Here is a 46,906-nt window from a genome sequence, read left to right on the forward strand (position 1 = left end):
GTCCTTGTCCTGGTATGCATCCTGGAAGACCGGATCCTGCTCAAGGGTCAGCCACGTCTGCATCGACCAGCCGTTTTCGTCGTCTTCCTCGTCGTATTCGAAAGGGTCATCGTGATCCTTCAACAAATACGTCGCGAGCCCCGCGATGCCCAAATCCGCGCTGCCTGCGAGGTGGCACACCAGCTTCAAGACGAAGCCGTCGAGGGCGGCCACCACCTCCGTTGCTTCGACGACCGTCGCACGGTAATGATGCTCGCTCGCGGGGATTCGGAATTGTTCCCACGCGCTTAGAACCGCGAGGCAGCGGGCCCGCGACAGTTCATCATGGCGCGCCCGCCTGAGCTCGGCGTGCAATGCCCAGGGATGGTCGTGGTTGGTAAGCCCTGCGACGATAGTGGTCGCGAGGGCCTGGCCTGCAGCGACGTCAGCGCATCTGGTCACCGCAACAAACAGCTCAACCAACATCTGGCAGTAGTCGAGCACGTGGTCGAACTCCACGCGATCGAAGGATGGTACGAAAGTGCCGGCGGAATGACGGGCAACTCGTGCGGCAGTGTCAGCGTCTCCGCCGCTGTGTAGGGCGAGCACCACTTCCGTGACAGACCCGGGATCGTGAAGGGTGAGGTCGTGTATCCGGTCCACCACTCTTTGCGCCAGAGTCGTGTGGCCGTCACCGTCTCGACCAGCGTGCTGAAGCCACGCGAGCAGTACAGCGACCTTCCTAGTATCGGAAGTGTCGACAGTTTGCACCGCATCGATGATGTCTCTTGCGCCGTAGCTCCCGTACTCCCTCATCACCGTCTGATACATCGGATCAGCGGTCCTGACGACCCGACCCACTGTCAGTCCCTGCAATCCGGTCTCGATGTCACAGTCACGTACCCGCTGCATAAATCGTGTCAGTGCATGGTCCTCATGTGCTTCGGCCAGTAGGCCACACACCTGTCGCACGGTCTGCAGGTCCGAGACCGCCGTGTGTTCGGCGATCCAGAGCGCTCCACGGTAATCCCGATCGTGCGGTGGGTGCCCGCTCACCAACAACATGCCCCATGCTGCAGTGGGATGCCCACGCTCGATTGCCTTGCGCCACAGGCGCGCGGCATGTTGAAAATGCTTGTGGCTGTAAGCGGAGTACCCGAGATCGTGCAGGGATGTGGAATTTTCGGTGTGTCGCAGCACTGCCTGCCATACAGCGGCAGATGCGGTCTTCCAAAATGGTTCATGAGCGTGTTGAAGCAGGTAGTCGGCCACCTCCCAGCCTGCCAATACTCCTGGTGCGTCGTGGACTGGGTACATCGCGGTGAGAGCGTGGCGGATATCGGTGCGCGTGCCATCGGTGCGTTGTCCGGTCGATAGTGCGACGAGGGTCTGCTCAGCCCAGTCCGTTTCGCCCGGGCGATCGCGATCGGCAAGGGTGGTCCAGGCGGCTTCGGCGAGCAGTGCGGTCGTGAGTGGTTCGCTATGCCCTAGCCGTCGTGCTTCAAGTGCGGCGGTGAGCACGGCATACTCACAGACGGTGAAGTGGGTGCCGGGGCCTTGGCGGTAGGCGGCTAGCAACTCCGGTCCACCGCTGACGTGCTGCACGATCATGCCGTCGCTGCCGGCCTCGTATGCGACTCGCAACCGCGCATCGCGCTGCGCGCAGATTTCCCACCGTTGCCGTTCCCGATCGAGGAGTTTGCTCGGTACTGGAATACGCTTCGTCGTCGATTGACGTGTGAGGAGGTCTCGTAGATTAGCCCGTGGATCATCTGAAAGCCCTTGTTGCGTAAAGAGGTTCCAGTATTCGCGGGTCCATAACGTGCCGACCGCCACGACACCTAGAGTCGACTTGAGAAGGTCGTCAAGTTTCTTCGCGGCCACCTCTGAGGTGGTGAGGCGATCGTCGCGGAAAACGCGCTGAGCCTCGTTCAGCCACAACACGCAGCCGCTCCTCAGCGAACCGATCGCTTCGACGGATGCGACGAGTTCGGACGCACTTGTGGGGGCAAGCAATCGCCATGTGTCCGGAACCTTCTCGCGTAAGGCCTCATAGAGTGAGCGGGTTTTTCCAGTGGACGAGTCCCCGGTCAGCATCACAAGGATCGACCGACCACCGTCGACTACCCCCTCCACCTGTGCGCGGAGTTTGGCGTCGTGTTCACGTTTGACATACGGTGTCATGCCGAGATTGCTATCGACGCTTGCGTCGAGTGCTGGGGCAGGTTGGATTCCCAAGTCTCGCAGCGGGTCACAATCGCCGAGCCTTGGGTACACCGCCGTGCTCTGCGTGGCAACAGGACCAACCTCACGAGATCGCTTACCAGCATCTCGCCGCAAAGTCTGCCAGCTGCGCAGGGCCTGGACGTCCAACGATCGCCCTGCGGGGACCTTGCCGGACTTTGCGTGCAGGTACAGCAGAACAGCCTCGAATTTGCGCTCGCTCGTCGTAATCACCACATTGGCATCATCGGCAAACCAGCTTGCCAATGTGCTGTACGGAACCTTAGTTGCGCTAGCGATGGCAGTGATCTGAGGCTCGCCAGCCGCGACGTACAGCGCCCGCCACTTCGCGAGGAACTTCTCCCGAGCCGGATTCATGTCCCCACTCATTACGTCGTGTCCCTCGACCGTCGACCCAGCACGACCCGTGTCGGGTCGTAAACCCAGGAAATCCCCTCCGACATGCGCACATCCGCACATTAGCCGCTTCTTCGACTGGTTGGCGGTCGAACGGATCGGGCTGACTGAAGGCGACCGACTCACTACAGACAGAACGGAACCTTATGTCGCACAACATGAAAGCCCTGTTGCTCGTCGCCGCCACCTTGACCTCCGTCATTGGGGGAATCGCCGGTGCCCTGCTCGTGAGGGCCGACGGGGCTACTGTGGCCTCCACGATTCGTGCGGGAGGAATCACGTTCGGTGGCACGCTCACTCTGCTCATGCTCGCCATGACCACTTACATCGTCCTCTGAACCGTCACTGGTTGAAGACCGGCTGCAGGAGTTACCGCGCCGGTCGGCGTTGCGAGTTTTGGGCGTGGTAAGAGCTCCTAACAGGTTCTGTTGTGTAGCGACGAGTCTGCCTGTGGTGCAGGATGTTTCGCCATGGCAGCGCCGTGGATCGTGGACGACCGGCTGTGGGCAGTGATCATTACGCGCGATCGCTCACTGCACCCTGCCGGGAGCTGGGCGCGGTGACCTGCCGTTCCCTGGAGTCGCCCCGGCGTGTCGGCGCCCCGTACTTCTGGTGGGCCCTGGCCCCGGCCACAGCCATGGAATGATCGGTCCTATGGAAGGCGCCGGCCTGTGCGGGGGACAATTTGAGTGACAACATCGGACACCTGTCCAGCTTCGTCTGGTCGGTGGCTGACCTGCTACGCGGCGACTTCAAGCCTTCCGAGTACGGACGGGTGATCCTGCCGTTCACGGTTTTGCGCCGGCTCGACTCCCTGCTGGCACCGAGCAGGCAAGCGGTGCTCGACGAAGCCGAGCGCACCGACAGCGAACAGGAGCAGGAGCAGCGCCTTAAGGCGGCCTCGGGTTGGCCCTTTTACAATCTGAGCCGGTTCTCCTTTCAGAGTGTGCTCAATGATCCGCGGAATGCCGACCGGGTGTTCTTGGATTATGTTCGCGGGTACTCCTGCAACGTCAGGGAAGTGCTGGACGGTTTTGAGTTTGAGCGGACCGTTATCCGCCTGCATCAGGCGGAGCTCCTCTACCCCGTAGTCAGGCAGTTCGCCTCGATCGACCTGGGGCAGATGATCACTGGCGACCACATGGAGAACCTTTTCGAGGAGCTAGTCCGACGGTTCGCGGAGAGCAGCAACGAGTTGAACGGGGAGCACTACACCCCCCGGGACGTAGCCCATCTGATGGCTTGCTTCCTCATCTCCGCCGACTCGGACCTGTTGACGTCGCCACACGCCGTTCGCACCATCCTGGACCCGGCCTGTGGAACGGCCGGCCTGCTGACCGAGGCGGCCTCGTTCATCACGTCGATGAACCCGGGGGCGGACATCATGCTGTACGGCCAGGAGATCAACCCGGAGTCATGGGCGATTTCCCGTGCCAACATGATGATCAGCGGCCGACGGGCCTCGACGATCGCCTTAGGGAACGTCCTCACTGAAGATGGGCACCAAGGAATCGCCTTCGACTACCTCCTTGCCAACCCGCCGTTCGGCGTTGCCTGGAATCAGATCATGTCCGCAGTCCGGTCGGAGCACGAGCAGCTCGGTTTCGCTGGCCGTTTCGGGGCCGGTCTCCCCCGGATCAACGACGGCTCGCTGCTCTTCCTGCAGCACATGCTGGCGAAGATGAAGCCAGTGGGCCCCGCAGGTGAGGGCGGTAGCCGGATCGCGGTCATCTTCAACGCCTCCCCGATGTATGCCGGGGCCGCGGGGTCCGGCGATTCAAAAATCCGGCGGTGGATCGTGGAGAACGACTGGCTTGAGGCTGTGGTCGCGTTGCCCGACCACCTCTTCCACAACACCGGCATCAGCACCTACCTGTGGGTCCTCAGCAACCGCAAGCCGGCACAGCGCAGGCGTCAGGTGCTGCTACTGAACGCTCAGGACCAGTACCAGCGGATGCGCCGCTCTATCGGCTCGAAGCGCAACTACATCACCTCAGACCAGATTGCCGAGATCACCAGGCTCTACCTGGACACCCTGTCCGCCGACCCTGCCCAGCGGCCAGACGACCGGGTCCGCATCATCTCCACTCACGAACTGATGTACCAGGACGTCACGATCGATCAACCGCTGCGGCTCCGGTTCGAGCTGTCCGAGGAGGCCCTGACTCGGCTCGCCGAATCGCCTGCGATAAAGAAAACGGGTGATCCTGCCGCTCTGGTGGCCGCCCTGCGTCGGTTGGTCGGCTCGACGTGGACGAGGTGGCAGGAAGCCATCACGGTGCTGCGCCGGGCAGTCACCTCGGCTGGCGTGAGCTGGCCGCGGGGGAAGGTCTTCGAGGTGGCGGTCCGCAAGGCCGTAGGTGTGCGCGATGGCGATGGGGAGCCGCAGCGGACTGGGGATGCTTACGAACCGGATCCCGAGCTGCGTGAGTTGGTCAGTCTGCCGCTTCATGTGGATCCGAACGACCACCTCCGATGCAAAGTGCACCCGAGTGCTCCGGATGCCTGGATCAATGACAGCAGGACACGGGTGGGTTGCGAAATCCCACCCTCGCTCTTCTACCGACCGGAACTCGACGGCGAATTTAAACTGCTGCGCAACCTCGCCCGATCGGAGACCACTCGGGTCTACCCGCCGCAGCGCGGTGAGGAGCAGGAGGAGGGCGCCGACCGGCCCAAGCACCTGCGCGCCCAAGACCTTCACGAGGCGGACTCTGCCGCTGACCTGTCCGATGCGCCAGAGGACGGCGGGCCACTGACCCTCTGCTCGGGCGGCATGCTCGTCGGGCGGCCGGGGAACTGGCGTCTGCTCCCGAAGGGCTTCGGCGAGGCGGCAACCTCGCTGTTTGTGCTGCAGCCGCTGCGCGGCTGCGGCCAGGCGCTATGCGAGTGGTTGAACTCCCGCAAGGACAACGGCCAGTACCCCAGCGCTCGCGACCTGCTGGATACGCACGTCCCCGTCGCCCTGGTGACTGACAGCGAGGTGGAGAGCCTCCTGGCAGACGTACAAGAGGGGCGGCGCGCACTGCGGAATACGATGTCGGGAATCCTGCCCAACGTCTTCATCAGCGGCGAGCGGGACGTCCAGGGGGTTCGGAACGAAATCCGGATCGCCGCCCATGAGGCAGGCCTGATCGGTGAACTCGTGCGGCCCCTGGACGACCTCATCTCGCGCGCCGAGTGGAGCTTTCCGTACCACGCGGCCGCACTGTCTCGTCGGTACCGAATCAGCACGCACCCGGCGGAGCAGAAAGACGGACTGCTCAAGCTGGGAGAGGGTCTGGCCCGTGTGCTGGGCGTGCTGGCGCTCACCGAACTCGCCGCGTCGAGCGGATTCTCCAGGAACCTGCGCAAGCAGTTCCGGACCGGCGCCACCTTCGGTACCTGGCTCTGGTTCCTCGACCGGCTGGAGACTGAGGGAATCACGCCCCGCATCCAACAACTCACCACCCTGAGCGACCGGGGCAACGCACGCGCCCTCCTGGGCCGCATCAAGGACTTCAGGAACACCTCGCACCACGCGCACGGCGTCCGCGCCAGCCACCAACTGGCCGAAGACGTCGAACGGCTGGAACCACACATCGTGGGGGCGATCAGTGCGGTCAGATGGCTCTCCGGGACCCACTGGGATTGGGTCGAACGGTGTGAGTACCTCGACGAGGGCCAGTATCGGATCGTCGGGTTCCGACTGAGAGGCAGCCATCCCAACTGGGAGCCGTTCGATCGGTCGAGCACTCGGCCGCTGCGTCCCGACCGCATCTACGTGGACAGTGCCCCATACGGGGCTCCGGTCGACCTGTGGCCGTTTGCAGTCGTCAGCCTGTGCGACAAGTGTCACACAAGGGAGCTCTTCCTGCTCAACCAGGTCCAAGACGACCAACTGACGCTCCGCAGCCTGGAGGAGCATTCGCTGGAGATCACGTATGGCCAGCCGGAGTAGTGGCGGGGGTCCCTATGGGTTTCGTCAAACCGTGCAGTGACCAGTCGGCGTCTCAATGCTATGAATTCTGCTGGCAACTGAGGATCTCTACGTGTGCCTGGTTGGCGCCGTTCGCCGTGCAATATACGTGCAATACTGCGGCCCAATGTTGCCTATCGGTGCGTACATCTGCGCGATCGCGATAACGGGCAAAGGTCCTGGTAGATGCCGATTATTCGAGGTGGTGGCGGGTTTCGCCTTCCTGGCGTCTGCCGGTTCGAAACCAGCTGGGACCACCGGATAGAAGACCCCTTGATCAGGCGATACGCCCGATCAAGGGGTCTTTTTCATCGCTTCCGACGATCTTGGCATTCAGCGTTCGGCGTCGACCTCGGCGAGGCGGCGCGCCAGGAAGCGGCGAGCCTCATCGTTGCCGACCAGCGCCAGCGCGGCCCGGTAGTGCTCGGCCGCCTCGCGCGGGCGGCCCGCACGGCGCAGCAGATCGGCGCGGGTGGCGCTGACCAGGTGCGTGCCGGCCAGGCGCGGGTCCGCCGCGACTTCGTCGACGGCCGCGAGCCCCGCCGGGAAGCCGTGCGCGAAACCGACGGCCACGGCGCGGTTCACGCGGACCACGGGCGACTCGAGATACCCGAGCAGCTCGTCGTAGCCGGCCAGTACCGCGTGCCAATCTGTTTCCGGCCAGCTCGGTGCGCTCGCGTGTGCGGCGGCGATACGTGCCTGCGCCAGATAGGGCCCGGTTCCCTCGGCGGCCGAGTCCAGGCAGGACACACCGGCCGCGATGGCCGCGTGGTCCCACCTCGTGCGGTCCTGGTCCTCCAGGGGCACCAGCTCCCCGTCATCCGAACGCCGCTGCGCGCGCCTACTGTCCTGTAACAACATCAGCGCAAGCAACGCCCGTGCCTCCGATTCGCCGGGCAGCAGCCCACACACCAGCCTGCCGAGCCGGATCGCCTCGTCACACAATTCGTCACGGATGGCGGACGGACCCGACGTCGCCGAATACCCTTCGGTGAACACCAGATACACGCAGGCCAGCACCACCGGCACCCGGTCGGGCAGCAGGTGCGGTGGCGGCACCCGCAGCGGGATGCCTGCCTGGCGGATCTTCGCCTTGGCTCGGGTGAGTCGTTGCGCGACAGTGTGTTCCGGTTGCAGGAACAGGCGCGCGATCTCGGCGGTGCGCAGGCCGCATACCAGGCGCAGCGTCAACGCCACCTGGGACGGCGGTGACAGTGCTGGATGGCAGCAGGTGAAGATCATCCGCAACTGGTCGTCGGTCACCGGGGACACCTCGGCCTCCTCGACCGGTGGGCGCAGCAGCGCCGCGCCGTGTTCCTTGTCCGCCCTCGCCGATTCCCGCCGCAGCCGGTCGAGGGCGCGATGGCGGGCGGCGGTGGTGATCCACGCGCCCGGGCTGGCGGGCCACCCGCGTTCGGGCCAGGTGCGCACCGCGTCGGCGAACGCCTCTTGCACCGCGTCCTCGGCGAGTCCGATATCCCCGGTCAGCGCGGCCACCGTCGCCACGGCCCGCCCGAACTCCGCGCGGTAGACCGCGTCGATCGTCACGGGCGGGCCGGTGCGCACGCTCAGCGGTCCAGGTCGACGATCTGGCGTACCTCGGCGCGACCACTGTCCCCGAGCGGGACGGCCGCGGCGATCTCGGCGGCTCGGTCGCGTCCCTCGGCGGTGAACAGGTAGAGCCCGTCGACCACCTCGGCGAACTCCGGATAGGGGCCGTCGGTCAGCAGGAGCCGGCCGTCGCGCACCTGCACCGTGGTCGCGGTGGACGGCGGTCGCAACGCGCCGCCGCCGCGGAGGGCGTCGCCGTACTTCTCGCCGAATCGTGCGTGCTCGGCCGCCATGGCGTCCCACTCCGGTGTGCCCGGCTCGACCACCGCCGCGGGCGGTTCCCACAGCAGGGCCAACCACCAGTCCGCGCGCGGGGTGGCGTGCGGTGACCACTCGACGAGCGGGCGGACCTCCACCCCGCCGCTCTCGACGGCGGGCAACTGCCGCGCCAGGCGAATGGCTTCGTCCAGATCGGCGGCTTCGAACACGTAGAACCCGCCGACCACCTCGGCCTGCTCGGTGAACGGGCCGTCGGTGACCAGGGTCCGCCCGCCCGAGCGTCGTACCTGGATCGCCTCCGCCGACGGGAACAGCGCCGCGCCACCGGCGACGGCCGCCCCCTCCTTCTCGTCGAATTCCGCGTAGCGCGCGACTTCGGCGTCGAACTCCGGCGAACCGGGTCGTGCGGCGGGAGTGTCTTCGCGTCCCACCAACGTCACCAGATAATGCATGGCGCACACCCTTCCTCGATGCGAGGGGCCGATTACCCCTCTCTACCAGGACGACGAACCGCACGGGGCGTTCTCCACATCGGGAGCCGGGCGATGTCGATCGGTGACGACGACATCGGGTCCGGGTTGTTCGCGGGGCCCGACAGCTCGGTCAGGCCCGGCCGGCCACTCCGAGCTGACGTATCAACCGGGCCAGCCAGGCCCGGGCTGCCCGCTGGTCGTTGTCGAGCAGCAGCTGCACGGTGACACCGTCGTACGCGGCGATGACCGCGCGCGCCGCCTCGCCGATCGAGCCCAGCTCCGCGGGCAGTCTGAACCGGCTCTCGGCGAGCTTGTCTTCGACGGCCGATCGCAACTGCGCGCGATGGGTGATCAGCCGCGCCGCGGTGGCCGGCCTGCGCGCGGCGTGGGTGAGGAAGTCGGTCTTCACCAGCAGCCAGTCGCGATCGAGTAGCAGTGTCGCCGAGAGCCGGTCGACGAACGATTCGAGGTCCGTCGGGTCCGCGACGGCGTCGAGAGCGGCTCGCACCTGCTCGTTGATCAGCGTGGCGCGCTGGTCGTAGAGGACGAAGAACAGCTCTTCGAGGCTGTCGAACTGGGAGTAGAACGCTCCCCGCGTATATCCGGCCGCGCCGCAGACGTCGTCGATGCGCACCGCGCCGAAACCCTTCTCGGCGAACACGCGGAACGCGGCATCGAGCAGCCGCGCCCTGGTCTCCGCGCGGCGCCGCGTGATGCGCGGCGCCTTGCCGGGGCTCCCGGCGGCAGCGGTCGGCGTCGCGGATTCGGTCGAGCGGGGCGAGTTCACCCGAGAAGAATACCCAGCCGCATCGGATGCATTAATGTATCGGATGCGCGAATGAATTCTCTCGCGTTCCCGGTTGGAAGTGGAGGTCGTCCGGATGGATGCCGATGTCATCGTGGTGGGCGCAGGCCTGGCCGGGCTTGTCGCAACCCATGAGCTGACCCGCCGTGGCAAGCGCGTTCTCGTTGTCGATCAGGAGAATGCCGCCAATCTCGGCGGCCAGGCCTTCTGGTCCTTCGGCGGGATATTCCTGGTCGACAGCCCCGAGCAGCGCCGCCTCGGCGTCCGGGACTCGCTCGAACTGGCATGGAACGACTGGTCGGGCAGCGCGGGTTTCGACCGGCTCGACGACGAGGACGTCTGGGCGGCCCGATGGGCGCGCGCGTACGTCGAGTTCGCGGCCGGTGAGAAGCGCTCGTATCTGCACGAACTGGGACTGCGGTTCCTGCCCTCGGTGGGCTGGGCCGAGCGCGGTGACCTCCGAGCCGACGGACACGGCAACTCGGTGCCACGATTCCACGTCACCTGGGGCACGGGAACCGGTGTCGTCGCCCCGTTCACCGAGTCGGCGCTGCGGGCCGCGGACACGGGGCTGGTGACCTTCCTGCACCGTCACCGGGTCGACGAGCTGGTCTTCACCGACGGCGCGGTCACCGGCGTGCGTGGCGCGGTCCTGGCCGACGACGGCGCCGAGCGAGGCGCGCCGTCCAACCGTGACGTGCTGGGCGAGTTCGAATTGTCCGCAGGCGCAGTCGTTCTCGCCACGGGTGGGATCGGCGGCAACCACGACATCGTGCGCAGGCACTGGCCCGAACGGATGGGTACGCCACCGGCGACCATGATCACCGGCGTTCCCGCCTACGTCGACGGCCGCATGCTCGACATCGCCGCCGACGCGGGCGTCCGGCTGGTCAACCGCGACCGCATGTGGCACTACACCGAAGGCATCCAGAACTGGGCCCCGATCTGGCCCAGCCACGCCATCCGCATCCTGCCCGGCCCCTCCTCGATGTGGTTCGACGCCCTCGGACGGCGCCTGCCCGAACCGTATCTTCCCGGCTACGACACCCTCGGCACCTTGCGCTACCTGCGCACCACCCCGGAACTCGCCCCGCACGACCACTCCTGGTTCGTCACCACCCAGCGCATCATCGCCAAGGAGTTCGCCCTCTCCGGTTCCGAGCAGAATCCCGACATCACCGCGAAGAACCGGAAGGCGATCGTGACCGAGCGCGTCTTCGGTAAACACGCACCCGGACCGGTCGAAGCGTTCAAGCGACACGGCGCCGACTTCGTTGTCGCCGACACGATCGAAGACCTCGTGGCGAAGATGAACACACTGACCGACGAGCCCCTGCTCAGCCCGGACCGCCTCCGCGCGCAGATTCGGTCCCGAGATCTCCAGGTGGACAACGCTTTCAGCAAGGACGCCCAGATCCAGGGCATCCACAACTCCCGCCGCTACCTCGGTGACAAGCTGATGCGGACGGCCGCACCACATCGCATCCTCGACCCCGCGGCGGGTCCGCTGATCGGCGTCAAGCTCCATGTGCTCACCCGCAAGACTCTCGGCGGCATCCAAACCGATCTCGGCTCGCGCGCTCTCGGTGCCGACGGCACTGTCATCGCCGGGCTGTACGCCGCGGGTGAAGCGGCGGGTTTCGGTGGCGGTGGAGTGCACGGATACAACGCGCTCGAGGGCACGTTCCTCGGCGGCTGCATCTTCTCCGGTCGTGCCGCTGGTCGTGCGATCGCCGACAGCCTCTGAGCGGCGCCGGATACAGCGATGCCGCCGACGGAGGGTTCGTCGGATGAGGTCATCCGTGGCGGTGGAAGTCCGGTAGCTGCCAGGTGCCGTCGAAGGCCGGGCTGGTGGGACCGTAGATGCGGAAGTAGGTGAACCAGCCTGTGCCGGGGATGGTTTGGACCCAGCGATCGGTCGGGGTGTTCGGTGGTGGGGTCGGCCCGAAGTAGAGGGTGAGCGGGGCGGTGGTGTCGATGTCGGCGAGTTCGTACAGGGAGCGCAGGGCGGCACGGTTCTGTGGTGCTCTCAGTTCGCTGCGGGTGTGCGCGTCGTAGACGGTGATGGACCAGAACAGACTCGCCGGGACCGGCTGCGGCACGGTGAGGCTGTAGTAGCCGGCGCCCTCGAGGTAGGCACCTGCGGAATCGCGCAGGCCGAGCCAGTACAGCGAACCCGCGCCTGGTTCGCGGGCGAACATGGCGGGGGATTCGATCTGGGCTTGGTAGAACCATTTCTCGCGCGCGTACAGGTCGGTGTAGCCGTCGGCGTCGAAGGTGCCGTTCTCCGGGCGCAGCACAGCCCACTCCCACCGGCTGTCCGGCCACACGATCCGGTCCGCGCGGCGGTCGGCGAACGACTGCACGCACAGGTGCAGGTGACCGCGCCGTGCCGCATCGGTGAGGATGGCCGTCATCCGCCGGTCGGGGTAGAACGGGGCGCCGCGCACGATGCCGAGAGCAGCGAGTTCCCCGTACTGGTGGCGGTAGGCGGGATTGGGCGGTTCGGTCTGCAGAATCTCGTGCAGGACCCGCCAGTAGTCGAGGTTGTCCTCCCAGCGCACGGGGGAGAAGTCCAGGCCCTGCTGCACCGACAGGTCGACCCACTCCACCGGATTCGACTCGGCATCGGCGCCCAGCGGATATACCTTGACCTGCTGCATCAGCGCGATCGCGGCGTCGACGTCGGTGCCGTGGGGCAGTGCGCGCACGAGTACAAGGACCCGGTTGGTCGTTGCGGAACCCGGGAAATATCCCTCGGGGACCGGACCGGCGTAGCCGGGTGGCAGCAGCAGGTGCTGACCGCCGTCGGCGCCCGCGGGGCCGGGCAGGCCCAGGTCGAGCACCCAGAGCTGGTTGAGGTCGTTGGCCGTGCCCATGAGGGTGCCGGGCGGTATCTCCACGACCATCGGCCCGGCGGACAGGTCGACGATGAGTCCGGAGTACGGGGTGTCGGAGTTGGCCGTGAACACGTACTGGTCCGGCGTGCCGACCAGCAAGGCCATCACGGTGTTCGGCACTGCTCCCGCGCTGAGATTTCCGCGCCAGGTCGCTTCCAGCGAGACGGTGGGATAGAAGAACCGATACATCGCCAATGCCCGGTTGTAATCGAGTTCGTCATAAGCCCGACGAACAGCCGCGCTATGCGGAAAGCCTCCGCGGATGTCCTGCGGTGCAGTCATCCCGGTCACGCTAGGTGGTCGAATACCGGTCTGCCTCACCTGAAACGGGTGAACTGCGCGCCTGCCCCGCACCGTACGGGAGCTCTTCAGATATCGCCGCAGTTGCAGTGGCGCATCATTGCGACGACAGGGTTCGTGCCGGGCGAGTTCGGGGGCGGTGAGGTCCTAGGCTCGGTCTCGCCGAGATCGTCTCAGCTGAGGAGGTTGGTAGGTATGCCCAAGTACATGTGGCGGGTCAGCTATCTCCAGGAAGGGGCACATGGCCTCCTCGCGCAGGGTGGCAGCGCGCGCCAAGCGGCGATCACGGAGATGGTCGAGAGCGTAGGGGGGAAGGTGGAAGCCTGCTATTTCGCGTTCGGCGAGGACGATCTGTTCGTCATCGGCGATGCGCCGGACGATGTCGCCGCCGCGGCGCTCGCGATTCGCACCGCGGCCGCAGGCGCTGCCGTTTCACACACTGTCGGGTTGCTGACGCCTGCGCAGATCGACGAGGCCGTCGCGTTGGAAGTTACCTACCGGCCGCCGTCCTGACCCCTGGGCCGTCATCGATGGCTCGGCGTCGGCCGATCGTTCAACGCGCACAGCGCCTTGTCGGCGAGCACGGCCGGGTCGAATCGGGCGGCGTCGGCGAGGCGTGGCATCTGGTTGAAGCTGATCGTCACGGCACTGGTCGCGGTCGCGGCGACGAGCACCGAGAAACCGTAGATGGCGCCGTTGTGGCCCCACGCCTCCAGTCCGCAGCTGCTGGTCCGCCGGAACAGTCCGAGACCGGCACCGGTGATTCCCGCCAGGCCGACGGTACTGGTCTTGGTCATCTCCGCCAACTCGGCTGCCGGTACCAGCCGACCGGAGATCAGCGCGGTGAAGAACCGATTCAGATCACGGCCACTCGACACCATGGCGCCATCGGGCAGTCCCCAGTTGGGGTCGATATCGGTGACGTCTGCGCGCTCGTCGCCGAAGAAGTGGTATGCCCTGGGGTGCGGTCCGCGAATCGTTTGTTCCGCGGGTTCCGGCCAGTAGGTATCCGTGAGGTCGAGCGGGCGGATCACCCGTCGGGTGACCTCGTCCGCGATCGACGCACCGGTGATGCGCTCGACGACCTGCCCGAGCAGCAGGTAGTTGGTATTCGAGTAGCGGAATTCCACACCGGGTTCGAACATGGCCGGACGGGCCAGCGCCATGCCGATCAACTCGTCGACAGGGCGTGATACCCGCAGATCCGCCTCGGACCTCAGCCCGAGCAACGGCAGATAGTCCGGTATGCCGCTGGTGTGGCTGAGCAACTGGCGCAGAGTGATCTGGTTTCCGTCACCACCGGGACCGGTGACCACTCCGGGGAGATAGTGCTCCACCGCGACGTCGAGTGCCGCGCGGCCTTCGCTGACCAGTTGCATGACGACGGTGGCGACGAAGGTCTTGGTAGTGCTGGCTATCCGCACGCGTGCCGCATCCGGAAACGGTGTCTCGGCGGTGAGGTCACCGAACCCGCCGTCGAGCTGAATCGCGTGGTCACGGTCGGTCGCCACGAGTTGTGCGCCGGGCACGTTGCCCTCCCGGAGGAGCTGGATCAGATCGGACTCGAGCTCGGCACGAGGAAACCGCTCGGGTGCGGGCGCGCAGGACGCCACGAACGCCGACATCACGATGACGGTGGAGGTTGCCACTGAAAGCGCTGCGGTGAGTCGCATGCTGCCCCTCTTCGTGAACGCCCGCCACCGGTCGCGGTGACATCGCGTCGGTGCACCGCGCTGCTGGCGCCCATAGTAGTGCTCGAATGGCCTACGCCGCCGACACCGCAGGGAGACCCCGGCGTGGCCTGCACCTCACCGGTGGGGAGCCGGTCTCGGTGAAATCGCGGGCGTCTTTAGCATCGATGGGGACTACCTATCGAGGAAACCTGAGGACGTGTGTTGACCACCGAACAACTTGACCGCTGGAATGCTCAGGAAGCCGCTGCCGAGGCGATGATCCCGATCATCGGCACGCTGTACCGCGCGAAGGGTGTGACAATCCTGCTGCACAGCCGGTCGCTGGTGAACAAGTCGGTGATCAGCATCCTGCGGACCCACCGTTTCGCCAGGCAGATCGCCGGTGAGGAACTGTCCGTCGACGAGACGCTGCCGTTCCTGCAGGTGCTCAGCGAGCTGGATCTGGGGCCGTGCAAGATCGACCTCGGTCAGCTGGTGATGACCTATCGCGCCGATGATCGCGGACTGTCGATCCCGGAATTCACCGCGGCGGTGCTGGCCGAGGTGATCGGCGGCAACAAGGCCGAGCCGCAGGGCCCGCGCGATGTCGTCCTCTACGGCTTCGGCCGCATCGGGCGCCTGGTCACCCGGCTGCTCGTCGAGAAGGCTGGATCCGGCAACGGGCTGCGACTGCGCGCGGTGGTGGTGCGCAAGGGCGGCGACGACGACCTGGCCAAGCGCGCCTCGCTGCTGCGCCGGGACTCGGTGCACGGCCACTTCAACGGCACCATCAAGGTCGACGCGGACAACAACACGCTCACCGCGAACGGCAACGTCATCAAGTTCATCTACAGCGATGACCCGACGACGATCGACTACACCGACTACGGCATCGACAACGCGATCCTGATCGACAACACCGGCCGGTGGCGTGACCGCGACGGTCTGTCCCAGCACCTGCGCCCCGGCATCGCGAAGGTCGTGCTGACCGCGCCGGGCAAGGGCGACGTCCCGAACATCGTGCACGGCGTCAACCACCGCGACCAGGACCTCACGCAGCAGATCTTCTCCTGCGCATCGTGCACCACCAACGCGATCGTGCCGCCGCTCAAGGCCATGGACGACGAATTCGGCATCCTGCGCGGGCACGTGGAGACGGTGCACTCGTTCACCAACGACCAGAACCTGCTCGACAACTACCACAAGGCCGACCGCCGTGGCCGGTCCGCGCCGTTCAACATGGTGCTCACCGAGACCGGCGCCGCGTCCGCCGTGGCGAAGGCGATGCCGGACTTCAAGGCCAAGATCACCGGCAACTCGATCCGCGTGCCAACGCCCGACGTCTCGGTCGCGATCTTGAACCTGCAGCTCGAGCAGGAGACGACGAAGGAGGACGTGCTCGCCTACCTGCGTCAGGTCTCGCTGGCGGGCCCGTTGAGCCGCAACCTCGACTACACCGCCGCCAACGACGTGGTCTCGAGCGACTTCATCGGCTCGCGCGCGGCGTCGATCATCGACGCCAACGCCACGATCGTCGAGGGTGACACCGCGATTCTGTACGTCTGGTACGACAACGAGTTCGGCTACTCGTGCCAGGTGGTGCGGACGGTGCAGTACATCTCGGGCATCGAGTACCCGACGTATCCGCAGGTCGGCGCCCACTCCGAGGCGCGTGAGCTGGCCGCCGCCGACGCGGGGTAATCAGCACAGCGACACTGGAGCGAGATGGCGCCTGACCGCTGGTCGGGCGCCATCTGCTGTCGTGAGCCGAACGTCGACGCTTGTCGGGTAGTTGATCATTGTGCATACTTGGCGCATGACATCTCGTCGAAAGGGCGTTCTGCGCCCGGGCCGTTGAGCCCGACGCCGGTCATCGAACCGGCTTCTCTCCCAACACATCACGGGGACGATTCTCGTCTTTCCTTCTGGCTGCGCGTGCGTGAGTTCGCGGTGCCGCCCACCATGATCGATATCGCCACCACCCGGCGCCGAGTGGGGGACTGGGCCGGGGCCTGCGCCGCCGCTCACGTCGATGTCGATATCGATCTGCGGTCGCTGGCGCGTACCCATGGCCGGGAACTCGCCGCGCGGGTGCGGGCTGATCTGCGTCATCTGGCGCCGGACTTGTTGCGCTGGCATCTGCCCAGAGTCGCGCCTGACGGTTTGCTCAGGCCGGGGCTGACGATGGCGCTGGCTCGCTACGATGCCGATACCACCGAATTCCGTAGCGGGGGAATGACTCCCGTGCACCTGGTGGTCCGCACCGCACCTGCGTGGGCGGATGCGGGCCAGCGGATCGGTCTCGCGCTGTGGGACGGATCAAGGCCGGGATCCGGCACGGGTATGCACCCGCATGCCCGGCCCAACCGGCGTTACCGGCTCGATCTGCACCGTCACCTGTGGGATGCGCGCAGGGCGGACGAGTTGCGGATGCGTTCGGGCGCAACGCGATTCCCCGCGGACGGTGACCGCGCCGGTGCCACTGTCACCGACCCGCGGGCGGTGGACCCCGTCGCCCTGGTACCGCAGGATTGTGCCGTCGACCGATGGGCGGCCGAGGCGGCGATTCTGCTGCGGGCCGAGCAAGCTCGGGGCGGTCTGGTGCTCGTGCGCTACGGAGCACGGCGACGCCTGGTCCTGGACCTGAGTTCAGCCGGGGACGAACCGCCCGCAGTGCGGATCGCGGAGAAATACCCGCGCGGCGGTGTGTCCGCGCTGCCGGTCCTGCCCGACGCGGCGACCTGGGTGCTGCCCGATCTGGCGTTGATCCGCGCGGGTGCGATCACGGCCGACCGGCTGCATCCGCTGGTCGCCTCGGCGCTCGACCCGGACTGTTCGCCGACCGATCCACCCCGGATCAGCGCAGGTCAGCGGTTCGTGGCGTGCCGGGGAGAGCTCCACCGGATCGGGTTGGTGAACGGGGTGCTCGCCGCACTGGATCACGATCCGGCCGAAATCCGGCGCGAGGAACTGCTGGTCGCTCTGACCGGCACCCCGCTGCCCTGCCTGCAGGTCATCGACCAGGCGCATCGCCATCCGGATTGCCTTGTCGGCGTTCGTGAACGACTGGACCACGGCGACACCGCCGGTGCGCTCGCTGTCGTCGAAGACCTCCTCGGGCCCGAGGCGCTGCTGCGCGACGGTCCGCTTCTGCACGAACTGGAAGCATCCGCGCAGCGGCGGATCACCTACGGCCTGTTCCGGGCGGGGCTCCCCGCACCAGGTCATGGTCTTCGCTACCCTGCCCTCCGCGCTCGCCGCGAGCACGGCGCGCACCCACGCCACGCGACCGCGATCTGACGAGCACCGCAGCCCGCCATGCCCTGCACGGCGCGCCTCGCATCCATCGAATTCTTCTGAACCCAAAGGTGATTCACGCATGTCTGTTCACACTCTCCGCGCTCCGCTCCCGGCTCCAGCCACCGACTCTCAGCTCGACGTCGCAGGCGAGCTGCTTGCCCTGCTGAGCGAGGTAGCCACCGAGCCGCGTCCCGATACCCGCCTCGAGGCGCTGACGCTGGCCGTGGCCGCCGACCTGCCGGTACTCCTGTGGGGCGAGCCAGGAATCGGCAAGACCGCCGCCCTGACCCAGCTCGCCGACTCCCTCGACCTGCCGCTGACCACGGTGATCGCGAGCGTGCATGAGCCGTCGGACTTCTCGGGCCTGCCGATCATCGGCGACGACCCCGCGGCACACGGAGTCCCCATGGCCCCACCGGACTGGGCCGTTCGACTCGCCCGCACCGGTCGCGGACTGCTGTTCCTCGACGAACTGTCGACCGCACCGCCCGCTGTGCAGGCCGCCCTGTTGCGCGTGGTCCTCGAGCGCAGGATCGGCGCGCTGCAACTGCCTCCTGGTGTCCGCATCGTCGCCGCCGCCAACCCGCGCTCCTCGGCCGCCGACGGCTGGGAGCTGAGCCCCCCGCTGGCGAACCGTTTCGTGCACCTGCAGTGGACCCACGACCACGACGTCGTCGTCCGCGGCCTCGGCGGAACGTGGCCACGGGCGACACTGCCCCGGCTCGCACCCGAAAAGCTGCCGGAGGCAGTGGCTTTCGCCCGGCGCGCGGTGTGCGGGCTGCTCGCTGCCCGGCCGAAACTCGTGCATCAGATGCCCACCACCGAAACCCGCCGGGGCGGTGCCTGGGCGTCGCCGCGCAGCTGGGAGATGACCCTGCGGCTGATCGCCTTCGCGACCGCGGCGGACGCGAGTCGCGATGTGCTATCGATACTGGTGCGGGGCACGGTCGGCGACGGTCCCGGCTTCGAATTGCTGACCAGCATCGACCGGATGGATCTGCCCGACCCGGAGGTACTGCTCGCCGATCCGGACGCCGCCGAGCTGCCCGAGCGGGGAGATCTGCGCCAAGCCGCGCTCGACGCCGTGGTGGCCGCCGTCCGCAAACGCCCGGAGAAGGCCCGCTGGGCCGCCGCGTGGAAGCTGCTGGTCAAGGCGGTGGACACCGGAGCCCCCGATCTGGTGGTGGTGCCGGCGACCACGCTCGCCACCTTGCGCCGGGACAACTGGGAGGTTCCGGCAGCGATCGAACAGCTGGCCGCCATGGTGTCGGTGTCCCAGCGTGCCGATCGCGCCGCGGCCCGTGTCGCCGAGGTTCGCCGATGACGGCGCAGATCGCGGGTCTGGACCACGACAAGCTGTATGCCGCTCGGCTGCACGCGGTCTCGGCCCGTCCGTACCTGGCGACGGCCCTGTACGCACTGCACATCGTCGAGGCACGGCGGGTGCCGACGATGGCGGTGGACAAGCACTGGCGGTGCTACGTGTCTCCCGCGTTCGTCGACTGCACGCCGGAGGAGGAGCTCGCCTCGGTACTGGTGCACGAGGTCTCGCATCTGCTGCGCGACCATCACGGGCGCAGCGATCGATACGCCCGCGCGCACGACCTGACCGGTCCCGCGGAGCGCCTGCGGATGAACATCGCGGCGGACGCCGAGATCAACGACGACGTGTTCGGTGCCGGGTTGGTCTGGCCGACAGGGGCGGTCATGCCCGCGACCCTCGGTCTGGCCGCGGGCAAACTCATGGAGGACTACCTGCGCGAGTTCAGCCTGGGGCACCTCACCCAGGACTTCGCCTGGCTCGACTGCGGCAGCGGCGCGGACGGCCTCGACCGCGACTGGGAACTGGGGCCCGACGGTGCGGACGGGCTCAGTGAACAGGAACGCGCCGCGGTCCGATTCCGGGTGGCGCAGGGCATCGTCGGCCGCCCGGGGAACACGCCCCAGGGGTGGCAACGGTGGGCGGAGAAGGCGTTGCACCCGCCCCAGCCATGGCGGGACCTGCTGGGAGCGGCACTGCGTTCCGCCGCATCGGCCCCCGGCGTCGGCGCGGACTACACCTACGGCCGCCCGGCACGCCGCTCGGCCGCGCTACCCGGCGTCGTGCTGCCGAGCCTGCGCCGCATGCCACCGCGGGTCGCCGTCGTCATCGACACCTCGGGATCGGTCAGCGATGCCGAACTCGGCAGCGCGCTACTCGAAGTAGCCGCCATCACCCACGCCGTCGGCGGCCGCCGCGACCTCGTCACCGTGTTCTCGTGCGACACCGCGGCCCGCATCGCCGTCCCATTGTGCCGCGCCGAGGGCATGGCACTGATCGGCGGCGGCGGCACCGACCTGCGAACCGGTTTCGCCCAAGCCCTGCGCACCCGCCCCGACGTGATCGTCGCCCTGACAGACGGCCAAACCCCCTGGCCGGCAACACGCCCCGCCTGCCGCACCGTGGTCGGCCTGTTCCGCCGGGAGGACTCGTGGAGCGAGGACAACCCGGACTATGTCCCGGACACCCCACCCACCTGGGCGAGGGTGGTCGACATCGGGTGAGGACCTTTGTCGACCACTCGCCGGTCCTGGCACATTCACACCTTCGCGCCGACGAGCTGCCGGTAGTCACCGTTGCGGGCAACCAATTCGTCGTGCGGGCCGGTGTCGACGATGTGTCCGTCCTTGAGGAACACGACGGTTTCGGCTTCGCGGATCGTGGACAGGCGATGGGCGATGACCAACAGCGCGCACTCCTTTCGCACGGCCTGGATGGTCACGTTCAACGCCTTCTCGGTCTCGGCGTCCAGCATCGCCGTCGGCTCATCCAGCATCATCAGCACCGGACGCCGTATCAACGCCCGTGCCAACGCCACTCGTTGCCGCTCGCCGCCGGACAGGAGTACACCATGCTCACCGACGGGGGTGTCGAGGCCACGAGGCAGCCTTGCGACAAGATCTGCCAGCCCGGCGAGCTCTATCGCGTGCTGGAGGTCATCCTCCGCGAGGCCCGGCTGCCGATAGGTCAGATTGTCTCGAAGACTCCCGAACAGCAGTGGCGCGTTTTGTTCCAGCAGGCTGATTTCCGAGCGCCACGCCCGGCGAGGCCGATCGCTGTACGATCGCCCTGCCAGCAGGATATCGCCGTCGTTCGGATTATAGAATCGGCTCACCAGTGAGAACACTGTCGACTTTCCGGCACCCGAATGCCCGACCAGCGCCACATGCCCGCGCGGTGGAACCGAGAAAGTTACTCCGTCGAGAATCTTTCTCTCGTCGTACGAGAAATGAACATTACGGAACTCGAGCGCGAGATCTCCATTTTCGGCGGACTTGTGGAATATCGTTCTCGGCGAATCAACGGCTGGTTCGATGACGTTGTGCCGGACGTCATCACTGTCTTCGGAAGGCAATTGGAGTGTAGATTCGATCCGGCTGAGGGCACCCAGGGCTTGCTGAAGTCCGACCGAGCCATTGAAGAGATCGCTGACCGGGATCAGCAAGTTCATCGCAAGCAGCATCATCGAGACAAGGCCGCTCAACTCCATCTGGCCGTTCGCGACCCGGACACCGCCGACCAGCAGGGAGACAACGAACGAACCGGTCACCGCCAGGTGCATGGCCGGATTTCCCAGTGCTTTCAATCTGGCAGCTCGCATGCCTGCGGAAAACGCTGCACCGGCCAACTCGGTCAGGTGTTCGTGCTCACGCTCCTCGGCATTGTTCACCTTGACCGTACGAACTCCGGTGAGCGCCCGTTCGATATCCGCGGAAAGTGCGCCCACACTCTCTTGCAATTGTGTCGATGCTTTCTCGATCCTCATCATGACCAGCAACATCGCACTTGCCGCGACGGCAACGGTGACGATGACGATCGAGAACAGCAGCCAATCGATATAGATCATCACCGCGATGGTTCCAACGAGGGTGATCGCCCCGGTCAATATCTGCACAAGGCTGGAACCGACGGCATTCCGGACCACCGCCGAATCGAGCGTCACCCGCGAGATCAGGTCCCCGACCCGGAGCGACTCGAGTGTGGGAATTCTCAACCTCAGCAGATGCCCGGCCAAGCGACTGCGCACGGTCAAGAGCACGGACTCGCCCGATCGCTCGAGGATGTAGTGCCCGCCGGTATCGGTGACGGCATACAGAACGTAGGCCCCGACCAACGCCGCAAGGGACCACACGATCGTCTCACCCGAAACCGCATCCCGAACGACCTGTCCGGCCAGCAGCGGTTGCGCCAGCGACAATCCGGTACCCACGAGAAGAAGCGCCGTCGCTACCGACAAGGACTTCCGGTGCGGCGCAACCAACCTGAGCAAGGCCCCGACTCTCCGCAGCCACGACCCGTTGTGCGGAGGTTTACCGTTGTCCGTTGACATCTTCACCCACGTTCGCCTGCGGGCCGACCACGATCAGCCGGCTGAATGTAGCCATGTCCCCGGGCTCACCGACAAGCTTGCCTTCTGCTTCCACCCATGCGTGGGCTGCAAACGGCAGTTCCGTGCGAACGCCGACACACCAGGTCGGCCACGCACCGTATCTTCGGCCCAACAGCGTGGTTGCCACAGATCTGATCAAGCACCCGTATCGTCCGGCGGCAGCGGGACTCACCTCTACGACCCGCCGTCTCCATCGTTCGGCATCGTCGAACGCAGCCGGAGAACTCCCGCGGTGCAATTTATTCAACAGCCACTCGATCCGGTGCGGGGGCAACATGACAATGATTCTCGCGACTCGAACTGCCCACCTGGCGGAAAATCGTTCACCCCTGCGTCCCTCCGCCTCTGGTTCGGTCCCGAGGGCCATGTGATAGCTCACGTGAGCACCAGTCCAACATCCCGAAGGTGGTCCAAGAGTTCCCTTACGTCATGCTCTACCGTGGCTGCATCGATGTCGAACTGGCCGAGAACTGCGGCAACGGGGTCGGCACTACTGTCCGCGACAAGCGATGCGAACACTTCCGCCCCTACCGGATTCAGTCGCCAATATTCGCCTCGCTGTGTATCGAGAATCGCGCCTCCATAATCCGTTCGCACGAAAGACAAGCCGGGTCTCAGGGTCACGCTATCCATGTTCCTTCTGTTCTCTTGGTTAAATGAAGCTTCGCTCCAGGTCTCGTAGCCAGAGTTCGCAGGCAATCGTTGTATACATCGTTCCCTCCTCCAATTCGAACGAACTGGGATTGGCGCACAAATGTTTCAGCTTCTTTGCGTCGATGAGTCCGACATCGCCGAGTCGCGAATCTTCCCAGAGGGCCACGAGTTCATCGCGATGCTTTCGCAATCCGCTCTCGACATCATGGGAGCCGTCGTCCTTCGTCTGCCGCTGCAGTACTACATCAGGAACGATCCCGCGTACCGCGGCGTTGAGTAGAGGTTTGTATGTCCACGCGCTGACCCGATGCTGAACGGCCACCGACAAAGACGCGGTGATCACCCTATCGTCGAAGTAGGGTGCCGCCAGAGGTGGTCCACCGGCAGCTAGCGACATCCGATTCAAAACGGCCACCGTCCTGGCGCCCTCGATGATCGACTCCAATTCCACGTGCCGACCCCGCTCAGGTGCGAGCGGTACGGTCGCGGATGCCATCCAGAGGATGCCGTCGCTGATTGCTTCTTCAGCGGCTTCTGTCGTCCACACGGGTAAAGATGGAGGAATGGCCCAGCCCAACATCGGTTTGCGCTTTTCTGGTATGCCCGCGACCGGCCTGTAGTTCTTTTTCCACCACGCGTGGTACGCGGTTGGCTCGACAGCGTCATACAACAGGTCTCGCCATCGCCATCCGCCAAGGGCTCCATAGCCGCGCAGCCCTCGCCACGCGGTGAGCGGGCGATGCCAGAGCAGATCGCGATAGAGCGTAGGCAATCCGGTAAAGACGTGGTCACCTCCGTGACCGGTCAGATGCACACCCGAACCGAACGTCGAAGCCAGTCGTGCGAGCGCACCAACCCGACTTCTGCCGACGATCAGCGGTGACGGCTCGTTCAACCAGGTCGGCCCGTCATCCAGCCCGGCGTATGTCAGGGGCAACTGGGAATCGGGGAGGATCGTGTGCTCCACCGCCGGCATGTGCTGTGCGGCACGCAGAGCCCACTCCAGGTCCTCATTGGCGGAATCGCGCCCTTGCGCCGTCAGTAGCTTGATCTCGGCCGGCCCCCTGGCGGCAATGAAGCTGATCGATGTCGAGTCATAGCCACCGGAAAACTCGGAAGTTACCGTGCCGCCTGCTGCAGTGCGCGCCGAGACAGCACCTATGAGCCGATTCCGGACCTCTTGTGCCCCTTCGTCAAGGCCCTCAACAGAGAGTGCTTCCGTTCGACCCTCGACCGGCCGGGACCTCCCCCTCGGCGTGATGATCAGCCCAGTGCCTGGCGACACCGGCTCGATTCCCCCGAGCAACGGACGTTGGGCGAGGTGGTGGGGTATGGGCTCGAGCAGATGCGCGGCGAGGACGCCGACATCGAGCTTCCCGCCGACAAGATACCGAAGGGCATGCACAGTGTCGGCAGCAATGTCGATGCCGTCTACTCTACATCGGTACAGGCCGCGAGAGCCGTATCGTGAACCATTGACATAGACCTCACCACGTACGTGGACGACGGAATGAAAACACCCATCTATCGTGTCGAGTACAGTTCGCCAATGGGTTGCCGACTCGATCGACATCGCATTCTTGAGAACCATTCCTTCGTCGACCAGAGCGTGTCCGAGTATCACTACTCGCGCTGCGGGTCCTACCGCGTGCATGATTGGTCGGTCTCGACAATCTCCGACTATCATCGGCCGGCCTGACGGGTGTTCGGCCAATATTTGTCCCCATGGAATCAGACGCCTGGCGATGCCCGATCCTGCCTCGTTGTCGGGAAGGACGACGAATCCTGTCCGAGCATCGCCAGTCATCTGCTAACCCCCTATTATTCGAGCTCGGGTACGGTGTCGAATCAGATCATTCCCCGACGCCCGACCAGCAAGTCGGACATCGTCGTGAAAAGCCCGCCGGTCAGCGTCCGGAACTCCCCGCACTTGGCGACAGCCGGCTTCTCGTACACCTTCTTGTCCGAGTTCTTTTCCATTTCTATTTCCCTTCCTTTTCCTCGCACTCCCCTTGGAGGCGGTCTCATCCCGCGCCGAATCTACTCGACTCGGAAGCTCGACTGAAGAATCAGCGAATTTGTCGACTCGATCCGGATCAAATGAACGTCAGGGAAGGGGGCGATTCAATCGCCGATATATCAGCTGTCGCAAAAAGGTTGCACAGCCATAGTCTATTTTGCCATCCGGCGCCGGATCGGGCATCGACAAGAATTCATCCTTCGTCGCGTACCGCAGTGCTTTCGGGCAATAATGCCGAATCATCCCCCTTGTGCCGACTGGCGTTTCCATCCCCGATCACCATTTTGCTGTGCAGTCCGCAGCCCGTCAAGTAGTAAGCCAAGAAAATTACTCTCGAGTGTGCTCCCGGGGGCTCCGGAGCAGATTATCCCTGGCTGGCGGCACAATCGCGGAGTGAGACCGTGTCGCAACGGCCGCCGATCCTGCGGCGGCAACCGGCTGCGGCGGGTGGCGCTGGGGGGACCGGGGTGTGGTCCGTCTACGCGGCAGGGGTGGTGTGCCGTGCCTGGAGCCGCGGTGCCGTCAGCGTGTACAGCCCGGAGAAGAAGAGGGTGGCGAGAGGGATCGGGGGGAGGGCCGAGGTTGCGGTGAAGGTGGTGACGAGCCATCGATGGGCTCGTCGGACCCGGGTGATGTTCATCGAGAACCCCTTTCGCTGTACCAGTCGATGGAAACGATGGTTCCACTGCACGGCTGATCGGGGCTTCTCGATTCCGGATCGTTTGGGCTGGTCGGCGGCATGGCCGAGCCGCGTCGGGCACGACGTATTGCGTGTGGCGCACGTCACAGTTGAGTCGCGATTCGTCCCATTCGCCTCGAGGGCTTTCCCTACGCTTGGGTAATTCTTTACTGTTGGCCCGACCCTGTGTCTCGGGTCGGTTCTCTTCGAGCAGTGCCGCACTTCCGCCGTTCGCTCGCAGCTCAGCATCAATTGCCAGTGCATGTTCGACCGATGAACCGGGCGCCAGTCCGCCCCGGCGAAGGAGAATGATGACCGACAATGATCCTGGCCCTACCGCGGCGGCAGTGCGCCCGCTGTCGCGCGTCTCGCTGAAACTTGTTCTCCAGCATGATCTTCCGGCATCCGTCGTGGTCTTTCTCGTCGCGTTGCCGTTATCGCTGGGTGTGGCGCTGGCCTCCGGCGCGCCGGTCGTCGCGGGGCTCATCGCCGCGGCCGTCGGTGGCGTCGTCGCCGGGTTGCTCGGCGGTTCGGCGGTGCAGGTCAGCGGGCCGACCGCCAGTCTCGCCGTCGTCGTCGCGGCCGCCGTGCAGCAATTCGGCTGGGCCGCCATGTGTTTCATCACCGTCGGAGCGGGCGTGCTGCAGATCCTGTTCGGGCTCAGCCGGATCGCGCGCGCCGCGCTGGGCATCGCGCCGGTTGTGGTGCACGCCATGCTCGCGGGGATCGGCGTGATCATCGCGCTGCAGCAGGTACACGTGCTCCTCGGCGGGGCGACGGTGAGCTCGCCGTGGGCGAGTATCGCCGCACTCCCGCAGCAGGTGATGTCGGTGCAGAAGGGTGACCTGTTCGTCGGACTGCTGGTGATCGCGGTGCTGATCGGGTGGCAGTTCCTGCCGCGCGGGGTGCGGGTGGTGCCCGGCCCGCTGGTCGCGGTGGTCGTGGCGACGGTGGCCTCGCTGGTGCTGCCGTTGACGGTGGAACGGGTGCGCCTCGACGGCTCGCTCCTCGACGGCATCGGCCTGCCCGCGCTGCCGCACGGCGGCTGGCTGCCGATCGCGCTCACCATGCTCACCGTCGCGCTCATCGCCAGTGTGGAGACCCTGCTCTCGGCCGTCGCGGTCGACAAGATGCGACCCGATCAGCGCACCGACTTCGACCGGGAACTCCTCGGCCAGGGTGCGGCCAACATGGCCTCGGGCGCACTCGGCGGCCTGCCGATCGCGGCGGTCATCGTGCGCAGCATCACCAATGCCAACGCCGGGGCCCGCAGCAGGGCCGCCACCGTCATGCACGGCTGCTGGGTGCTGGTGTTCGCGATCGCGCTGGTCGGCCTGGTCCGGCAGATCCCGACGGCGGCGCTGGCCGGGCTGCTGGTGCTGATCGGGGTGCAGCTGGTGAAGCTGGCCCACATCAGGCGGGCCCGCCGCACCGGCGACATCTACGTCTACCTCGTCACCGTGATCGCGGTGGTGTCGCTGAACCTGTTGCAGGGCATGGTGATCGGGCTGATCGCCTCGTTCGCGCTGCTGCTGTGGCGGGTCGTGAAATTCACCATCGCCGCGACGCCGCGCGCCGACGGGACCTGGCTGGTGCGCATCGCGGGCACCTGCACCTTCCTGGCCGCGCCCCGGCTCACGGCCGAACTGGCGAAGGTGCCCGCCGGCGTGGACGTGACGGTCGAACTGAGCGTCGACTTCCTCGACCACGCCGCCTGCGAACTGCTCTCCGAATGGGCCGACGCTCGCGAATCAGGCGGCAGCGCAGTCGATTTCGTGGAACTCGGCACCGCACGCATGGCCCGTGCCAACGACGGACCGCCCGAACACGGGCACGCGCGCAAAGCGGTCGACGAGGCCATCCGGCCGTGGCGGCGCAGCGGCGGCGTCGACCCGATCGCCGCGGGCATCGCGGCCTACCACCGCGGGCACGCGCATCTGATGCGTCCGCACCTGGCCGGGCTGCGGCACCGGCCCGATGCCGACACCTTCTTCCTCACCTGCGCCGACGCCCGCGTCGTGCCCAACGTCATCACCAACAGCGGCCCCGGCGACCTGTTCACCGTCCGCAATGTCGGCAATCTGGTGCCGGTCGGCGGCAGTGACGTCTCGGTGGAAGCGGCGCTGATCTACGCGCTCGACAAGCTCGACGTGCGCTCGGTGGTGGTGTGCGGACACAGTGGCTGCGGTGCGATGGAAGCGCTGTACGCGCAGGTGCAGGCCGGTCCGGGACTCGACGACTGGCTGGCCAATGCCCAGCCGACGCTGGCGGCGTTCCACAGCGGCCATCCCGTCGCCGAGGCGGCGCGGCTGGCGGGCTTCGGCCCGATCGACCAGCTGGGCATGGTGAACGTCGCCAGGCAGGTGCAGACGCTGATCGACTACCCGGCGGTGCGCAGCGGCATCGTGGAGCGCGGCGTCGCGGTGTCGGGGTTGTTCTTCGACCTGGCGACCGCGCGGGTGATCGAGGTCACCGTCGACGGGATCGCCGAATTCGACGACACCCGAAGCGATGTCGCGGCCGAGCCGGTGTGAGGCGGGTCTGATGTGGGTCACACCACAGCGGGCGTGCGCTTATGGCGACACCCACTCTTCTTGCGGCACACTGGTTTTGCCAAGTCTTTACCAATACTGTGGTGACACCCTGACCCGGTTCGTCGTCGCCCCCGGGACTCCCGTGCTTCATCGCTGGCAGCTACTCCACGGTCCGCGGACCGTCCACGACACGTTGATCATCCATCGACTACGGCCGCGCCGAGTCGACGAAGGAGAACCATGTCTGTTGCGAACGACCTAGCTCCACCCGCCGCACCGGCGTCGCCGACGCCCGACCCCGCGCCGTCCTACTGGCGTGACACGGTATTGCGCCACGATCTGCCCGCCTCGATCGTGGTATTTCTCGTCGCCCTGCCGCTCTCGCTCGGCATCGCGGTCGCCTCCGGCGCTCCGGTCGCGGCGGGCCTCGTCGCCGCCGTGATCGGCGGTATCGTCGCCGGTCTGTTCGGTGGATCGATGCTGCAGGTCAGCGGCCCCGCGGCGGGCCTGACCGTCGTCGTCGCCGAATCCATTGCCCAATTCGGCTGGCGTGTCACCTGTTTCATCGTCGTCGGTGCCGGGCTGCTACAGATCCTGTTCGGGCTGAGCCGGATCGCGCGCGCGGCGCTGGCGGTCGCCCCCGTGGTGGTGCACGCGATGCTCGCGGGCATCGGCATCACCATCGCGCTGCAGCAGATCCATGTGCTGCTCGGCGGCTCCTCGCACAGCACCGCCTGGCGCAACCTGATCGAGCTGCCGGGACAGCTGATGTCGCTGCACGGTGGCGACGTGCTCGTCGGCGCCCTCGTGATCGCGGTGATGCTCGGCTGGAAGTACATGCCGCCGAAGCTGCGCGCGGTGCCCGGCCCGCTGGTCGCCGTCGTCGCGGCCACCGTGCTCTCGCTCGTCCTGCCGGCCGAGGTGGAGCGCATCGTGCTCAGCGGCTCGCTCTTCGACGCGCTGCAGCTGCCCGAACTGCCGTCGGGGAACTGGTCGGCGGTCGCGATGATGGTGCTCACCGTCGCGCTCATCGCGAGCGTGGAAAGCCTGCTGTCGGCCGTCGCCGTGGACAAGATGCATACCGGCCCGCGCACCGGGTTCGACCGCGAACTGATCGGTCAGGGCTCGGCGAACGTATTGTCCGGCCTCGTCGGCGGCCTGCCGATCACCGGCGTGATCGTGCGCAGCGCGACCAATGTGCAGGCGGGCGCGCGCAGCAGGGCCTCGGCGGTCATGCACGGCTGCTGGATCCTGCTGTTCTCGGTGGCGCTGGTCGGCCTGGTCGAGCAGATTCCGAAGGCGGCGCTGGCCGGCCTGCTCATCGTCATCGGCATCCAGCTGGTGAAGCTGGCCCACATCCGGCTGGCCCGGCGCACCGGCGACCTGCTGGTGTACCTGGTCACCGTGCTCGGCGTGGTGTTCCTGAACCTGCTCGAAGGCGTGATCATCGGGCTCGGACTGGCTTTCGGCCTGCTGCTGTGGCGGGTCGTGCGGGTGCAGGTCTCGGCGGCGCCGCTGCCCGACGGTGCGCGCTGGCTGGTCCGGATCGACGGCTCGTGCACCTTCCTGGCCCTGCCGAAGCTGTCGGCCGAGTTCGCGAAGGTGCCCGCAGGCGCCGATGTCACCGTGGAGATGACGGTCGACTTCCTTGACCACGCCGCCTTCGAGGCCATCGAATCCTGGCAGCATCAGCAGGAAAGCGGCGGTGGCCGCGTCGATTTCGTGGAGATCGGCAGCGCCAAGATGGCCGACACCACCGGCGCTCCGCCCGCTCGCGGCTTCGGGCGCGCGACCTGGGACGAGCTGCTCGGCCCGTGGCGGCACCAGAAGTCCGGCAGCGACGCGCTCAACGCGGGCGTCGCGGCCTTCCATCGCAGCCACGCCCACGTGGTGCGCCCGCACCTGGACGGGCTCCGCGACCGGCAGGACCCGGATTCGTTCTTCCTCACCTGCTCGGACTCGCGGATCGTGCCCAACGTGATCACCTCCAGCGGTCCCGGTGACCTGTTCACCGTCCGCAACGTGGGCAATCTGGTGCCGACCAGCGGCGACGATTCCGTCGAGGCCGCGCTGGTGTTCGCGCTGGAGGAGCTGGCGGTGCGCTCGGTCGTGGTCTGCGGGCACTCGGCCTGCGGCGCGATGAAGGCGGTGTACTCCGGGGCCGACGCCGACGGCGGGCTGAGCTCCTGGCTGCGCCACGCCGAGCCGAGCCTGCACCGGTTCCGGGCCGACCACCCGGTCGCGCTGGCCGCGCGAGCGGCCGGTTTCGACGAGACCGACCAGCTGAGCATGGTCAACGTCGCCGTGCAGCTCGAGACGCTGCATCGCCATCCGGCGGTCCGTCGCGCGGTGGCCGAGCGCGGGGTCGAGGTGTCGGGGCTGTTCTTCGACATCGCGGGCGCGCGGGTGATCGAGGTGACCGTCGACGGTGTGCGCACCATCGCCGACCGGGACGAGGTCCCCGTCACGGTGTGAGCGGCGGCGTCGGCGGCTCGTAGGCTGGAACGATGATGAGCAAGCCGACCGCCGACACCTCCGATGCCCCGGCGGATTCCACCGCCGGGGCATCGGCGGGCAAGCCGGTCTTCGCAGAGCGCTGGCGCGCCTTCCGGGCGAGCATCGAGCACCGCCCTACCCTGAACGTCGGCTACCGCATCGCCGTCGGCGTGTTCGGTGGGCTGGTGCTGCTCGTCGGGATCGTCACGATCCCGTACCCGGGGCCCGGCTGGGCGCTGGTGTTCGCGGGGTTCGGCATCCTGGCCACCGAGTTCGTCTGGGCCCATCACACGCTGACGTGGGTGCGCGGAAAGTACCGGATCGTCATGGACTGGTACACCTCGCGCGGGTGGACGATCAAGATCCTCGGCGCGGTGGCCACCTGCGCCCTCGTCCTGGCGACGCTGTGGCTGCTCGGAACCTTCTCGTTGGTGGCAGGGTGGATCGGAGTCGATTGGCCATGGTTGCGCAGTCCCCTGATGTCGTGAGCATCGTCCCAGGACACCTGCTCACCGATCCCGCGTGGGTCTCGGCCCGGATCGGCGAGATGAGCCGCTCGTGGGGTACCGAGACGCCGCGCGTCGGCGGCACACTGTGGTGGTGCATGGTCGCCTCGGCCCTGGTCGATCAGATCACCAGCGCCTACGCGGCCGGAACGCCCGCCCCGATCGCCGCGCTCGACGAGCTCGACTGCGAGGTCAGACCCGATGGGGGAGTCGAGCGTGTGCGGTTCCGGTCGACCGTGGTCCTCGACGACGCCGCCGAGGCCGTCGGCACCGCACTGCGCGAGACATTGACGGCAGTGATCCTGCAGGTCGCCGCCGTTTCCGGAGCGGGCGTGCCCGCACTCTGGGCCGTCGTCACCGACGCGATCGGCAACCGGGCGCTCGACGCGGGCGACCAAGCGGCCGGAACCAGGCTGGCGGGCGAAATCGGTGCCCGCCTGCTCGCCCCCCGGTTCGTCACCGTCGGCGAGCGCACCTTCGTCAAACGCCTCTCCTGCTGCCTGGTCTACGAGGTACCCGGCTGCGCCATGTGCACCAGCTGCCCGAAACGCCCCCAAGCCGAGCGCGCCGCCCTGCTGGCCCAGGCCTGACCTCTGCGTAGCCGCTGATTTCGTGAGCACATGGGTAACTCACCGGGTACGGGCGAACACAACGCCAACCTCACCGTCGGCCGCCCGCGAGAGGTGACGCCTATCCTGAGCCCGGCCATAATTCGCGGGGAGGCGGAACAGTAGGATCGTGCCTGCAACCGGGCGGGGACAGCCCCGCCGGACCCAAACGTCAAGGAGAGCATCCCCGTGACCACCTCTGCACCCCTCAGTCCTGTCGCCCTCGTCCGGGTGCCGGCCGGGACTACCGTGGGCGCGGCGGTGCGGGAAGCGGGCCTGCCGACCAAGGGACCGGACACGATCGTGGTGGTCCGCGACGCCGAGGGCGCGCTCAAGGATCTGTCCTGGATCCCCACCGAAGACGTCGAGGTCGAGCCCGTCGCCGCCGACTCCGAGGACGGCCGCAGCGTGATCCGGCACTCGGCCGCGCACGTGCTGGCCCAGGCCGTGCAGCAGGAGTTCCCCGACGCCAAGCTGGGCATCGGCCCGCCGATCAAGGACGGCTTCTACTACGACTTCCGCGTCGACCGGCCCTTCACCCCCGAGGATCTGGCCAAGCTGGAATCCCGGATGAAGAAGATCATCAAAGGCGCGCAGCGCTTTTCGCGTCGCGTCGTCGAGATCGACGAGGCCAAGGTGGAACTGGCCAAGGAGCCGTTCAAGCTCGAGCTGATCAGCGACAAGTCCGGCATCGACGACCCGGAGATCATGGAGGTCGGCGGCAACGAGCTGACCATCTACGACAACCTGGACCCGCGCACCGGCGAGACGATCTGGGGCGACCTGTGCCGCGGCCCGCACATCCCCACCACCAAGTTCATCCCCGCCTTCAAGCTGACCCGCAGCTCCGCCGCCTACTGGCGTGGTGACCAGGACCGCGAGGACCTGCAGCGCATCTACGGCACCGCCTGGGAATCGACCGAGGCGATGGACGAGTACCTGCATCTGCTGGCCGAGGCCGAGCGCCGCGACCACCGTAAGCTGGGCCTCGAGCTGGACCTGTTCAGCTTCCCCGACGAGCTCGGCTCTGGCCTGCCGGTGTTCCACCCCAAGGGCGGCATCATCCGCAAGGAGATGGAGGAGTACTCGCGGCAGCGCCACATCGACGCCGGCTACGAGTTCGTCAACACCCCGCACATCACCAAGGGGCATCTGTTCGAGGTCTCCGGTCACCTGGACTGGTACAAGGACGGCATGTTCCCGGCCATGCACCTCGACGCCGAACTCAACGAAGACGGCACCGTGCGGAAACCCGGCCAGGACTATTACGTCAAGCCGATGAACTGCCCGATGCACAACCTGATCTTCCGCTCGCGTGGCCGGTCCTACCGTGAGCTGCCGCTGCGGATGTTCGAGTTCGGCTCGGTGTACCGCTACGAGAAGTCCGGCGTGGTCCACGGCCTGACCCGCGTGCGTGGCATGACCCAGGACGACGCGCACATCTACTGCACCAAGGAGCAGATGCACGCGGAGCTGACCAGCACCCTGCAGTTCGTCCTCGGACTGCTGAAGGATTACGGTCTCGACGACTTCTACCTCGAGCTGTCCACCAAGGACCCGAAGAAGTTCGTCGGCTCCGACGAGCTGTGGGAAGAGGCCACCGAGACCCTGGCCAAGGTCGCCGAGGCCTCCGGGCTGGATCTCGTGCCCGACCCGGGTGGCGCCGCGTTCTACGGCCCGAAGATCTCCGTACAGGTCAAGGACGCGCTGGGCCGTACCTGGCAGATGTCGACTGTCCAGCTCGACTTCAACCTGCCCGAGCGGTTCAACCTGGAATACACCTCCTCCGACGGCACCAAGCAGCGTCCGGTGATGATCCACCGCGCCCTGTTCGGCTCGATCGAGCGGTTCTTCGGCGTGCTCACCGAGCACTACGCCGGCGCGTTCCCCGCCTGGCTCGCGCCGGTGCAGGTCGTCGGTATCCCGGTCGCGGAAAACTTCGCCCCGCACCTGGATTCGGTGATCGAGCGGCTGCGGGACGCGGGCGTGCGTGCCCAGGTCGACCGCAGCGACGACCGGATGCAGAAGAAGATCTTCAACCAGACCGCGCAGAAGGTGCCGTTCATGCTGCTGGCGGGCGCGCGCGACGTGGAGGCGGGCGCGGTGAGCTTCCGGTTCCGCGACGGCAGCCAGGTCAACGGCGTTCCGGTCGACGACGCGGTCGCCACGATCCTGACCTGGGTCGGCAACCGCGAGAACGCCTCGCCCACCGCCGAGGGGTTCGAGGTCGTCAGCGCGGCGAAGGCACAAGCATGAGCGGTCAGCGCCCGGAGGCGGTAGCTTGCGTGACCACGCAGGGCGCCCGCTCATGCCGAAAGGATGCAGCATGAGTGAGAGCATCGCCTCGGAGGCCGGTTCGATCGTCGACACCGGCGCCGGTCAGCCGGACCGGCTGCAGCGGCTGTGGACGCCGTACCGGATGTCCTACATCACCGGCGAGGTGAAGCCCAAGGACGCCACCGGGCACCCGTTCACCGACATCCCCAAGATGTCCGACGAGGACGGCCTGATCATCGCCCGCGGTGAACAGGTCTACGCGGTGCTCAACCTGTACCCGTACAACCCGGGTCACATGATGGTGGTGCCGTACCGCCGGGTCGCCGACCTGGAGGATCTGACGCCCGCCGAGAGCGCGGAGCTGATGGCCTTCACGCAGCGGGCCATCCAGGTGATGAAGCGGGTCTCGCGGCCCGCCGGATTCAACGTCGGTCTCAATCTCGGTGGGGTGGCCGGTGGTTCGCTCGCCGACCACCTGCACCAGCACATCGTGCCGCGCTGGGGCGGGGATGCGAATTTCATCACCGTGGTCGGCGGAGTGAAGGTGATGCCGCAGCTGTTGCGCGAGACGCGGCAGCTGCTGGCGGAGGCATGGGAGGCGCACACCGCAGCCGATCGGGTGCGGGTGTCCCGCGGGTCGCAGGAGGAATAACAACCGTGCTCAGCTTCTTCGGCCGCCAGACGTTTGCGAAAGCGACTGCGCCGCTGGGCAAAGCGCTCGTCGGTACCGGGCTGACGCCGGACGCGATGACACTGATCGGCACCACCGCGACGATCGCGGCCGCGGTGACGCTGTTCCCCTCCGGGCACCTGTTCTGGGGAACGATGGTCATCTGGCTGTTCGTCATGTTCGACATGCTCGACGGGGCGATGGCGCGGGCCCGCGGTGGCGGCACGAAGTACGGCGCGGTCCTCGATGCCACCTGTGACCGGGTGGCCGACGGCGCGATCTTCGGCGGCCTGGCCTGGTGGGCGGTCTACCACGAGCACAGCAAGCAGCTGTTCGCGGCGACGCTGGTCGTGCTGGTCACCTCGCAGGTGATCTCGTACGCGAAGGCGCGCGCCGAGGCCAGCGGGCTCTCGGCCGACGGCGGGCTGATCGAACGCCCGGACCGGCTCGTCATCGTGCTGGTCGGCACCGGGCTCACCGGCATCGGCGGGCAGTGGGGCATCGAGTGGCTCACCGCGGCCGTGTATGTGGCGATGTGGGCGCTGGCGGTGCTGAGCATCATCACGGTGTTCCAGCGCGTGCTGGCGGTCCGCAATTCGCCGGGCGCGCGGACCGTGATCCCGCCGGCGCCGCAGCATCCGGACACGACCGGAGGTGCGGCGTCGTGAGCCTCACCGAACGGTTGAGCGACTGGGGGTACGCCGCGGGCTGGCGGATCGTGCGTTCGGCGCCGGAAGGCCTGGTGCGCAAGGTCTTCGATATCGGCGCCGACCGTGCCGTCAAGGGCGGCGGGCCGGAGCAGCTGCGGCGCAACCTCGCCCGCGTGCTCGGGGTCGGCCCGGAGCAGGTGCCCGCGGAGCTGATGCGCGCGAGTATGCGCTCCTACGCCAGGTATTGGCGCGAGGCGTTCCGGCTGCCGAGCATGGACCACAGCACTGTCGACTATTACGTCGACGGTCTCGAACACCTCGACGCGGCCCTGGAGCGGGGCCGCGGCGTCGTCTTCGTGCTGCCGCACTCGGGGAACTGGGACATGGCCGGTGTGTGGCTGGTGCAGCACTACGGCACCTTCACGACCGTGGCCGAACGATTGAAACCGGAGTCGCTGTTCGAGCGGTTCGTCGCCTACCGGGAGAGCCTCGGCTTCGAGGTGTTCCCGCTGACAGGTGGTGAGCAGCCGCCGTTCGGGCAGCTCGCGGACCGGTTGCGGCAGAACCGGATCGTCTGCCTGATGGGCGAGCGCGACCTCACCGGCAAGGGCGTGCCCGTCGACTTCTTCGGCGAGCGCACCTGGATGCCCGCGGGTGCGGCCAAGCTGGCGATCGAGACCGGCGCCGCCCTGATCCCGGTGCACGCCTGGTTCACCACCGAGGCCGACGGCACCGAGGGCTGGGGTCTGAAAACCTGTACGCCGGTGGATGTCTCCGGTGGCGTGGCCGCCGCGACGCAGGGGCTGGCCGACGTGTTCGCGGCGAACATCGCCGCGCACCCGGCCGACTGGCACATGCTGCAGCCGCAGTGGGCGGCCGACCTGTCGCCGGAACGGCTGGCGCGGATCACGGCGAACCAGGGAGGTGGCGCGCGGTGAAGATCGGCATGGTGTGCCCGTACTCGTTCGACGTTCCCGGCGGCGTGCAGGCCCATGTGGTCGAACTGGCCAGGGTCTTCCTCGAACGCGGCCACAAGGTGAGCGTGCTCGCACCCGCCTCCGACGACACCCCGCTGCCCGATTTCGTGGTGTCGGCCGGGCGCGCGGTGGCGATTCCGTACAACGGGTCGGTGGCGCGGTTGTCGTTCGGCCCGATGGCCTACACCCGGATCCGGCGCTGGATCGACAGCAACGACTTCGACGTGCTGCACATCCACGAGCCCAACGCTCCGAGCTTGTCCATGCTGGCGCTCAAGATCGCCGAGGGCCCGATCGTCGCCACCTTCCACACCTCGACCACGAAGTCGTTGGTGCTGAGCACCTTTCAGGGTGTGCTGCGGCCATACCACGAGAAGATCAACGGCCGGATCGCGGTGTCGGAGCTGGCAAGGCGCTGGCAGGTCGAGGCGCTCGGTTCGGACGCGGTGGAGATCCCCAACGGGGTCGACGTCTCCGCGTTCGCCCGCGGTCCGCTGCTCGACGGGTACCCGCGCGCGGGCAAGACGGTGCTGTTCCTCGGCCGCTACGACGAACCGCGCAAGGGCATGGATGTGCTGCTCGGCGCGCTGCCCACGCTCACCGAACGCCATCCCGGCGTGCAGATCCTCATCGTCGGCCGCGGTGACGAGGACCGGCTGCGCCGCGAGGCGGGCGAGCACGCGGGGCATCTGCGTTTCCTCGGCCAGGTCTCCGACGCGGAGAAGGCCGCCGCGATGCGCAGCGCCGATGTGTACGTCGCGCCGAATCTGGGCGGCGAGAGTTTCGGCATCATCCTGATCGAGGCGATGGCCGCGGGCACCCCGGTGGTGGCCAGCGAGCTCGACGCGTTCCGGCGCGTGCTGCGCGACGGGACCGCGGGCATGCTCACCCCGGTCGGTGACTCCGCCGCGCTGGCCACCGCGATCGACACCGTCCTCACCGACGACACGGCCCGCGAGCGGCTGGTGCGTACCGGCACCCAGGTGGTCGCGGGCTACGACTGGCCGGTGGTCGCCGAGCAGATCCTGCGGGTGTACGAGACCGTCACCGTGGGCGACAACAGGGTCAGGGCAGCCGGATGATCACTTTCTCCGCGACAACGGTCCTCGTTCTCGGGCTGATCGCGCTGCTCGTGCTCGCACTCGGCGTCTGGGCCTACTCGACGGCCAACCGGCTCGACCGGCTGCACGTACGCTCCGACCAGTCCTGGCACGCCCTCGACTCGGCCCTGGCCCGGCGTGCCGTGGTGGCGCGTGCGGTGGCGATGGCCATCGCCGGTCCGGTGAGCACCGATCCGCGCCGCGCCGAGCGGGCCGCCCAGCTCGCGGCACTGGCCGACCGCGCCGAACGCGCCGACCGTGGTGACCGCGAGACGATCGAGAATCAGCTCTCGGCGGCGTTGTCGCTGGTCGACATCGACCAGCTGCGGCCCCAGCTCGTGGCCGAGCTCGCCGACGCCGAGGCCAGGGTGCTGATCGCGCGCCGCTTCCACAACGACGCCGTGCGCGACACCCTCGCGCTGCGGACCCGGCGCCCGGTGCGGGTGCTGCACCTCGGCGGTACCGCGCCGCTGCCGCACTACTTCGAGATCACCGAACGGGCGACGCCCGCCGCGGCCACCGGCCTCGAGGTGAACACCACCCGCACCTCGGCGCGGGTGGTGCTGCTCGACGAGCAGGACCGGGTGTTGCTGCTGCGCGGCCACGATCCGATGCTGCCCGAGGTCGCGTTCTGGTTCACCGTCGGCGGCGGGGTCGAGCCGGGGGAGAGCCTGCGTGATGCCGCGGTCCGCGAGATCCACGAGGAGACCGGTCAGCGGGTCGATCCGGCGGCGCTGCGCGGTCCGCTGTGGCGCCGGGTCGCGGTGTTCCCGTTCAACGGTGAACTCATCCGGTCCGAGGAACTGTTCTTCGCCCTGCGTGCCCCGCGCTTCGAATGGCGTCCGGCCGCGCTGAACGCGCTGGAGCGCCGCACCATCACCGACCACCGCTGGTGTGCCCCCACCGATATCCGTGCCCTCGACGACAAGGGCGAAGCGGTGTACCCGTATCACCTCGACGAACTGCTCGCCGAGGCCGTGACCGTGGCGGCGGACGACACCGAGCACGTGGTGCGCTCGATCCGCTGACCTGCGGATCAACCGGTGCGTGGCGGGCCGGTTTCACCAGAGAGGCGACGATCGGGAGGCGATCGGTGGCAGCTCGGAAATGTACCGCCGAGATCGGCGAGGTCATCGGATTCCGGCTTCGCGCGCATCATCTCACCGCGCGGCGACCGGCCGACGACTTACTCGCGGTGGCCGGTGCGTGCGGAATCCAGAACAGTCCGCCGGGTTCGGCGCTGTCGGCCCTGCACGCCCGCGTCGAGGACGTCACCGCCGAGCGTGTCGATCACCTTGTCGGCGAGGAGAAGTCGCTGCTGCAGACCTGGTGCATGCGCGGCTCGCCGTACTTCTTCCCGACCGCCGACGCCCCCGTGTTCACCACCGGCGTCCTGCCGACCACCGAAACGGCACGGCGGCATCTGATCCGCGGCATCGGGCAGGCGCTGGATACCCTCGGTATGGGCCTCGACGAGGTGGTGGACCGCACCGCCGCGCAGCTCGGGCCGGTGCTCTCCCGGCGGGCCATGGCGATCACCGAACTCGGTGAAGAACTGGCCGCGCGCATCGCGGACACACTGCCGCCCGCCCAGCGAACGCACTGGCGGGCCGCCGGACCCTACGGCGCGAACCAGCCGCTGGGCGAGGCGGTCGTGCACTTCTGCCTGCGCATCCACACCCTGCGCGGCCTCGTCTGCCTGGCGCCGCGTGTCAAGAACACCGCGCCGTTCGTCCTGCTCGGCGACTGGCTCGGCACGCCACTGCCGCACACGGATCCCGCCGCCACCCGCGCGACCCTTCTGCGCCGCTACCTGCGGTGTTACGGACCGTCGACACGCAAGGATTTCGCCGCCTGGCTCGGCATCGACGCCGGTGACGTGGACCCGTGGTGGACCGGCGTGGCAGACGAGCTCACCCCGGTCGAGTTCGGCGGCGGCCAGGCGTGGATCCACACCGACGATCTGCCCGCCCTGCACTCCCCGCCCACCGTGCACGGGGTGCGGCTGCTGCCACCGAGCGATCCCTACACCCAGATGCGTGATCGGAACACCATCGTCGACCCGAAACATCAACGCGCAGTGTGGAAGACCGTCGGCGCACCCGGCACGGTGCTGGCCGACGGCGTCATCACCGGAATCTGGCGGCCACGTAAGAAGGGGCGCACGCTGACGCTGACCGTCACGCCCTTCCGGTCGATGAGCTCCCGGCTCCGCACACAGCTGCGTGCGGAGGCGGCGGCTGTTGCGGCATTGCGCGGCGCCACGGACGTCCACGTCGAGTTCGACGCGTCCGGTCCGGGCTGAGACGCGGGCCACTCGAGCAGGCCAGCGGCGGGCGTGACGCGCATCGCCGCAGGTCGTGGCAAGGCCAGTGGAGCCCAACTGGCTATGAAGGTCGATTTCGGACGGCTCTAGAATCGACGGTGTCCATAACGAGCGACCTGATTGGCGCACATGACACAGGAGACAGCCGTGACTACGCCTGAGACCACCAACACCGTCGGCACCGCCCGCGTGAAGCGCGGCATGGCCGAGATGCTCAAGGGCGGCGTGATCATGGACGTGGTCACCCCGGAGCAGGCCAAGATCGCCGAGGATGCCGGCGCGGTGGCCGTCATGGCGCTCGAGCGGGTCCCGGCCGACATCCGCGCCCAGGGCGGCGTCTCCCGGATGAGCGACCCGGACATGATCGACGGCATCATCTCCGCCGTGTCCATTCCCGTGATGGCCAAGGCCCGCATCGGCCACTTCGTGGAGGCGCAGATCCTGCAGAGCCTCGGCGTCGACTACATCGACGAGTCCGAGGTGCTCACCCCCGCCGACTACGCCAACCACATCGACAAGTGGAACTTCACCGTCCCCTTCGTCTGTGGCGCCACCAACCTGGGTGAGGCCCTGCGCCGCATCACCGAGGGCGCGGCCATGATCCGCTCCAAGGGCGAGGCCGGCACCGGCGACGTGTCCAACGCGACCACCCACATGCGCACCATCCGCGCCGAGATCCGCCGCCTGACCTCGCTGTCCGAGGACGAGCTGTTCGTGGCCGCCAAGGAACTGCAGGCGCCGTACGAGCTGGTCCGTGAGGTCGCCCAGACCGGCAAGCTGCCGGTCGTCATGTTCACCGCCGGTGGCATCGCCACCCCCGCCGACGCCGCGATGATGATGCAGCTCGGCGCCGAGGGCGTGTTCGTCGGCTCCGGCATCTTCAAGTCGGGCAACCCCGAGCAGCGCGCCGCCGCCATCGTCAAGGCCACCACCTTCTACGACGACCCGGACGTGCTGGCCAAGGTCTCGCGCGGCCTGGGTGAGGCCATGGTCGGCATCAATGTCGAGGAGATCCCGCAGCCGCACCGCCTCGCCGAGCGCGGCTGGTGACCGCCTGCTAGCCTCCTGATCGACGGGCGCCCCGAACTCTTCTCGGGGCGCCCGTTTTTCGTTGCTGCCCGGCGGTCCCCATGGCGGCACAGCCCTGGGATTGGTCCCAGGTGGACGTACCGTACAGTCGGTCTGTGACCGCGCTCGACTTCTTCTTGCTGGTCGTCGCGGGATTCTTCACCGGCCTGGTGGGGTTCGTCACCGGGATGGCCTCGATCGTCTCCTATCCGGCGCTGTTGGCTGTCGGGTTGCCGCCGGTCGCGGCCAATGTCACCAATACGGTCGCGATGGTGGCCGTCGGGGTGGGGGCGACGGCGAACTCGGGGCGCGAACTCACCGGGCGTGGCGCCACACTGGTGCGCTGGGCGGTGCTCTCGGCGATCGGTGGGCTGCTCGGCGCGCTCGCGCTGCTGGTGGCGCCCGCCGGTGCGTTCGAGCTCGTCGTTCCGTTCCTCGTCGCCGCCGCCTCGATCGCGCTGCTGGTGCAGCCGCTGGTGCGCCGCCATGTGGGCGAACTGAACGCACCGTGGATCGTGCCCGCCGGCATCGTGCTCATCTCCGTCTACGGCGGGTACTTCGGCGCCGGGGCAGGCGTGATCTACCTGTCGATGATGCTGCTGTGCACGTCCGAATCACTGTGGAGCGCATCGGTTCTCAAGAGTTTCCTGCTCGGCATCGCGAATCTGGTCGCCGCGGTCGGCTTCGCGGCCTTCGGTCCGGTGCACTGGTGGGCGGCGCTGGCGCTGGCGCTCGGCGCGCTGGCGGGCGGATGGTGTGGGCCGCCGGTGGTCAAGGTGATCCCACCGAACCTGCTGCGGGTGAGCGTCGGTGTCGCGGGGCTGGGGCTGGCAGTGTACCTGGCGCGCTGATCCCGCCGGACCGATCGAGATGTGACCGGTACGTGTTCGCCCGCTGGCGACCTCGCGCGCCCGTACCGTGGAGACGGTGCACCACACCGATGTTGAAATCGCTATCCACGCAACAGAAGTCGCTTCGGAAGTAATCCGGTCCGCGTTTCACGGACCAGTCACCCGGTATGAAAAAGTTGGCGATGATTTCGCCACCCAGGCCGACCTGGCCGCGGAGAAGGCCATCCTCGATGTGCTGGCCGCCTCCTGTCCCGGCGACCGCTTCCTGGCCGAGGAATCGGGGGTCAGCGGGGCGGTAGGCAGCGACCGCACCTGGATGATCGATCCCCTCTGCGGCACCCGGAATTTCGCGGTCGGCACGCCGTCGGTCGCGGTGAACGTGGCCCTGCGGACCGGTTCCACCGTCACCGCCGCCGCGGTCGGAGCTCCCTTCGCCGACGAGGTGTTCTGGACGGCCGGTCAGGGCGCCCACCTACGTGCCGACGGACACGATCAGCCGCTGCTACCCCAGGCCGACAGCCACCTCGTCGACGTCGATCTCGACCACCCCTTTCCCTGGTCGAGCCCCGCGAGCCTGTTCGACGCCCCCGGATTCGCGGGGGAATTCCATCCCCGCGTCCTGTCCACCTCGCTGGCCCTGGCCTGGGTCGCTGCCGGGCGCCGCGCCGCCTACATCACCGGTGGAGACCTGCGCGACAGCGTCCATTTCACCAGCGCCATCGCCGTCTGCCAGGCCGCGGGCTGCGTGGTCACCAACCTGGCCGGGCAACCCCTGCATACCGAACCACACGGGCTGATCGCCGCCGCCGACCCGGAAACCCACGCCCGCCTCGTCGCCGCGATCGCCGCCCTGCGCTGATCCGCGAGGCCGTGTGACGATGGGCGGGTGAGCACAGACGTCGACTTCCACGGCACCTTCGAAGTGCATCTGACCGTTCGCGCCGCCGACGCGGAAACCCTGGCGGCCGCCGAGGCTTTCGCGGTGCGCCGGGAGATGAAGTTCACCCACATCGTCCTCGCGCGCGGCCGTGTCGCCGATCAGCCGATGCTCACACTGCGCCGGACCGGTGACCTCGCACCGGTGGCCGAGGCGGCCGCGGCGGCGGCGCGGGAACTGGCGGCCGCCGGACTGCCGGTGATCCGGACGAAGATCGAGGTCCACCCGTGGGGGCGGGGTGTGCCGGTGACCGACAAGGAGGGCCGGGCCAGGGGGCCGCATCGGTACTTCGAGCACCACCTCAAACTTCTGCTACCCCCGGATACCGCCGTGGCGGCGGTCGTGGCGGCCTGTGCCGGGCACAACGCGCATGTCTCGGCCAATGCCAGGCGAACCCGATCCGACGGACGCGTCGAACGGTTCGTGACGCAGCGGTGCCGCGCGGTCGGCAGACACACCTCCGGCACTCGATTGCAGCTGCTGGAGCTGGTACTGCTGGAGCACGGCTACGAGGTGCTGTCGCGGGAACACGAGTACGTCGTCTACGACAGCGACGAATCGGTGGACGACGGCTGGCTGGACGGGGACCTGCCACCGGCGCAGCCGATCCCGTGGGAGCACTTCCGGCTCGGACCGTGGCTTGGTGAGCAGCAGTGGGTCCCCGGTCATGCGCCGCCGGCGGCCGAGGGATTCCCGCCGACGTTGGTTCCGGTGGTCGGCGACGGAGTCCGGCAGCGGCCGGTCTTCGACCCCTCGGTGCAGGATCGGCAGTACGGCATGCGTTTGAGCGAGCCGTATTTCGACGATCCGGCGGTCGCCGAGACCTGGCGCGCCGCGCGTCGCGTCGCGCTCGACCACGTGCTGGCCGCGGTCGCGGGCACCGCATGGGCGGAGCAGTTGATGGTGCGCGGCAGCGTGCTCCTGCGTGCCTGGTACGGCGCCGACGCGCGGGAACCGGGCGACCTGGACTTCGTTGTGCTGACACCGGATTGGCCGCTGCACGACGCGCGGACCGCGACCATGCTCGACGAACTCGCCGCGGCGGCGCAGCAGACCTCGGCGGCGGCCGGTGGGATCGTCCGTATCGAGGCCGACGGGGCCGTCGCCGACGAGATCTGGACCTATTGCCGCGTCCCCGGCCGCAGGCTCGTCCTGCCATGGCGCACCACCGAGGCCGCGATCCCGGGCGGAACCGTGCAGTTGGACTTCGTTTTCGGTGAAGACCTGCCCGAGCCGCCGGTGCGTACCGAAGTCGCCCGGATCGGCACCGAAGGCCCCGGCGCGCTGCTGTACACGGCAAGCCCGCGGCTGTCGCTGGCGTGGAAACTGTTGTGGCTGGCGAGCGACACCTACCCCGAGGGCAAAGACCTCTTCGACGCGGTACTGCTGGCCGAACGCGCCGAACTGCCGTTCGAGCTGTTCCGCGCCGTGATCTCGCCGCGCGCGCACGAACGCAGGCCGGTCGTGGACTTCCTCGACGTGGCGCACTGGGCCGCGAAGGCCGACTGGACAGAATTCGCCAAAGATCGTCCCGGAGTGGCCGACGATCACGACACCTTCGTCTGGCGTCTGCTCACCGCGCTCACCCGAACCAGCCGGGGCGATCTGGCCGCCGCCTACGACCGGTACGCGGCCGATTTCGCCGACTGGGCCGACCGCCTGCGCGGTGTGTACACCGACCGGGGGCTGACCGGTCTGGCCGCGGAGATGGACCGGCATCCGCGGCCCACGCTGTTTCGCCTTGTCGTGGTGCGTGAGGTCGTCGGGCGGGATCGTTGCTCGCTCACCGACGCCGCGGATCTGCTGGCGCGGTTGCCGATTCCCGAGGAATGCGAGCTGCCGACCCGCGTCGACCCGCACGTGATCGCCGCCGCATTGTCGGCCGCGCCCGCATGACGCGGACCACGCCTCTCACAGACCACCGCGACCCCCCTCTCAGAGTTTCCTCACCATCGCTGGGTAGCGTCCGGTGCCGTGGCATCGAGGCCTGCGTCGTGTGGCGCTGGTTCGTGCCGTCGCCCGGCAGGGCGAAGAGGACCCGACGTAAGGACGAGTGGATGAAGTTTGGTAGGACCGGACGTATCGCGATTGCGGGCCTGGCTGTTGTTGCGGCCCTGGGGCTGAGCGCATGCAGCGACGACAAGGGTGACAAGCCCGCCGCGAAAACCACCACCAGCGCCAAGGTTTCGACCTCGGCCGCCGCCAACCTGCCCGCGGTGCCGACCGTCGAGGAGCTCAACACGCAGCTCAACACCGCGCTGGATCCCTCGATCCCGAACGAGCAGAAGCTGGACTTCGTGCAGGGTGGCGCCGCCGATCCCGAGCTGCCGAACCGGTTGGCGCAGGCGGCCAAGGACGCCAATGTGCAGGTGCAGGTCACCGAGGTGACCTCCTTCGGCGAGAGCGTCAACGCCAAGGCCAACTTCACGCTCAACGGTCAGACCAATGTCGTCGACGTGCCGTTCGTGGCCGAGGACGGCAAGTGGAAGGTGCAGAAGTCGTGGGCCTGCGGCATGCTGACCAACCTCGGTCAGCAGTCGGTCGCCTGCGCCTGATCGCGTAGCACGGGGCCCCGGCCGGAATCCGTTCCGGCCGGGGCCCTTCGCGTATCCGGGTGTGCGGCAGCCGGTTACGTGCCGACCCGCAGCGCGGCCCGGTCGGGATGGTCCCAGCGCAGCGTCCACGTGGCTGCCTCGCGATGGCCGGCGGCGTGATCGCGCAGGGCGGGCAGCGTCCAGTGCTGATCGGGTGGGGTGCGGCGCAGCGCCGCCTGCTCGCTCAGTTCCAGGCACACGGTGAGGTCGAAGTCGAGGCCGCGGCCCAGCAGCATCGGTCCGGCCAGGACCAGTACCAGGTCGGCCTGCGCCGTGCGGACCGCCGCCCGCGCCGATCGATCGCGTTCCTCGTCCCAGAGGGCGGGCAGCCAGCGGCCGGACGACCGTAGTGCGTCCAGGATCTCGCGGCGCACCGCGTCGTAGTCGAACCAGGCTGTGCGATAGGACCATTCGTCGTCGCGCCCGTATTCCATCCGCAGCGACGCTGGCCGCACGAAGTCGTGCAGCGACACCACTTCCGCCGACCGGCCCCGCGTGCTCAGCGTGTCGCTGATCAGCCGGGCCAGCTCGACCGGCGCCGCGGCATCGGCGCCGTCGACGGCGAGCACGCGCCGCCCGGACAACTCGGTCAGCCGGTCGGCGACGATCCCCGCCATGGCAGCGGGGGAGACGGGCGTGTACGACGGCACCGCACTATCACAGCAAATTCCGCGGCGCGGCGCCGAGCCGGACAGACCGGGCGGTCGGCGACCGGATAATCTCGAGCGCATGGCGACTATCGAAGAGGCGCTCGAGATCGAGCAGCTGGAACGGGACATCTTCCGTGGTGCGGCCACCGAGTCCCAGCTGACGCGCACCTTCGGCGGTCAGGTGGCGGGCCGGGCGCTGGTCTCGGCGGTGCGGACCGTCGAGCACTCCTTCCAGGTGCACTCGCTGCACGGCTACTTCCTGCGGCCGGGCAACCCCGAGGAACCCACCGTCTACCTGGTGGAGCGCATCCGTGACGGCCGGTCCTTCTGCACCCGCCGGGTCACCGGCGTGCAGGACGGGCAGGCGATCTTCACGATGTCGGCGTCGTTCCATCGCGGCGACGAGGGTCCGGAGCACCAGGACGTGATGCCCGAGGTCGAAGGGCCCGACCTGCTGCCCGACGCCAGCGTCACCATGAGTCCCGAGCGGCTGTGGGCGATGCGGGAATGGGAGCACTGGGACATCCGCACGGTCCCGTCGGACCAGGTTGCCCAGCGCGAGGGCTACGTCTCCCAGCAGCAGGTGTGGTTCCGGTACCGCCACAAGCTGCCCGACGACCCGCTGTTCCACGTCTGCACCCTCGCCTACATGAGCGATATGACGCTGCTCGGCTCGTCGAAGGTGGCCCACCCCGGCGAACCGACCCAGGACGCCTCGCTCGATCACGCCATGTGGTTCCTTCGCCCGTTCCGTGCCGACGAATGGCTGCTCTACGACCAGTCCTCGCCCTCGGCCGGCTTCGGCCGCGCGCTCACCGGCGGCAAGATCTGGGATCGCGAGGGCAACCTGGTCGCCGCGGTCGTCCAGGAGGGTCTGATCCGGACGCCGCGCCACAAGTAGCGGTGCGCCGGACCCGTGCGGGGGGGCGCCCGCCCGGGACGGGTTTACTACGCCGGCGGGCGGGGTCACAGCACAACCGCAAGCGCAGAATAAACACCCCCCTGGCGGGGATATTGCGCA

37 protein-coding genes are annotated in these 46,906 nt (G+C 67.5%); 25 read left to right on the forward strand and 12 right to left on the reverse strand.

Translation table 11 applies throughout. The features are described from left to right. The coding region (locus ACFWF2_RS19125; RefSeq protein WP_379308766.1) for a hypothetical protein at positions 1-2,580 on the reverse strand (2,580 nt) is incomplete at its 3' end. A gap of 185 nt (positions 2,581-2,765) precedes the next feature. Between ACFWF2_RS19125 and ACFWF2_RS19130 the strand changes: the two genes are divergently transcribed. Next, positions 2,766-2,957: a hypothetical protein gene (locus tag ACFWF2_RS19130; protein WP_378626789.1), complete on the forward strand. Its 192-nt coding sequence runs from the start codon at positions 2,766-2,768 to the stop codon at positions 2,955-2,957. 347 nt (positions 2,958-3,304) lie between these two features. Continuing rightward, positions 3,305-6,559: an N-6 DNA methylase gene (locus tag ACFWF2_RS19135; RefSeq protein ID WP_379308767.1), complete on the forward strand. Its 3,255-nt coding sequence runs from the start codon at positions 3,305-3,307 to the stop codon at positions 6,557-6,559. Positions 6,560-6,910: 351 nt separating this feature from the next. Here ACFWF2_RS19135 and ACFWF2_RS19140 read toward each other — a convergent pair whose 3' ends face one another. The 3 genes from ACFWF2_RS19140 to ACFWF2_RS19150 form a co-directional block, all read right to left on the reverse strand. Next, positions 6,911-8,125 carry an RNA polymerase sigma factor gene (locus ACFWF2_RS19140; protein ID WP_379308768.1) on the reverse strand — a complete coding sequence of 405 codons (1,215 nt, stop codon included), beginning with the start codon at positions 8,123-8,125 and terminating at the stop codon, positions 6,911-6,913. A gap of 20 nt (positions 8,126-8,145) precedes the next feature. Further along, positions 8,146-8,859, reverse strand: coding sequence for a YciI family protein (locus ACFWF2_RS19145; RefSeq protein WP_379308769.1), 714 nt, complete (start codon positions 8,857-8,859; stop codon positions 8,146-8,148). Between the two features lie 151 nt (positions 8,860-9,010). Beyond that, positions 9,011-9,667 (reverse strand): TetR/AcrR family transcriptional regulator, encoded by a 657-nt coding sequence (locus ACFWF2_RS19150; protein ID WP_379308770.1) that lies wholly within the window; start codon positions 9,665-9,667, stop codon positions 9,011-9,013. Positions 9,668-9,761: 94 nt separating this feature from the next. On the opposite strand from ACFWF2_RS19150, the gene ACFWF2_RS19155 reads away from it, so the two are divergent. After that, positions 9,762-11,432, forward strand: a complete 1,671-nt coding sequence (locus ACFWF2_RS19155) for an FAD-binding dehydrogenase (RefSeq protein WP_379308771.1) — start codon at positions 9,762-9,764, stop codon at positions 11,430-11,432. 49 nt (positions 11,433-11,481) lie between these two features. Here ACFWF2_RS19155 and ACFWF2_RS19160 read toward each other — a convergent pair whose 3' ends face one another. Beyond that, positions 11,482-12,867, reverse strand: coding sequence for a DUF1214 domain-containing protein (locus tag ACFWF2_RS19160; RefSeq protein WP_379308772.1), 1,386 nt, complete (start codon positions 12,865-12,867; stop codon positions 11,482-11,484). A 213-nt stretch (positions 12,868-13,080) separates the two neighbouring features. On the opposite strand from ACFWF2_RS19160, the gene ACFWF2_RS19165 reads away from it, so the two are divergent. Continuing rightward, complete coding sequence (locus tag ACFWF2_RS19165; protein WP_379308773.1) at positions 13,081-13,398, forward strand: GYD domain-containing protein; 318 nt, start codon at positions 13,081-13,083, stop codon at positions 13,396-13,398. A gap of 11 nt (positions 13,399-13,409) precedes the next feature. Here ACFWF2_RS19165 and ACFWF2_RS19170 read toward each other — a convergent pair whose 3' ends face one another. Then, complete coding sequence (locus ACFWF2_RS19170) at positions 13,410-14,510, reverse strand: serine hydrolase domain-containing protein (RefSeq protein WP_379308774.1); 1,101 nt, start codon at positions 14,508-14,510, stop codon at positions 13,410-13,412. Positions 14,511-14,780: 270 nt separating this feature from the next. Between ACFWF2_RS19170 and ACFWF2_RS19175 the strand changes: the two genes are divergently transcribed. The 4 genes from ACFWF2_RS19175 (at position 14,781) to ACFWF2_RS19190 (ending at position 20,402) form a co-directional block, all read left to right on the forward strand. Next, positions 14,781-16,259 carry a glyceraldehyde-3-phosphate dehydrogenase gene (locus ACFWF2_RS19175; protein WP_379308775.1) on the forward strand — a complete coding sequence of 493 codons (1,479 nt, stop codon included), beginning with the start codon at positions 14,781-14,783 and terminating at the stop codon, positions 16,257-16,259. A 234-nt stretch (positions 16,260-16,493) separates the two neighbouring features. Continuing rightward, on the forward strand, positions 16,494-17,858 hold the full coding sequence (locus ACFWF2_RS19180; protein WP_379308776.1) for a hypothetical protein: 1,365 nt from the start codon (positions 16,494-16,496) through the stop codon (positions 17,856-17,858). A gap of 79 nt (positions 17,859-17,937) precedes the next feature. Beyond that, complete coding sequence (locus tag ACFWF2_RS19185; protein ID WP_379308777.1) at positions 17,938-19,182, forward strand: AAA family ATPase; 1,245 nt, start codon at positions 17,938-17,940, stop codon at positions 19,180-19,182. Further along, the gene (locus ACFWF2_RS19190) at positions 19,179-20,402 is read left to right on the forward strand and encodes a VWA-like domain-containing protein (RefSeq protein WP_379308778.1); all 1,224 of its coding nucleotides are present in this window, start codon (positions 19,179-19,181) and stop codon (positions 20,400-20,402) included. The genes ACFWF2_RS19185 and ACFWF2_RS19190 overlap by 4 nt, the downstream gene beginning before the upstream one ends. A gap of 35 nt (positions 20,403-20,437) precedes the next feature. Here ACFWF2_RS19190 and ACFWF2_RS19195 read toward each other — a convergent pair whose 3' ends face one another. From ACFWF2_RS19195 to ACFWF2_RS19215, 5 genes are all read right to left on the reverse strand, one after another. Continuing rightward, the gene (locus tag ACFWF2_RS19195) at positions 20,438-22,228 is read right to left on the reverse strand and encodes an ABC transporter ATP-binding protein (RefSeq protein WP_379308779.1); all 1,791 of its coding nucleotides are present in this window, start codon (positions 22,226-22,228) and stop codon (positions 20,438-20,440) included. Next, positions 22,209-22,655 carry a lasso peptide biosynthesis B2 protein gene (locus ACFWF2_RS19200; protein WP_379308797.1) on the reverse strand — a complete coding sequence of 149 codons (447 nt, stop codon included), beginning with the start codon at positions 22,653-22,655 and terminating at the stop codon, positions 22,209-22,211. The genes ACFWF2_RS19195 and ACFWF2_RS19200 overlap by 20 nt, the downstream gene beginning before the upstream one ends. 8 nt (positions 22,656-22,663) lie before the next feature. Then, positions 22,664-22,921 (reverse strand): lasso peptide biosynthesis PqqD family chaperone, encoded by a 258-nt coding sequence (locus tag ACFWF2_RS19205; RefSeq protein WP_379308780.1) that lies wholly within the window; start codon positions 22,919-22,921, stop codon positions 22,664-22,666. A 19-nt stretch (positions 22,922-22,940) separates the two neighbouring features. After that, entirely contained in the window at positions 22,941-24,533 is a 1,593-nt protein-coding gene (locus tag ACFWF2_RS19210) for an asparagine synthase-related protein (protein ID WP_379308781.1), read from the reverse strand. Between the two features lie 257 nt (positions 24,534-24,790). Next, positions 24,791-24,922 carry a keywimysin-related RiPP gene (locus ACFWF2_RS19215; protein ID WP_379308782.1) on the reverse strand — a complete coding sequence of 44 codons (132 nt, stop codon included), beginning with the start codon at positions 24,920-24,922 and terminating at the stop codon, positions 24,791-24,793. 1,027 nt (positions 24,923-25,949) lie between these two features. Between ACFWF2_RS19215 and ACFWF2_RS19220 the strand changes: the two genes are divergently transcribed. From ACFWF2_RS19220 to ACFWF2_RS19295, 16 genes are all read left to right on the forward strand, one after another. Beyond that, positions 25,950-28,175: a SulP family inorganic anion transporter gene (locus ACFWF2_RS19220; RefSeq protein ID WP_379308783.1), complete on the forward strand. Its 2,226-nt coding sequence runs from the start codon at positions 25,950-25,952 to the stop codon at positions 28,173-28,175. A 240-nt stretch (positions 28,176-28,415) separates the two neighbouring features. After that, positions 28,416-30,650: a SulP family inorganic anion transporter gene (locus ACFWF2_RS19225; RefSeq protein ID WP_379308784.1), complete on the forward strand. Its 2,235-nt coding sequence runs from the start codon at positions 28,416-28,418 to the stop codon at positions 30,648-30,650. 32 nt (positions 30,651-30,682) lie between these two features. After that, positions 30,683-31,159: a TIGR02611 family protein gene (locus ACFWF2_RS19230; protein ID WP_379308785.1), complete on the forward strand. Its 477-nt coding sequence runs from the start codon at positions 30,683-30,685 to the stop codon at positions 31,157-31,159. Continuing rightward, a complete protein-coding gene (locus tag ACFWF2_RS19235; RefSeq protein WP_379308786.1) occupies positions 31,156-31,767 on the forward strand; it encodes a (2Fe-2S)-binding protein in 612 nt (203 codons plus the stop codon). The genes ACFWF2_RS19230 and ACFWF2_RS19235 overlap by 4 nt, the downstream gene beginning before the upstream one ends. A 207-nt stretch (positions 31,768-31,974) precedes the next feature. Continuing rightward, on the forward strand, positions 31,975-34,041 hold the full coding sequence (thrS, locus tag ACFWF2_RS19240; RefSeq protein WP_379308787.1) for a threonine--tRNA ligase: 2,067 nt from the start codon (positions 31,975-31,977) through the stop codon (positions 34,039-34,041). A gap of 70 nt (positions 34,042-34,111) precedes the next feature. Continuing rightward, on the forward strand, positions 34,112-34,714 hold the full coding sequence (locus tag ACFWF2_RS19245) for an HIT domain-containing protein (RefSeq protein WP_189023853.1): 603 nt from the start codon (positions 34,112-34,114) through the stop codon (positions 34,712-34,714). A 5-nt stretch (positions 34,715-34,719) separates the two neighbouring features. Next, positions 34,720-35,400, forward strand: coding sequence for a phosphatidylinositol phosphate synthase (pgsA, locus tag ACFWF2_RS19250; protein ID WP_379308788.1), 681 nt, complete (start codon positions 34,720-34,722; stop codon positions 35,398-35,400). Then, complete coding sequence (locus tag ACFWF2_RS19255) at positions 35,397-36,320, forward strand: phosphatidylinositol mannoside acyltransferase (protein WP_379308789.1); 924 nt, start codon at positions 35,397-35,399, stop codon at positions 36,318-36,320. The genes pgsA and ACFWF2_RS19255 overlap by 4 nt, the downstream gene beginning before the upstream one ends. Continuing rightward, complete coding sequence (locus tag ACFWF2_RS19260) at positions 36,317-37,441, forward strand: glycosyltransferase family 4 protein (RefSeq protein WP_379308790.1); 1,125 nt, start codon at positions 36,317-36,319, stop codon at positions 37,439-37,441. The genes ACFWF2_RS19255 and ACFWF2_RS19260 overlap by 4 nt, the downstream gene beginning before the upstream one ends. Next, entirely contained in the window at positions 37,441-38,487 is a 1,047-nt protein-coding gene (locus ACFWF2_RS19265) for an NUDIX domain-containing protein (protein WP_379308798.1), read from the forward strand. The genes ACFWF2_RS19260 and ACFWF2_RS19265 overlap by 1 nt, the downstream gene beginning before the upstream one ends. Before the next feature lie 65 nt (positions 38,488-38,552). Then, on the forward strand, positions 38,553-39,764 hold the full coding sequence (locus ACFWF2_RS19270) for a winged helix DNA-binding domain-containing protein (protein ID WP_379308791.1): 1,212 nt from the start codon (positions 38,553-38,555) through the stop codon (positions 39,762-39,764). Positions 39,765-39,914: 150 nt separating this feature from the next. Next, positions 39,915-40,835 carry a pyridoxal 5'-phosphate synthase lyase subunit PdxS gene (pdxS, locus tag ACFWF2_RS19275; protein ID WP_378847483.1) on the forward strand — a complete coding sequence of 307 codons (921 nt, stop codon included), beginning with the start codon at positions 39,915-39,917 and terminating at the stop codon, positions 40,833-40,835. 134 nt (positions 40,836-40,969) lie between these two features. Continuing rightward, the gene (locus ACFWF2_RS19280) at positions 40,970-41,704 is read left to right on the forward strand and encodes a sulfite exporter TauE/SafE family protein (protein ID WP_189023839.1); all 735 of its coding nucleotides are present in this window, start codon (positions 40,970-40,972) and stop codon (positions 41,702-41,704) included. Positions 41,705-41,780: 76 nt separating this feature from the next. Continuing rightward, complete coding sequence (locus ACFWF2_RS19285) at positions 41,781-42,563, forward strand: inositol monophosphatase family protein (protein ID WP_379308792.1); 783 nt, start codon at positions 41,781-41,783, stop codon at positions 42,561-42,563. Positions 42,564-42,590: 27 nt separating this feature from the next. Then, on the forward strand, positions 42,591-44,537 hold the full coding sequence (locus ACFWF2_RS19290) for a nucleotidyl transferase AbiEii/AbiGii toxin family protein (protein WP_379308793.1): 1,947 nt from the start codon (positions 42,591-42,593) through the stop codon (positions 44,535-44,537). A gap of 161 nt (positions 44,538-44,698) precedes the next feature. Next, the gene (locus ACFWF2_RS19295) at positions 44,699-45,196 is read left to right on the forward strand and encodes a hypothetical protein (RefSeq protein ID WP_379308794.1); all 498 of its coding nucleotides are present in this window, start codon (positions 44,699-44,701) and stop codon (positions 45,194-45,196) included. A gap of 74 nt (positions 45,197-45,270) precedes the next feature. Here the strand turns inward: ACFWF2_RS19295 and ACFWF2_RS19300 are convergent, their stop codons facing one another. Further along, entirely contained in the window at positions 45,271-45,885 is a 615-nt protein-coding gene (locus ACFWF2_RS19300; protein WP_379308795.1) for a hypothetical protein, read from the reverse strand. A 79-nt stretch (positions 45,886-45,964) separates the two neighbouring features. Here ACFWF2_RS19300 and ACFWF2_RS19305 point away from each other — a divergent pair, with 79 nt between their 5' ends. Then, positions 45,965-46,786 (forward strand): acyl-CoA thioesterase, encoded by an 822-nt coding sequence (locus ACFWF2_RS19305; RefSeq protein WP_379308796.1) that lies wholly within the window; start codon positions 45,965-45,967, stop codon positions 46,784-46,786. The last annotated feature ends 120 nt before the right edge of the window (positions 46,787-46,906 follow it).

The sequence above is a fragment of the Nocardia sp. NPDC060259 genome (assembly GCF_042728775.1).
Lineage (GTDB): Bacteria > Actinomycetota > Actinomycetes > Mycobacteriales > Mycobacteriaceae > Nocardia.

Excerpts from the sequence above, each read along its gene's own strand:
- ACFWF2_RS19130 (WP_378626789.1), top strand. The coding sequence starts at position 2,766 with ATGTCGCACAACATGAAAGCCCTGTTGCTCGTCGCCGCCACCTTGACC.
- ACFWF2_RS19145 (WP_379308769.1), bottom strand. The coding sequence starts at position 8,859 with ATGCATTATCTGGTGACGTTGGTGGGACGCGAAGACACTCCCGCCGCA.
- ACFWF2_RS19155 (WP_379308771.1), top strand. The coding sequence starts at position 9,762 with ATGGATGCCGATGTCATCGTGGTGGGCGCAGGCCTGGCCGGGCTTGTC.
- ACFWF2_RS19160 (WP_379308772.1), bottom strand. The coding sequence starts at position 12,867 with ATGACTGCACCGCAGGACATCCGCGGAGGCTTTCCGCATAGCGCGGCT.
- ACFWF2_RS19165 (WP_379308773.1), top strand. The coding sequence starts at position 13,081 with ATGCCCAAGTACATGTGGCGGGTCAGCTATCTCCAGGAAGGGGCACAT.
- ACFWF2_RS19170 (WP_379308774.1), bottom strand. The coding sequence starts at position 14,510 with ATGTCGGCGTTCGTGGCGTCCTGCGCGCCCGCACCCGAGCGGTTTCCT.
- ACFWF2_RS19185 (WP_379308777.1), top strand. The coding sequence starts at position 17,938 with ATGTCTGTTCACACTCTCCGCGCTCCGCTCCCGGCTCCAGCCACCGAC.
- ACFWF2_RS19190 (WP_379308778.1), top strand. The coding sequence starts at position 19,179 with ATGACGGCGCAGATCGCGGGTCTGGACCACGACAAGCTGTATGCCGCT.
- ACFWF2_RS19195 (WP_379308779.1), bottom strand. The coding sequence starts at position 22,228 with ATGTCAACGGACAACGGTAAACCTCCGCACAACGGGTCGTGGCTGCGG.
- ACFWF2_RS19200 (WP_379308797.1), bottom strand. The coding sequence starts at position 22,655 with ATGGCCCTCGGGACCGAACCAGAGGCGGAGGGACGCAGGGGTGAACGA.
- ACFWF2_RS19205 (WP_379308780.1), bottom strand. The coding sequence starts at position 22,921 with ATGGATAGCGTGACCCTGAGACCCGGCTTGTCTTTCGTGCGAACGGAT.
- ACFWF2_RS19210 (WP_379308781.1), bottom strand. The coding sequence starts at position 24,533 with ATGGTTCTCAAGAATGCGATGTCGATCGAGTCGGCAACCCATTGGCGA.
- ACFWF2_RS19215 (WP_379308782.1), bottom strand. The coding sequence starts at position 24,922 with ATGGAAAAGAACTCGGACAAGAAGGTGTACGAGAAGCCGGCTGTCGCC.
- ACFWF2_RS19220 (WP_379308783.1), top strand. The coding sequence starts at position 25,950 with ATGATGACCGACAATGATCCTGGCCCTACCGCGGCGGCAGTGCGCCCG.
- ACFWF2_RS19225 (WP_379308784.1), top strand. The coding sequence starts at position 28,416 with ATGTCTGTTGCGAACGACCTAGCTCCACCCGCCGCACCGGCGTCGCCG.
- ACFWF2_RS19230 (WP_379308785.1), top strand. The coding sequence starts at position 30,683 with ATGATGAGCAAGCCGACCGCCGACACCTCCGATGCCCCGGCGGATTCC.
- ACFWF2_RS19245 (WP_189023853.1), top strand. The coding sequence starts at position 34,112 with ATGAGTGAGAGCATCGCCTCGGAGGCCGGTTCGATCGTCGACACCGGC.
- pdxS (WP_378847483.1), top strand. The coding sequence starts at position 39,915 with ATGACACAGGAGACAGCCGTGACTACGCCTGAGACCACCAACACCGTC.
- ACFWF2_RS19295 (WP_379308794.1), top strand. The coding sequence starts at position 44,699 with ATGAAGTTTGGTAGGACCGGACGTATCGCGATTGCGGGCCTGGCTGTT.
- ACFWF2_RS19305 (WP_379308796.1), top strand. The coding sequence starts at position 45,965 with ATGGCGACTATCGAAGAGGCGCTCGAGATCGAGCAGCTGGAACGGGAC.